Below are 53,871 nucleotides of genomic sequence, written 5' to 3' on the forward strand. Positions count from 1 at the left end.
CGCGGCGGCGAGCGCCGTCGTCACCGCCCCGGCCAGCCACCGCCGGCCCGGGGTGACCGATATCGGTCTGGTCATGGTCTTTGAGTCCTCGTCTGCGATGAATGTGCAGCCCAGGACGGCTCCAAGCCCCCCCGAGCGGGAAGCAGCCTCCCATGAAGTTCGATCACGTGCTAGCACGATCTCGCAGGACACCGGTTCGAGGAGTCCCTCCGGTCAGGGCCGGTAGGCGTCCGACGTGGTGAACTCCCAGCCTCCGCTCTGCACCGTGTAGACGGAGAACTGGCGGTTGGTGGTGTCACCGTAGGGGTCGAAGGTGACGGGTCCGGTCACGCCGTCGAAGGAAACGCGCTGCATCTCGGCCAGCACCGTCCTCGTCGAACGGCGGGTGGCCTTCGACGGCGTGGTAGAGGGTGGCCCCGAGGGCCCACAGGTCGTTGGCGGGGGTGGGGCGCTTGCCTTCGAACTGCTCGGGCGGCATGTAGAGCGGGGTGCCGATCACGGTGCCGCTGTGGCTCAGCCTGGTGGTGGCGTCGGCGAGGTGGGCGATGCCGAAGTCGGTGAGGACGGTGCGGTCGCGGGCCAGCAGGATGTTGTCGGGCTTGAGGTCGCGGTGCACGATCCCGGCGTCGTGGGCGGCGGTGAGGGCGCCCAGCAGGGCGGCGCCGATCTCGGCGGTCCGCCGGACCGACAGGGGGCCGTGTTCGCGGAGTTCGGCGGCGAGCGAGCGGCCGCGGACGAACTCCATCACGATGACGGGCGCGCCGCGGTGCTCGACCACGTCGTGGATGGTGACGATGCCGGGGTGGCTGAGGATCGCCGCCGCGCGCGCCTCGCTGGTGAACCGCTGCAGCAGCAGGGCCCGTTCGGCGTCCTCCAGCCCGCGCGGGAAGAGGATCTCCTTGACCGCCACCTCGCGGTCGAACAGCTGCCGGTCCAGGCCGAGCCAGACCCGGCCCATCCCGCCCTGCCCGATGCGCTCCACCAACTGGTAGCGGCCCGCGATGAGTTCCGGCTCCTCGGTCACAGTCAGCACTCTAGGCGGCGCCGGAGAGCCGAACGGCCTTAATCTGCAAGGGTGCTGACATGCCGTCCGCTCAGTCGGCCAGTGCCAGTCTGACGCCGAAGCCCAGGACGGCGACCCCGGTGACCCGGTCGAGCACGCGGCGGGCGGCGGGGCGGCGCAGCCACCCGCGCAGCGTGTGCGCGAAGGCGATGAGCACGGCCGACCAGAGCGTGCCCTCGGCCACGTGCACGCAGGTCAGCAGCACGCCGGTGGCCAGGTGCGGCGCACCGGCGGGGATGAACTGCGGCAGCACGGCGACGTAGAACACCCCGACCTTGGGGTTGAGCAGGTTGGTCAGCGTGCCGCGCCGCCACCCGTCCCACAGCCCGCCGTGGGCCGCCGCGGTCCCGGCGGCCTCGTCCACCGCGCCGCCCCGGGAGCGCAGCATCTGCACGCCCATCCACAGCAGGTAGCACACGCCGGCCCAGCGCAGCGTCTCGTACGCGGCCCGGGAGGCGGTCAGCAGCACGCTGATGCCGGCCGAGGAGGCGGCTCCCCACAGCAGTGTGCCGGTCTGGATGCCGAGCACGACGCCCCAGGCGCGGCGCCGCTCACCGAGGGCGGCGGTCCGCAGGATGAGCGCGGTGTCGAGTCCGGGGGTGAGCGTCAGCAGGCCCACCACGAGGGCGAAGGAGGCCAGGGCGGTCGTCAGGTCCATGGACCGCCATCCTACGAAACGGCCCGGCGCCCGTAGCGGGCGAGGAGGTGCCAGACCCGCTTCAGGTCCTGCGGGTCGTGCCGGCCGGCGCGGGCGGCGGCGCCGATCAGCCGGGCGTCGAGGACGCCGTCGCGGGCGAGTTCGGCGCCGAGGGCGGTGAACCCGGGTCCGCGGTAGTCGGGGTGGCGGGCGAGCTCCTCGACGGTGAGCAGGTAGCCGGGGTGCCATTCGAGGCGGCAGGGCAGCAGCCGGGCGGCGGCCTCCACCTCGGTGTCGCGGAAGCACGGGTCGAGGACGAGCGCGTCGACGTGGTCGGCGAGGCGGACCGGGCCGTGCAGGTGCGCCTCGACGTAGTCGTCGAGCGCGTCCCGGGTGTCGGCCTCGGCGAGCGCGATCAGCGCCATGGCGGCGGCGGTGCCGAAGTCCTCGGGGTCCAGCACGCTGTCGGGGTAGCAGAAGGTGGCCCGGTGCAGGGTGGCGGCGGTGAGCCGGAAGTACCCGGAGCCGAACCGGGGCGCGCCGCCGTACGGGCTGCGGCGGTGGTTGAGCGCGCCGTAGACGGGGCGGCGCTCGGCGGGGGCGTCGTCGTACGCGCCGCCGAACATCCGGCTCTCCCAGTGCCAGCGGTCGCCGCCGGGGTGGGCGGTGAGGCCGCCGTTGCTGGTCCCGGTGGAGAACTGGGAGCGGTAGACGCCGTCCTCGGCCATCGACGCGAGGATCGGGCGGCCGGCGATCAGCCGGTCGGGGTGGAAGTGCAGGGTGACGTCCAGCCCGGGGGGCAGGGGGCCGCCGGTGCTGCGGGCGGCCACGTGGCGCAGGGCGAGGTCCTCGACGGCGTTCATGCAGGCGAGTCTGCCGCCCGGGCGAACCGCGGTGCAGCCGGTTTTCTCCTGGGCGCCGAATGTTCGACACCGGGACTTGTCCAGACACCTACTGACGGGTAGTAAGGTCCTGGCCCGCCGCCGCGCCGGACCGCTCCGCACGACCTGGGGCGCGGGCGGGCCGATGCGCCGCCACCCTTCCCCTCACCCTCTCGGGATGGCCATGAAGAGCTTGCTCCAACGCGTCCTGGCGGCCGGTGCCGCCCTCTCGATCAGCCTCACGCTGACCACCACGACCGCCGCCGTCGCCGCCTCCACGGCGACCGGCGCCCCCGCCGTCCTCACCGGGCCGCAGCTGGCCGCGTCCTGGACCGGTCCGCTCAGCACCCGGGGCCGGTACATCGTCGACGCGAACGGCGGCCGATTCAAGCTGAAGGCCGGCAACTGGGCCGGCGCGCAGGGGACCTGGGAGGGCAGCGGGTCGACCACCGACCCGGCGAACAACCAGGCCGGGCAGGTCTCGTACAACATCCCGCTGGGGCTGGACCGGGCGCCGATGGCGGACATCCTGGCCGGGTTCCACCGGCTGGGGATCAACAGCGTCCGGCTGCCGTTCGCCAACGCGCTGATCCACGACACCGCGGCGGTCCCGGACGCGGCGGTGACCGCCAACCCGCAGCTGCGCGGCCGGACCCCGCTGCAGGTCTACGACGCGGTGGTGGCGGCGCTGACCGCCGACGGATTCGCGGTGATCCTCAACAACCACACCACCAGCTACCGGTTCTGCTGCGGCCTGGACGGCAACGAGCGCTGGAACAGCGGCCAGTCCACGCAGGCCTGGGAGGACGACTGGGTGTTCCTGGTCAACCGCTACAAGGCGAACAAGCGGGTGGTCGGCGCCGACCTGCGCAACGAGGTCCGCCGCGACACCTGGGACGACCCCAACTGGGGCCTGGGCGACGCCCACGACGAGTTCTCCGCCTTCGAGGAGGCGGGCAACCGGATCCTCCAGGCCGACCCGGACATGCTGGTCGTGATGGAGGGCATCAACTGGTACGGCATCCCGGCCGCCGGGTTCAGCCACGGCCGGCCGCAGCTCACCCCGGTCCGCACCCTGTCCCACACGCTGATCGACTCCGGCAAGCTGGTCTACTCGGCGCACTTCTACGGCTACACAGGCCCGGCCAACACCGGTGCGGGCAGCGGCCCCGGCTCCACCGGTGACCCGCGCTACCAGGACTTCACCCCCGACCAGCTGGCCCAGGTGGTCGACGACGAGGCGCTGTTCGTCACCCAGTCCGGCCAGCACTTCACCGCCCCCGTGTGGATCAGCGAGTTCGGCGCCGGCGGGCGCGGCGACACCGACGCCAAGGAGCACGCCTGGTTCGACGCCTTCACCGCGATCCTGGCCGCCCACGACACCGACTTCGCCATCTGGCCACTGGTCGGCTGGCAGAACGCCGGTGTCCCGAACGACAGTTGGGCGCTGCTGCACTTCGACACCGCGGGCCGCGCGCTCAGCCTGGAGGACCCGGGCGACTGGCGCGCCGAGTACTGGAACCGGCTGGTCAGCGCCCCGTCCGCCACCGGCCGGATCGCCCCCGTGACACACTGGAACCTGCTGGACCTCGACCACGCCGACTTCGACGTCTCCCGCCGCATGCTCTCCCTGCCGGACTGGAGCGGCGGCAACCGCAAGGCGAACTGCCCGGACGGCCAGCGCGTGGTCGGCCTGGGACGCGGCTCCTCCCGGGGCCTGTGCACGGACGCCACCGAGCCCGCCACCGCCGCGGGCGACTGGGTGACCGTCACCGACGAACGGTACGTCAGGTCCGACTGGGCGTCGGGCTACAACAAGCTCCAGTGCCCCGACAACACCTTCGCGGTCGGCTACAGCGTCCGCTCCAACGCGATGTCCGCCCTGCTCTGCGCCCCGGCCGCCGCGCCGCTGCCCACCGGCGGCCGCAACGTCTGGTTCGACCACGGCGACAACCGGCCCGCGACTGGCGGCTCGCAGGCGAGCGACTGGGCGCCGGGCTCCTACAAGGGCCAGTGCGCCGACAACGAGTACCTGGCCGGCGTCGCCTACACCTGGAAGTGGCTGCACTACGGCGTCCCGGACGCCGTACTCTGCCGCCCGCTCGGCTGAACTCCGGCAGCACGAACGGCGGTGCGACCCCCGGGCCGCACCGCCGTTCCCCCGCTCCTTGTTCTTGCGGCGAACCGACGCCGCGTCAGCCCGCGTTGATCTGGGCCGCCTTGCGCAGCAGCCCGGGGCTGAGCCGCCCCAGCAGTCGGGCCGCCTTGGCCTCGACGGTGACCGGGACGACGGGCTTGCCGGTGCGGACGGCGCGCACGATCTCCGCGGCGACCTTCTCCGGCGGGAAGCCCCGGCGGGCGTACATCTTGGACACCTTCGCCTGCTTGTCGGCGACTTCGGCGTCGCCGAGGCCGGAGAAGGTCGTGGTCCGGGTGATGTTGGTGTTGACGATGCCGGGGCAGATCGTGGAGACGCCGATCCGGTGCGGGGCGAGTTCGGCGCGCAGGCAGTCGGAGAGCATGTAGACGGCGGCCTTCGAGGTGGCGTACGCGGCGAGCACCTTGGACGGCAGGTAGGCCGCGGCGGAGGCCAGGTTGACGATGTGTCCGCCCTGGCCGCGCTCGACCATCAGCTCGCCGAAGGCCCGGCAGCCGTGGATGACGCCCCACAGGTTGACGTCCAGGACCCGCCGCCACTCCTCCTCGGTGGTCTCCAGGAAGGTGCCGGAGTGGCCGATGCCCGCGTTGTTGACCACCACGTCGGGCACCCCGAAGTCGACGGCGACCTGCCGGGCGAAGGCGTCCACCGCGGCTCCGTCGCTGACGTCCACCTGGTACGCGGCGGCCTTGACGCCGGACAGCGCGCAGAGTTCGGCGGTGCGCTGCGCCGCGGGCAGGTCGCGGTCGCAGACCACCACCCGGGCGCCCCGGTCGGCGAAGGCCAGCGCGGTGGCCCGGCCGATGCCGCTGCCGCCTCCGGTGACCACCACCAGCTCCCCGCCGCCGGACGGCTCCTGCACCGGGTCGGTGTGGTCGCGGGCGGCGAACTCGCGGACCAGGCCGGCGATCGCCGGGCCCTTCTCCAGCAGCGCCGACCAGTGGGTGGCGTTCACCGCGCGCCGGGTCAGCCGCGGCACCCACTGCTCCAGCCCCTCGGAGAGGAAGTCGGAGACGTAGTGGTCGCGCTGCAGGGTGATCAGCTGCACCGGCACCTCGGTGAACCGCTCCCGCGGGCGGGAGACCGCGGGCCGCATGTTGGCCCGGTACAGCTCGATGCCGTGCACGGCGTCCCTGGCCAGCGTCGGCTGCGGGTGCCCGACCCGCGGGGTGACCGCCTCCAGGTCGTGCAGCACCCGCGGCCACAGCCGGGCCAGGCCGAGCCGCCAGGCGGCGGGGGCGAGCACCGGCAGGTGGAACAGGCCGATGTACCAGGAGTGCAGGCCCTGCCGCAGCAGCTGGCCGAGGTGACGGGGCGTCGGGCGGCGCAGCCGGTGCCGGATCCAGTGGCCCATGTGGTCCAGGCACGGCCCGGACATCGTGGTGTAGCTGGCGATCCGCCGGTACGAGCCGGGCGTGGTGATCGCCTCCCACGACTGCACGCTGCCCCAGTCGTGCGCGACCACGTGCACCGGCCGGTCCGGGCTGACGGCGTCCGCCACCGCGAACAGGTCCTGCCCGAGCAGCTCCAGCCGGTAGTCCTCCCGCCGCGCCGGCACCCCGGAAGCCCCCGAACCGCGCGTGTCGTACCGCACCACATGGTGGTCGACCGCCAGATCGGCGGCCACGTCATGCCACACACTGTGGTCGTCCGGATACCCGTGCACCAGCACCACGGTGGGGTTCGCCGGGTCGCCCTGCTCGTACACGGCCAGCGTCAGACCACCGGAGTTGACGGTGCTTCGGCGGATCTCGGTCATGCGGCGTCCTCCAGGAGTGCCCAGCGCCGCACGTGCGGCAGGTCGTCGTCGAGCCAGAACGCGTCGTCGTCGGTGACGACGAGGAGTTCCTCGAACTTGATGCCCACCTCCCGGAAGCCGATGTGCGGTTCGACCGCCCACAGGCCGGGTGTCGGGGCGTGGCGGGAGGCCTTGCCGCCGGCCCAGAGCGGGGAGCGGCCTTCGAGGCGTTCCTTGACCAGCTCGCGTCCCAGGGTCTGCAGCGTACGCACTCCGAAGCCGAACAGGTTCACCCCGGCCGGGCCGCGGGCGGTCGTGCGGGTCACCTGGTGGCCGATCACCCGGCCCGGGTAGACCTGGTGGCGGTTGTCGTAGCCGTGCGCGGCGATCTGCGCGTCCACCGCCGCGTACACCTCGGAGAGGGTCCGGCGCGCCTTCACCTCACGCAGGATCAGCTCCCGGTAGACCTTCAGGTCCTGCGCCAGCCGGTCCCAGACGGCGTTCTCGCCGACCTTGCCGCCGTAGCCGATGTCCGCGGTGTACCCGTCGACCACCGGCGCGCAGTCCAGCACGTAGGGCATGCCCTCCTCGAGCACCCGGGAGCCCGCGAAGAACTGCAGCGGGGTGTGGAAGTGCCGGAACGCCGTCCGGTCGCCGAACCAGGCGAAGGGCACGTGGAAGAAGTCCTGCACGCCCTCCTGCACCAGGCAGCGCCGCAGCTTCGCGGTCGCCTGACGCTCCGTCACCCCGGGCTCGATCCAGGCCGCGACCTGCTCCGCGCAGTGGTACGCGAGCTGCTGGACCTCCCGGAACCTCGCCAGGTCCCGCTCCTCGAACGGGAACTGCGGCAGGTCGTGCTTCATCTCACACCTCCAGGACGAGGGTCTCGCCCTCGCCGGCCCGGGACACGCACGGCAGCACCAGGCCGGCCGCGCGCTGTTCGTCGGTCAGTCGGCGGTCGCGGTGCTCTGGCGTCCCCGACGCCACCTTCAGCACGCACGTCCCGCAGAACCCCTGCTTGCACGAGTACGCCAGCTCCGGCCGCACCTCGCGCACCACGTCCAGCGCCGAGCGGTCCGCCGGAACGGTCAACGTCTCGCCGTCGGCGCCGAGTCGGACGGTGAACGGCCGGCCGTCCAGGATCGGCGCCGCCCCGAACCGCTCGTAGTGCAGCGCCGTCGCCGGCGAGGCGTCCAGCGCCCGCTGCACCGCCACCAGCATCGGCGCGGGCCCGCAGACGTACACCGCCGCGCCGGGCGGCGCGCCCGCCAGCAGCTGTGCCGCGTCCGGGACGCCGTGCACGTCGTCGGTGCGGATCTCCACCCGCGACGGGTCCAGCGCCTTCAGCTCCGCGGTGAACGGCAGCGCCTGCGCGGTCCGGCCGGTGTGCACCAACCGCCAGTCGAGGCCCGCGAGTTGGGCGGCCCGGGCCATCGGCAGCAGCGGGGTGACGCCGATCCCGCCGGCCAGGAAGAGCACCTTCTCCTCCCCGCAGAAGGCGAACCCGTTCCGCGGCCGGCGCACCCGCAGCCGCACCCCCACGTGCAGCTCGTCGTGGATCTCCACCGATCCGCCGCCGCCGTCCGCGATCCGCCGCACCGCGATCCGGTAGCCGTGCCGGTCCGCGGGGTCGCCGCACAGCGAGTAGTGCCGCTCGCGCCCCGAGGGCAGCGTCACCAGCAGCCGGGCGCCCGGCTGCCACGACGGCAGCATCCCGCCGGACGGGTCCTTCAGCCGCAGCTCCACCACCCCGTCGGCGACCGTCTCGTGCGAGGTCACCACCAGGTGCAGCGGTGGCACCGCGCGCGCCTGGGGCCGCCGCGGGCTGCGCCGCAGTCCCGGCCGCCCCAGCGCCGGGCTGTACCAGTCGCCGAACGAGGTCAACCGCTGGAAGAACCGATCCGCCCTCGGTCGGCCGTACAGGTCGGGCGGCGGGGTCGAGAGATCCATAGAACACGGCTCCGGAGGAGAAGGGGGGACGGTCGGGGGCGCGAGGGCGGGCCGCTAGGGCCTGTCTTCCCGACGCGGGGCTGCGACGGCAGTGTGAAGACAGGCCCTAGTGCGTGGCCGCCGCGCGCGACGCGGGCGAGGTCGCCAGGTATGCGAGCGCCTGCGAGGAGCTCCCCTCCCGGGTCGGGTGGTAGCCGGGGCCGAAGTAGCGCAGCGCCGAGCGGAGGAACCGCACCGGCTCCGGCAGCAGGCCGCGCCTCGCGGCGCGCCCGGCCTCGCGCCAGGTCGGCACGATGCTCCCGTGCAGCGACGGGTCGGCGGCGAGCATGAAGCGGGTGCCGCGGATCCACAGGTGGATGAGGAGCGGTCCGGAGACGGCCATACCGCGGATCCGGCGCAGGTACCCGGGGTCGAGGTGGCGCATCAGGTCGAAGGCGACGCTGCGGTGCTCGACCTCCTCCGCGCCGTGCCAGCGCAGCAGGTCGAGCATGGTGGGGTCGGCCTTGGCGCGGTCCAGGCCGGGCGAGTTGAGGGCCCAGTTGCCGAGGAAGGCGGTGAAGTGCTCGATCGCGGCGACGAAGGCGACCCGTTCGATGACGTTCTCGCGGCGCTGACGGGCGGTCAGCCCGGGCTTGTCGCCGAGCACCCGGCGGAACAGCCAGCTGACCTGCCGGACGTACGGCCGCGGGTCGAGGCCCTGGCCGAGCAGGTGGTCGAGCACCTCCTGGTGGGCCTCGGCGTGGATCGCCTCCTGCCCGATGAAGCCCAGCACCTCCTCGCGCAGCTGCTCGTCTCGGATCAGCGGCAGCGCCTCCTTGAACACCTTGACGAACCACCGCTCGCCCTCGGGGAGCAGCAGGTGGAGCACGTTGATGGTGTGGGTGGCCATGGGCTCGTCGGGGATCCAGTGCAGCGGCAGCTGGGACCAGTCGAAGTGCACGTCGCGCGGTTCGAGGACCAGGTTGTCGTGCACGGCGACGTCGGCGGTGGAACGGGGCATGGGGGGTGACTCCTGACCGGCGGGTGGAGTGTCGGGCTCAGGGGCAAACTACTCGCGGGTAGTGGGGTCGACAAGGGTTTCGACACTTCTTATCAACATCGCGTCTAATAAGCCGCCCGCTAGGGTGACCCCAGCCGAACCGGGAGCCCCGCATGCCGCACCGCACCGAACCGACCCCGCTGGTCCGCGCGCTGATCGCCCACCCGGTGCTCCCCACCCGCGCATTGCCGCCGCTCGACCCGGCCGCCGCCCCCGCGGACCCGGCGACGCTGTTCACCGCCTGGCTGCTGGACGCCCTCGCGGCCGGCGTCCCGGACGCCCAGGTGGTGACCCTCTCCACGGTCGACGCCGAGGGCCGCCCCGACGCCCGGGTGCTGGTCCTGCGCGACGTCGACGAGTCCGCCGCCGCCTGGCACTTCTGGACCGAACCGGACTCCCCCAAGGCGGTCCAGTTCACCGCCCGCCCGGACGCCGCGCTCACCGTCTACTGGCCGCAGCACGGCCGCCAGGTCCGCCTGCGCGGCCCCGTCCGCCCCGAGCCCGACCGCGCCACCTCCTCCCCCGCCCTGCACTGCTACGCCCTCCACCCCGTCACCGCCGAGTTCTGGCAGGGCCACCCCGAGCGCCGCCACCTCCGCCTCCGCTACACCCGCACCGCCGCGAGCGGCTGGGCCACCACCGTCCTGCCGGGCTGACCAGCGCCCACCCCCCGTCCGGGCGAGCCGACCTGATGGCGCGTCACCGTCGCGGCCCGCCCGTCCCCGGTTCGCCACCGGCCGTTCACCGCAGGTGGTCTGGACCAGTGCGCGGCCCCGCTACCATCGCGCCATGGACGAGGTCGTGATCCCGCCGGAGCCCCGCTGGCCCGGACTCTCCGGCGCGCGCTGGACCGCCATCGGCGTCTTCGCCGCGCTGGTCGCGGCCGGCGGCTGGGCCGCGGGCCGGGCGCAGCGCGCGACGCCGGGCGGGGAGGGCGCCGTCTACGCCGGCCTGCTGCTGGTGCTCGCCTTCCTGGCGTTCCTGTCCGGCGCGGCGCTGGCCCGGGGCGGCGACCGGGTCTGGCCGGTCCTCGGGGCCGGGACCTCGACGCTCGCCGCCCTGGCCCTGGTGCTCGCCGCCGCGTCGGCCGGCGGCACGGGCGGGGCGTGGGGGCTCGGCCTGGCCCTGGTCGGTGCGCTCGGCGCCGTCGCCACCGCCCGGGCCGACCGCCGCAACGGCCTGGCCGACCTGACCCGCCGACGCGAGGACGCCCTGCGGGAGCAGCGGCTGCACACCGAGGGCCTGGTCGCCCGCGCGACGGTGGTCGCGGTCGCCAAGCCCTCGGAGACCTCGGACGAGGGCCGGTTCCGGACCACCCTGACGCTGCGTTACACCGAAGCGGACGGCGCGGAGCACACCGTGGAGCACCCGCACGGCTTCCCCGCGTACGCCCGTCCCCGCGCCGGCCTGGGCGCCACCGTCCGCTACCTGCCCGACCGGCCCGCCGACCTGCGCGTCGAGGTCGACGAGCCGGACGCCCCGCAGGACGTCCCGCCCGGCGCCCCGCAGGACGCGAGCGACCTCCTGTCCCAGCTCGAACGGCTGCACCGCCTGCACCGGGACGGCGGGCTGACCCCCGACGAGTTCGCCCTGGCCAAGCAGCGGCTGATCAGCCCGGGCTGACGGTCACCCCAGGGCCCGGCGCAGCCACGCCGTGCGCGCGGCCCGGGCCTGTCGGCTGACCGCCGCCTCCGGCGCCAGCGTGTCGAAGCCGTGGAACGCGCCCGGCCACACGTGCAGTTCGGCGCTCCCGCCGCACCGCCACAGCCCGTCCGCGTAGGCCGTCACCTCGTCCCGGAAGGTCTCCGCCGAGCCCACCTCCAGGTAGGCGGGCGGCAGAGCGCCGAGTTCGTCCCGGTCGCCCGCCCGGGCCGGGGCGGCGTACGGGGACACCTCGGCGGTGCCGTACCGCTCGCCCAGCAGCGCCTGCCAGGCGGTGGCGTTGGAGGTGCGGTCCCAGGTGTCGTGCCCGGCCGCCTGGCGGGCGGACCGGCTGGTCCCGCGGTCGTCGAGCATCGGGCTGAGCAGCAGCTGCCCGATCGGCGCCGGGCCGCCCGTGTCGCGCAGCAGCAGGGCCAGCCCGGCCGCCAGCCCGCCGCCCGCGCTCTTGCCGCCGAGCACGGTCCGCCCGGCGTCCAGGCCCAGCCGTCCGGCGTTCTCGACCACCCAGTGCATCCCGTCCCGGCAGTCCTGCACCGGTTCCAGGTGCCGGGCGGCGGGCGCCAGCCGGTACTCCGCCGAGACCACCGCGAGCCGCAGCGGCTGCGCCCACTCGCGCAGCAGCCGGGGCAGCACCGACCACGCGTTGCCGCTCACCATCCCGCCGCCGTGCAGGTAGTAGAGCACCGGCAGCAGGCCGTCCGCCCCGGTCGGCCGGGCGCAGACCAGCCGCACCCGGCCGGTGTCGTACTCGGCGACCTCGAACCGCCCGCCGTCGGCGAGTTGACCGACCGTCGGCCGCGGCCGGGCCGCGGCGTCCCGGCGCTGCCACCCGGCCAGCCGCTCCGGTGTGAGCGGCTCCGGCACGCCGCCGCGGGCGGCCAGGGCGGCCGCCAGTTCCGGGTCGACGTAGGGCTCGGCGGCGCGCCTCTCGGCGCCCGCCGTCGCCTCTCCTCGTTGCCTCATCGGTCCGTTCGGCTCCGCAGGATCACCAGTTCGCCGGTCGCCCGGGTCATCGCCACGTAGCGGTCCACCGCGCCCTCGATGCCGTCGCCGAAGGACTCCGGGTCGACCAGCACCACCAGGTCGAACTCCAGACCCTTCGTCAGCTCGGGGCTGAGCGAGCGCACCCGCGCCGTCCCCGGGTAACCGGGGTCGCCGATCACGCACGCCACGCCCTCGGTGTGCGCGGCCAGCCACTCGGCCAGCACGGCGTCCCGCTCGGCGGCGGCGCCGTAGCGCACCGGCAGGCCGCTGCGGCGGATCGAGGTCGGCACGTTGGCGTCCGGCAGGGCGGCCCGGATGACCGGCTCGGCCTCGGCCATCACCTCCTCGGGCGTCCGGTAGTTGACGCTCAGTGAGGTGAGTTCGATCCGGTCCAGGCCGATCCGTTCCAGCCGCTCGGTCCAGCTCTCGGTGAACCCGTGCCGGGCCTGCGCGCGGTCGCCGACGATGGTGAAGGAGCGGGACGGGCAGCGCAGCAGCAGCATCTGCCACTCCGCGTCGGTGAGTTCCTGCGCCTCGTCGACCACGATGTGGGCGAACGGCCCGGCCAGCAGGTCCGGGTCGACGGGCGGCGGGGCGCTCTCGTCGACCAGCGCCTCCTGCAGGTCGCCGACCCGGAACATCGCCACCGCGCCCTCGCCGTCCAGGTCGGCCTGGACCAGGTTCTCGATCACCCGCTCCATCTCCTCCCGGTCGGCCGCGACCCGGGCCCGGTGCCGGCGCATCCGCCGGTCGGCCCCGGGGTCGCCGAGCCGCTGCCGGGCGGCGTCCAGCAGCGGCAGGTCGGAGACCGTCCAGGCCTGCGGGTCCGCCCGCTGCAGCGTCCGGACCTCCTCCCGGGTGAGCCACGGCGCGCACAGCCGCAGGTACGCGGGGACCGTCCACAGGTCGCCCACCAGGTCGGTCGGTTCGAGGATCGGCCAGGCCCGGTGCAGCGCGCCGAGCAGTTCCCGGTCCTTGCGCAGCGCGCGGCGCAGCAGCTCGGGCGAGATCCCGCCGTCCTCCTCCTCGAAGGCGTCCTGGTTCTTCTCCAGCAGGATGGTGATCAGCTCTTCCAGGATCTGGTCCCGGGCCTCGTTGTGCGGCGTCCCCGGGCCGGGCGCGGCGAAGGCCTCCGACCAGTCCTCGGGGTCGACCCACAGCTCGTACCAGTCGGTGACGAGCTTGCGGCCCTCGGCCGGCGGCTCCTCGTAGACCCGGACGGCCGCCTCCACCGCCGCCTTCACCATCCCCGCGGACGCCTTGAGCCGCGCCACCTCGGGATCGGCCTCCGGCCCGGCGTCCGCCCCCTCGGCGACCAGGTCGCGCACGGTGCAGGTCTGCACGCCCTCCTCGCCGAGGCTGGGCAGCACGTCGGCCACGTACGCCAGGTACGGCTGGTGCGGGCCGACGAACAGCACCCCGCCGCGGCGGTGCCCGAGCCGCGGGTCCGAGTACAGCAGGTGCGCCGTGCGGTGCAGCGCCACCACGGTCTTGCCGGTGCCCGGCCCGCCGTCCACCACCAGCGCGCCGCGCGAACCGGCCCGGATGATCGCGTCCTGGTCGGCCTGGATGGTGGCCAGCACGTCCCGCATCCGCGCCGACCGGGAGCTCCCCAGGCTGGCGATGAACGCGGACTGGTCGTCCAGGGCCGCGTGCCCCTCCAGGCCCTCGGCCGTGAACACCTCGTCCCAGTAGTCGCCGATCCGCCCGCGCTGCCAGCGGTAGCGCCGCCGGCTGGCCAGGCCCATCGGCTTGGCGTGCGTCGCCGCGAAGAACGGCTCCGCCGCGGGCGAGCGCCAGTCCACCAGCAGCCGCCGCCCGTCCTCGTCGGCGAGCCCGAGCCGTCCGACGTACACCGGCTCGTCCGCGCCCTCGTGCACGATCCGCCCCAGGCACAGGTCCGCCCCGAACCGCCGCAGCGTCCGCAGCCGGCTGCCCAGCTGGTGCACCTCGTTGTCGCGGTCCATCGCCGCCCGGCCCGCCCCGCCCGGGCGGCGCAGCACCTCCTCCAGCCTCCCGCTCAACTCGGCGATGTTCCGCTCCAGCGTCTCCGCCACCGCGACGAAGTGCCGCTCGTCCGCGGCGATCAACACCGGGTCCGCCTTCGCCGCCAGCCGCTCCGGCAGTTCGAACACACCAGTCGTCAGGGGATTCACCTCATCAACTCCGATCCACGCCGTCCGCGCCCGCTCCGCACCATCCGGCACGGATTGCCCCGTTCTGTGCACATTGCGCGGGTTTCCCGGCTCAGGTGAGCGATTGTGCGCCACCGAGGGGGCCTTGCCGCAAGGCCCCCCATGCGCTATAAGTTGGATACGGCAAGAGAAGCGGAACGGCTTCCTTGCCCTTCGTGTTCTCCGGGCCCGTCCGCCCCCGGGCGTGTCGGCGGCTCCCGGTACGCTCCACCTCGTCGATCACCACGGATCCGAGGGAGCACCACCATGGGCGGCAACGGCTGGCACCAGACGGGCCCGTACCTGCCCGATCTCGCGGCCGCCTTCCGCCGGGCCCAGGACGAGGAGCTGGCCCGCGACGACCACGGCTTCACCGGCCTGACGATCGATCAGCTCTGGCGGGACGAGGACTGGCACGAGTACGTCTTCACCGGCGGAACCGGCACCGTACTCGACCAGGTCCGCCTCGTCGACCCCACCCACCCGGGCGACGGCCCCTCCATGCGGCCCCTCACCCCCGCCGAGATCACCCCCTGGTGCCCCACCGGCCGCCCCACCCTCGCCGAGTGGCTCGACGCGATGCACACCGACGCCCTGCCCTGGCCCGACCGCGCCGCCGGCCACTGCGTGATCCTCCACCGGGGTGGCGCCCCGGACGCCGTCGGCTACTGGGGCATCACGGCGGACTGACGCCCGCCCCGGGCGCACCGCCCGCTGTTCACCCGGCGTCCACCCGGACCCCGACGCGCTGCCGCCCCGCGCTCACGCCGCCCCGTCACGATCCGCAGATGAGCACGCCCGCCTCCGCCGCCCCGACCGGCCGCAGCACGCCGCCGCTCGGCCCCGCCCGCACCGTCGGACTGCTTCTCGGCGCGACCCTCTTCGTCCTGGCCGGCGACCTCTTCGCCACCGGCCTGGTCAACCGCGGGCCCGGCCAGCTCGTCGGGCTCTCCACCTGGCTCGGATTCGGCCTCGGGTACCTCACCATCTGGCCGATGCTGTACCTCGCCCTCGTTCCCGACTCCCCGCGCGAGGCGCTCCCCTTCGAGTCCGTCCTCGCCGCCGCCGCCGGCTGCGCCCTCCTGGGCTCCACGCTGTCCGACGCCCGCACCGGCCCCTGGCCGCTGCCCGCCGCGGTCCTCGCGCTCGCGGTCGCCGCCACCGCCGCCCGCCGCACCCGGCTGCGCCTGCGCCCGACCCGGGCGTGATGCCCCGGCGGTCCTCGCCGAATCACCGAACCCGGCCCGCGCCTTCGGTCTACGCTCCGTCATAGGGCGCGTGGAGAAGCCGAGTTCGGCCAGGAGAGGGCGGCGGGGATGAGCACGGAGATCGTGCAGCTGGTGGAGCAGGCCGGTCCGTACCTGGCCTCGGCCCTGAGCGCCTACGGCGGGGCGGTGCTCACCCGGGCGGAGGACGCCGCCGTGGACGCGAGCGCCGACCTCGGGCAGCGCATCCTCCAGGCCGTCTGGCGCCGCCGCCCCGCCGCCGCCCGGGCGGCGATCGAGGACGCCGTACAGGACGCCGCCGAGGACACCGACCCCGATGCCGCCGCCCTGCGCCGGCAGGTCAAGCGCGCCCTGCGCGAGGACCCCGAACTCCTGGGCGAGATCGCCGCGTTGCTGCCCCGGCCGGTCCCCGGGTCCGTGACGATCACCGCCTCGGGCAGCCACTCGATCGCCGCCCACACCATCGGCACCGTCATCACCGGCAACCACAACCGGGTCACCCCGCCCCCGCCCGCTCCCGGGACCGGTGCGTGAGCACCGAGGCATCCGGTGAGCGGTCGGTCGCCGCGCAGCACGTCACCAACGCCTTCACCGGCGACGTCTCCACCGTCGCCCTGCCGCCCGAGGTCCTGAACGCGGCCCGCGACATCCAGGCGCCACCCGGCCTGAGCAACCTCGCCCCGGTCCCGGTGTGCGTCGGCCGCGAGGTCGACCTCGGCTGGCTGGAGCGCACCCTGGCCACCGGCGGCGGCACCGCGATCACCCAGACCCCGGCCGTCCACGGGCTCGGCGGCATCGGCAAGACCACCCTCGCCCTGGCCTACGCCCACCGGCACCGCGGCGAGTACGGCGTCATCTGGTGGATCAACGCCGACTCGCCCGCCCGCATCGAGCAGTCCCTCGGCGCCCTCGCCCTGAAACTGTTCCCCGCCTGGGCCGGACGGGCCGCCCCGGACGAACGCTGCGCCTGGGCCACCACCTGGCTGCAGTGGCACCCCGGCTGGCTGCTGGTCTTCGACAACGCCGAGGCCCCCGCCGACCTCGACCCCTACCTCGGCGCCCTCAGCGGCGGCCACCACCTGATCACCACCCGCCGCGCCACCGGCTGGCCCCACAGCGTCCCGGCCTACGCGCTCGGCACCCTCGCCCCGGACGAGGCCACCGACCTGCTCTGCTCGTCCGCCTTCCCCGGCGGCCCGCCCACCCCGCACGAGCAACGGCAAGCCGCCGTGCTGGCAGCCGAGTTGGGGTACCTGCCGCTCGCCCTCGAACAGGCCGGCGGCTATCTCCGGCAGAACCCGGCGACCACCGTCGACGCCTACCGCGAGCGGCTTGCCCGCAAGCTCGACAAGGCGGCCGACGGCATCGACGCCGAACGCACCATCGCCCGCATCTGGACGCAGACCCTGCGGGCCCTCGCCGCCCGCAACCCGCTCGCCGTCGACACCCTCCGCACCCTCGCCTGGCTCGCGCCCGACTACATCCCGGTGGCGCTGCTCGAGGACCCCGGCGCGGACCCCGACGACCTCCACGAGGCCCTCGGCCTGCTCGGCGCCTACACCATGGCCACCGTCACCCGACACGCCGTCAGCGTCCACCGGCTCGTCCAGACCGTCCTGCGTGTCACCGCACCGACCGAACCCGACGGCTCACCCGCCGGACGCCGGGCCGCCGAGCAGGCCCTCCTCGACGTCCTGGTCCCGCTCGGTCCCCCGACCGGGAACGCGGCCGCCCTCTGGGACGTGCTGATGCCGCAGCTGTTCGCGCTGGCCGGCACCAGGCCGGCGGGGCACCGGAACGACGCCGTGGACGCTCTCTACGACACCGCGGCCCAGTACCTGCGCGTCCAGGGCCACGAAGCGCACACCGTCGTGCTGCGGCAGGCCAACCTCGCGCACGCGCAGGAGGTCCTCGGCGACGCCCACCCCGACACCCTCGCAGCGGTCGGCAACCTCGCCCACAGCTACCACATGGTCGGGGACCTCGACCGCGCCGTCCCGCTCTACCGGACCGTCCTCGCCCGGCGCGCGCAGGCCCTCGGGGACACCCACCCCGACCTCCTGACGACCCGGGCCAACCTCGCCGCCGCCTACGCCCAGGCCGGGGAACTCGACAGCGCCCTCCCCCTCTACGAAGCCCTGCTGCCCCAGGTCGAGGAGGTCTTCGGCGCCACCCATCCGGACAGCCTGGGCGTGCGCCGCAGCCTCTCCGTGGTGCGGGCGGCGATGGCCGGCCGGCCCCACGAGCCCTTCTGACGGTCGGTCAGAGACGGTCCAGGCAGGCCACCGCGTCGGCTTCGCCCGCCGTCTCGTCCAGTCCCGTGGCGTCGAAGGCCGCGTCGGCGGCTCGGGTGGCGGCCTGGTAGGCGTGGGCGTCGGTGACGGGGTGCAGGGGGCGGGAGGTGCCGCGGGTGAGGCGCAGCGCGGCGAGGGTGTGGCGGTCGTGGGGGCCGGGCCAGATGTAGTTGCGCACGACGGCGAAGCCGCCGCGGGGGTCGAGGTGGGGGGTGGCGGCGCGGATCAGGGCGAGGAACCACAGCGGGTTGCGGAAGGACTCGGCGGCGACGGTGAGGTTGACCAGGGTGAGCGTGGCGCGGGCCGGGTCGTAGGCGAGCCGGGCCAGTTCGGGTTCCTCGGCGGTGCGCAGGAAGGTCCGCAGCTGGGCCCGGTGGTCGTCGTCCGGGTCGGACAGCCAGTGGTCGACGGTCGACAGGTCGGGCTCCGGGTGGAGCGCGTACGGCAGGCCGCGGGCCTCGCCGTCCGCGTCGTACCAGCCGGTCAGGGAGTCCCAGTCGTCCCACCGGTTGCCGCGCACGGGCGTGGCGAGGTAGCGGCGCAGCGCCTCGGGTTCGAGGTGCAGCTGCGCCATCGCGGAGTACGGCTCGGACATCGCGGGACCCTTCGGAGCGAACCGGTCGGACAAGTCAACGACCGTATGGTGGCAGGAAGTTACGACAGCGCGCGGGTGTCGGTGGTCCGGCCGAGGTAGGTGAGCGGGCCCGGGTCGGGGACGGCGACGGGGTGGAAGCCGAGGCGGTCGTAGAAGGCGCGGGCGGGGGTGTTGGCGGTGACCATGCCGAGGTGGACGCGGGGGACGCCCTTCGCCGCGAGCGCGGCCAGCAGGGTGGCCATCAGGGCGCGGCCGTGGCCGGCGCGCTGGTGGCTGGGCAGGAGGTCGATGTGCAGGTGGGCGGGGTAGGCGGCGAGTTCGGGGAGCAGGAGCCGTTCGGGGGTGTGCAGCAGGCCGATCATCTCCTCGCTGGGGGTGCGCGGCGGGCCGGACGGCGGCGGGTAGCGGTCGGTGACGCGCGGGAGCCACTCCTCGCGGAAGCGCCGGACGAAGGCGGGGGTGTCGGCGGCGCCCAGGACGTAGCCGACGGCGCGGGTGCCGTCGTCGAGGACGAAGGCGAGGTCCGGTTCGAGTTCGGCGTAGGGCGCGGCGAAGACGGTCGGCAGCAGGTCCCGGTCGGGGTAGGTCCCGGTGGCGTCGCCGCCGGCGTCCCCGGTGCGGACGCAGATGTCGAACAGGTCGGCCCGGTCGGCGGGTCGGTAGGGCCGGATGACGGGACGGCGCAGCGGTTCGCTCATGCCTCATGCTCCCCGGGTTGGGAACGCTCCCACAAGTCCTCGGAACCACCGGAGGAACTCATGACGCGACGGCGGGTCAGACCGCCATGGCGAGCATCAGCGGGGTCGCGCGGAGGGTGAGGAGTTCGGCGGCCTCGCGCAGCCGGTGGGCCTGGGCGACCGGCAGGGAGGTGGCGAGGCAGCCGACGGTGTTGCCGGCGACGACGGGGACGGCCGCGCAGACGGCGTCCATCGAGTACTCCTGGAGGTCCAGGACGGGGACGGTGGCGGGCTGCCGGTCGAGGCGGTGGAGCAGGCGGTCGGTGTCGGTGATGGTGCGGGCGGTGAGCCGGGCGACGGGGTGCCGGGAGAGGTGGTCGAGCCGGGCGTCGTGGTCGAGTTGGGCGAGCAGACACTTGCCGATCGCGCTGGCGTGGGCGGTGGCGCGGAAGTCGACCCATTCGGTGACGGCGGGGGCGTGGTCGCCGGCGGCGACGGCTTCGACGGAGAGTTCGCCGTCGTGGTAGCGGCTGAAGTAGACGGCGGCGCCGAGTTCGTCGCGGAGTTCCTCGAGCTGGTGGTGCAGCCGGACCCGGACCATCGGTTCGCGCTGCTGGGCGCCGAGCAGGGTGAAGGCGCCGCCGAGCAGCCAGGCGCCGTCCAGGTGGACCAGGTAGCCCTCGGTCTCCAGTTCCTCGGCGAGTTGCCTCACCACCCCTTCGGGGAGGGTGAGTTCGCGGGCGAGTTCGCCGAGGGTGAGGCCGTCCGGCCGCCGGTCGACCGCCTCCAGCAGGCGCAGCGCCCGGCGGAGCACGCCGAACGGGCTGCTGCTGCCCTGCCCCAGCAGGTCGTCCTGGCCCCGGCCTCGGCTGACCGTCGACATGGCATCGCCCTCCCGTTCTCCCCCGGCGGCTCGCGCCTTCCGTTCAGGGTAGTCAGCGCGGTGACGACGCATCGGCGGTCGCCGGATATTCGCCCGGGTGTGCCGGGACGCCCTTGACAGGCATATGCCCGGACACGGCGATGGCCCCTCCCCCACTGCCCGAGGGGGAGGGGCCGCCGCGGCGGCCGGGGTGCAGGTCCCGGCCGCCCGAGGGTGGATTCGATGGCAAGCCTGACGAAACGTCAGTTCTCGTCGCCCGCACGGAGCTTGGCGACCGCGGCGGCCAGGCGGGCGCCGTACTCCGGGTCGGCGGCGTGGAAGTGCGCCAGGTTCTTCTCGATGACGTCCTCGCGGCTGACCTGGGCCAGGAAGCCGGCCAGGTTGGCGATCAGGCGGGCCCGCTCGCCCTCGGACATCAGCCGGTACAGCTCGCCGGCCTGGAAGAAGTCGTCGTCCTTGCTGTGGGCCACGGTGGTGTAGGTCCCGGTGTGGCCGGAGACGGCGACCGGGGCGGACAGCGGCTCGTCGGTCTGCGCGGGGCCGTCGTACGAGTTGGGCTCGTAGTTCTTGCCGCGGCCGTTGCGGTTGAGGGCGCTGTAGCCGTCCTGGCCGTAGTTGGCGGCCTCGGTGGCGCGCGGGGCGTTCACCGGCAGCTGGGTGTGGTTGACGCCGAGGCGGTAGCGCTGGGCGTCGGCGTAGGCGAACAGGCGGCCCTGGAGCATCTTGTCCGGGGACGGGCCGATGCCGGGGACGAAGTTGTTCGGCGAGAACGCGGACTGCTCGACCTCGGCGAAGACGTTGTCGGGGTTCCGGTTCAGCACCAGGCGGCCGACCTTGACCAGCGGGTAGTCGGCGTGCGGCCACACCTTGGTGAGGTCGAACGGGTTGAAGCGGTAGTCGGCGGCCTCGGCGACCGGCATCAGCTGGACGTACAGGGTCCAGGACGGGAACACGCCGCGCTCGATCGCCTGGTGCAGGTCGCGCTGGTGGCTGTCGGCGTCGCCGCCGGCCACCTCCGCGGCCTGACCGGCGTCCAGCGAGCGGATGCCCTGGTTGGTCTTGAAGTGGTACTTCACCCAGTACGCCTGGCCCTCGGCGTTGACCCACTGGTAGGTGTGCGAGCCGTAGCCGTTCATGTGGCGGTAGGAGGCCGGGATGCCGCGGTCGCCGAACAGCCAGGTGATCTGGTGGGTGGAGGCCGGCGAGTGCGCCCAGAAGTCCCAGACGTTGTCGGCCTCCTGGACGCCGGTGTACGGGTCGCGCTTCTGCGAGTGGATGAAGTCGGGGAACTTCACCGGGTCCTTGATGAAGAAGACCGGGGTGTTGTTGCCGACCAGGTCGTAGTTGCCCTGCTCGGTGTAGAACTTCAGCGCGAAGCCGCGCGGGTCGCGCACCGCGTCGGTGGAGCCGAGCGCGCCGGCCACGGTGGAGAAGCGCAGGAAGACCTCGGTGCGCTTGCCGACCTCGGCGAGGAAGCCTGCCCGGGTGTACTGCGAGACCTCGTCGGTGACCTCGAAGTAGCCGTAGGCACCGGAGCCGCGGGCGTGCACCACGCGCTCCGGGATGCGCTCGCGGTTGAACCGGGCGAGCTTCTCCAGCAGCTGCTGGTCCTGGATGAGCAGCGGGCCGTACTCGCCGGCCGAGGCGCTGTTCTGGTTGTCGGCGACCGGGGCGCCGGACTCGGTGGTGAGGAGCTTCTTGGTCATGTGGCGGTCCTTCAGGAGGTACGGGACATCGAGGGCTGACGGAGCGTCAAGGGACGCGCGGCGTCAGGAGGCGTACAGCGGCCGAAGGGCGGTCGCGTCGGCGAGCGGGCGGGCGTCCGCCAGGGCGGCGTCGAGGCCGGCCTCGACGAGGGCCCGGCGGGCCTCGTCCGCGGGGAGCGCGTGGAACCAGCGCAGCGCCAGGGCGTCCTGGCCGGCGGCGGTGAGGCGGCCGGTGAGGCGCAGGCGGGCGAGGCCGCCGTCGGGGAAGACGTCGATCCGGACGTGGGTGACCGGGGTCCCGGCGGGCAGCCGCCAGCGGTGGCGGGTGTCGGGCTGCAGGCGGGTGCGCGGCAGCAGGGTGGTCCAGCCGTCCGGGTCGGTGGCGGGGTCGCCGCCGTTGCTCGCGTCGTATCCGGTCAGCTCGGCCCAGCCGGGGGCGTTGGCGACGAAGCAGGAGGTGTCCACCTCCGCCGCCAGGACCTCGCCGCCCCCGGCCAGGGCGATCCGCACCCAGTCGTTGGCCTTGTCGCGCCGACGCCGGGTCTCCCAGCCGTCGCCCATGACGGTGGCGCGGCCGGGAGCGTTCAGGTTGTGCGGGGAGGAGAAGTAGCGGTCCGAGGCGGCCTCCGCGACGCCGCCGTACTCCTGCGCGGCGAGGTCGAAGGTGAGGCCGGCCAGCTCGCGCGGGTCGGGCAGCACCTCGCCGTGCACCCGCAGCCGGGCCACGCCGCCGTCCGGCCAGATGTTCAGCCGGACGTGGGTGTAGCGGCCCGGGTCGGTGACCGCGAACGCGTGGGCGGTGTCGCCCTGCAGCGCGGTGCGCGGCACCAGGTCGGTCCAGTCGGCGGCGGCGAGCTCCTCCGGGGAGGGGTGGCCGGGCACCGAGGCGGCCTGCACCGAGGCGGTCTCGGGGTAGTTGCCGGTGAAGTGGGCGGTGTCGACGATCACGCCGCGCACCACGCCGGGTACGCCGAGCCGGACGACCACCCAGTCGTGGTCCTCGTCGGTGGGGTGCGGCTGCTCGGCGCTGACGCCCCGTCGGCGGCGGGACTCCCAGCCGTCCATGATCTGGCCCTTGTGCCCGAAGGTGTGCGGGCGGAACTCGGCGGGCTTGGCGACCAGCAGGTTCTCCGCGTCGGCGAAGGTGTCCTCGTTGGTGGCGACCACGCCCGCGCCCAGCAGCCGGGAGGCCAGGTCGACCAGCTCGGTGAACGGTGCGCCCGGGGTCTGAGCGGTACTCAACTGACTCTCCTCTAGCGTCGGATGATCTGGCGGCCGAACGGGGCGGCGTCGGGGTCGACGACCCGGCCGCGCAGCCAGGTGGTGCGGACCTGCCCGGTGAGGGTGCGGCCCGCGTACGGGGTGACCGGGTTCTTGTGGTGCAGTCGTTCGGCGTGGACGGCGAAGTCCGCGTCCGGGTCGAAGGCGACCAGGTCGGCGTCGTAGCCGGGCGCGATGGCGCCCTTGGTGCCGGTCAGCCCGACCAGCGAGGCCGGCCCGGCGGACATCCAGCGGACCACCTCGGCCAGCGTGTGGCCGCGGCGCCGGGCCTCGCTCCACACCGCGGGCAGGCCGAGCTGCAGCGAGGCGATGCCGCCCCAGGCGGCGGCGAAGTCGCCGCTGCCGCCGTAGCGCTGAAGCAGCTTCAGGTCCGGGGTGGACGGCGAGTGGTCGGAGACCACGGCGATGAACTCGCCGTCCGCGAGGGCCCGCCAGAGCAGATCGCGGTTGGACTCGTCGCGGATCGGCGGGCAGCACTTGAAGGCGGTGTCGCCGTCCGGGACCTGCTCGGCGGCGAGCGTCAGGTAGTGCGGGCAGGTCTCGGCGGTGACCTGGACGCCGTCCTCGCGGGCCCGGCGCAGCAGCGGCAGGACCGCGGCGGAGGAGACGTGCAGGATGTGCACCCGGGCGCCGGTGCGACGGGCGCACTCCAGCAGTCCGGCGACCGCGACCGCCTCGGCGTCGTCGGGGCGGGAGGCCAGGAAGTCGCGGTAGTGCACGCCGGGGACGTGCGGGGCGGCGTCGAGGACCGCCGGATCCTCGGCGTGGATGATCGCCAGCGCGCCGAGCCTGGCCTGCTCGGCCAGCGCCGACTCCAGGTCCTCGGGCGTCGCCAGGTGCGGGAACTCGTCGACGCCGGACGGCGCCAGGAAGGACTTGAAGCCGAACACCCCGGCCCGGTGCAGGCCCGCCAGCTCGCCGGTGTTGCCGGGCACCGCGCCGCCCCAGAAGCCCAGGTCGACCCAGGCCTGCCCGTCGGCGGTCTTCCGCTTGGCGTCCAGCCCCTCGACCGTGGTGGTCGGCGGGACGGAGTTCAGCGGCATGTCGATGATCGTGGTGACCCCGCCCGCGGCGGCGGCCTTGGTGGCGGAGGCGAAGCCCTCCCAGTCGGTGCGGCCGGGCTCGTTGACGTGCACGTGGGTGTCGACCAGACCGGGCAGCAGCGCGACCTCGCCGAGGTCGGTGAGCTGCCGGTCGCCGACGATCAGCGCGCCGTACGCGGCGACCTGCTCGATCGCGCCGGCCCGCACCAGCACGTCGGCGGGGCGTTCGCCGTCCGGCAGGACCACCCGCCGGGAGCGGATCACCGTGGTGTCGCCGAGGGGCATGAGGGGACCTCCGAACGTCAGGGAAACCGGGGTGTGCCGAAGGAGTGCTGGGAGCGTAGGCCCGCCTTCAACAAAACGTCAATGTAGGAAAGTACGACGAACCGACGGTCCGTCATCCGAGCAGCCGTGCGGCCAGCCGCGCACCGGCCAGTTCGGCGAGTTCACCCGCGCGGGTCATCGACTCGGCCGGATCCTCCGCCAGGTCGGTCAGCGCCAGCGCCTCCGCGAAGCCCGCCGACCGCCACTCCCGCTCCGCCAGCTCCAGCCGGCCGGCCACGGCCGCCACCCGAACCCCCGCCCGGGCAGCGGCCGCGGCAACCCCGGCGGGGGCCTTGCCGTGCAGTGTCTGCGCGTCCAGGCATCCCTCACCGGTCACGACGAGGCGCGCCCCACGCACAGCCTCGTCGAAACCCAGCAGTTCGAGCAGCAGCTCGATGCCGGGTCGCATCGTGGCACCGAGCAGCGCCAGGGCGGCGAAGCCGACTCCGCCAGCCGCACCGGCGCCGGGCGCCCGCCGCACGTCCCGGCCGGTCACCGCGGCCACGGCGTCCGCCCAGCGGGTCAGCCCGTCCTCCAGCACCACCAGGTCCTCGGCGTCCGCGCCCTTCTGCGGGCCGTACACCGCGGCCGCACCGCGCGGACCCAGCAGCGGGTTGTCCACGTCGCAGGCGACGACGATCTCGACGCCGCGCAGCACGTCGGCGAGCGGCCCCAGTTCGATCCGCTCCAGCCGGCGCAGCGCCGCTCCCCCGGGCGGCAGCGCCGTCCCGTCGGCGTCGTACAGCTCCACCCCGAGCGCCTGCACCATGCCGGCCCCGCCGTCGGTGCAGGCGCTCCCCCCGAGCCCGAGCACGATCCGGGTCGCCCCCAGCGACACCGCCTTCGCGATCAGCTGCCCCACCCCGTACGAGCCCGCCGCCAGCGGCGCCGTCCGCCCCCCGGGCAGCCGCGCCAGCCCCGAGGACTGCGCCAGCTCGACCACCGCGGTCTCCCCCCGCACCGCGAGCCCCGCCTCCACCGGCAGCCCCGTCGGCCCCGCGACCTTCACGTTCACCCGCGAGAACCCCGCCGCGAGCGCCGCCGCCAACGTCCCCTCCCCACCGTCGGCCACCGGCAACTCCCGCACCTCCACCCCCGGCGAGACCTTCCGGATCCCCGCAGCAATCCGCGAAGCGACCTCCGCCCCCTCCAGCGACCCCTTGAACTTGTCCGGAGCGACCACCACATGACCAGCCATGGGACCTACGACCTCTCGTTGCAACATCTAGGGGCTCGGGGAACTGCGAGGCGAGTGGCGACAAGGTCTCAACTCGGCTGCCGCGCCTGGTACTTCTTCGATCAGACCCCAACCCTCCGGGAGGGAAGTGGTGCCTCCTGGCGACGCGGGCACGACCGGACAGGTACACGCCGCCAGGAGGAGCTCTGGGTTACTCGACCTCGCGCCCGGACAGCCGCTCGACCCCGCGCAGCAGCGCCGAGTGGTCCAGCGAGCCGTCGCCGTTGGCACGGGCGGAGGCCACCAGCTGGGCGGCGACCGCGCCGAGCGGCAGCGCCGCGCCGACCGCGCGGGCGGCGTCGGTGACGATGCCCATGTCCTTGTGGTGCAGGTCGATCCGGAAGCCGGGCGCGAACTCGCGGTTCAGCATGTTGCCCTTCTTGCGGTTCAGCACGGTCGAGCCGGCCAGCCCGCCGCCGAGCACGTCCAGCGCGGCGGCCAGGTCGACGCCCGCGTTCTCCAGGAAGACCACGGCCTCGGCCAGCACCTGGATGTTGACCGCGACGATCAGCTGGTTCGCGGCCTTCACGGTCTGGCCGGCACCGGCCGGGCCGACGTGGACGACCGTGGTGCCGAGCGCGTCGAACAGCGGCTTCGCCTCGGCGAAGTCCGCGGCCTCGCCGCCGACCATGATCGACAGCACCGCCTCGACCGCGCCGGCCTCACCGCCGGAGACCGGGGCGTCCAGGGTGCGGATGCCCTTCTCGCGGGCGGCCGCATCGACCTTGATCGAGGTCTGCGGGGTGATGCTGGACATGTCGACGACCAGGGTGCCGGGCGCGACGTTCTCCAGCACGCCACCCTCGCCGAGGATGACCTGCTCCACGTGCGGGTCGGCCGGAACCATCGTGATCACGATCTCGGCGTCCTTGACCGCCTCGGCGATCGATCCCGCGCCGTGGCCGCCGGCCGCGACCAGCGCGTCGATGGCGTCCTGCTGCAGGTTGAAGCCGGTCACGTGGTGGCCGGCCTTGACCAGGTTGACGGCCATGGGCTTGCCCATGATGCCGAGGCCGATGAAGGCGATCTTGCGGCTGCTCATCGCAGTGGTGTCCTTACGTGAGGGAATGGAAGAAGACCGGGTACTGCAGCGGCGGGCGAGACGATCGGCCGAAGGCCAATGACCGGCGACCCGACAATCGGCCTGCGGCCGGTTCGCGGCGGTGCCTGACGGCGGATCAGCCGCACGGTTGCCGCCGATCGGCCAAAGGCCGGCGCCCGGAGGCCCGACAGTCGGCCGCAGGCCGACGACCGGCCGCCCCGACAGTCAGCCGAAGGCCAGCGGCCCCGACACTCGACCGAAAGCCCGCAGCCCGGACAGTCGGCCGAAGGCCAGTGACCGGAGACCGTGACAATCGACCAGAGGCCCCGAAGGTCGGCCGGAGGCCGTTCGCGGTGCCCGACGGGTCGGCCGCGCGGTGGTCGCGGACCGGCCCGGAGGGCTAGCGCAGCGCTCGCGGCAGCCACTCGAAGCTGTCGGCGCTGACGCCGCCGGCCGGGCGGTACTCCAGGCCGATCCGGCCCTGGTAGCCGGCGGCGGTGAGCCGGGCGAAGAGGTCCTCGAAGTCGAGGTCGCCGGTGCCGGGCTCGTTGCGCCCGGGGGTGTCGGCGATCTGCACGTGGCCGATCCGGTCGGCGTACGTGGAGATCACCGCGGGCAGGTCCTCGCCGTTGCGGGCCAGGTGGTAGAGGTCGCAGAGGAAGCGGGCGTTGCCGAGGCCGGTGGCGGCGTTGACCTTGTCGACCACCTCGACGGCCGCGGCGGCGCTCACCAGCGGGTAGTCCGGGGACTCCGGCTGGTTGAGGGCTTCGATCAGCAGGACCGCTCCGATACCGTGGGCGGCCTGGGCGGCGAGCGCGAGGTTCTCCAGCGCCAGCGCGTCCTGCTCGGCGGGGTCGACCCCGGCCACCCGGTTGCCGTAGAGGGCGTTCAGCGCGCCGGTGCCCAGCCGCTCGGCGAGGGCGACGGTGACCGGGATGTTCTCCCGGAAGCGCTCGTTCTCGGCGGGCACGGAGACCGTGCCGCGGGCGCCGCGGGTCAGGTCGTCCAGGAAGTTGAGCCCGGTGAGCTGGACCCCGGCGGCGTCGAACGCGCCCGCCAGCTCGTCGAGTTCGGCCTGGCCGGGGGTGTGGTTCTCGCCGAACGGCCACCAGAGCTCGGCGGCGGTGAACCCGGCCGCGGCGGCCGCGGCGGGCCGATCGAGCAGCGGGAGCTCGCCGAACAGGATGGACAGGTTGACCGTGAAGCGGTGCTGGGCGGCAGCGGTCACGTCGTTCACCTCTCGCTCTCTCGCCCAACTTCCACGATCCGGAAGCTGGATTCTGCTTGATGGAAGCTTCTCCGCCGTCAACCCGCACTGTCAAGGCGACCGCAACAATTTGTTGAAGCAGCCGAAGCCCGCCGGTCACGCCCCTGGTCGACTGTCTGATCGACCAGGCCGCTCGCTAAGGTGAGCGGGTGCGATTGATGGTGGAGTTCACGACAGAGCCGTTCGAGCTGGACGGCTTCCCCGACCACGCCAAGGCCGCGCGCCGGGTGGTCGACGAGGCGGGCCTGGCCGTGTCGGTGGGCCCGTTCGGCACCAGCGCCGAGGGCGAGGCCGAGCAGGCGCTGGCCGCCGTCACCCGCCTGCTGCGGGAGACCCTGGCGGCCGGGGCCAGCCGGATCTCGGTCCAGGTCAGCGTGCTGGACGAGGACGAGGAGCAGGACTCCCCGGAAGGAGTGGGTACGCAGTGAGCGAAGCCCTGGACCACCCGCTCACCGCAGCGATAAAGCCGCTGCTGGAGGCGGTCGGCGCCACCGCGCTGGACCCCGGCGAGGCACGCGCCGACGACGTCGTCCTGGAGTGGGACGGCGCGCCGGCGGTGGCGGTGCGGCTGCCGCACCTGAGCAGTGCGCTGGACCGGATGCTGGCCGACATGGCCCGCCAGTTCGACGGCCGGCCGCTGGCCGAGCTGGACCGCGCGGAGAAGCAGCGGGTGGTGGCGCTGCTGGAGGAGCGCGGCGCGTTCACCGTCCGCCACGGAGTGGAGACCGTCGCGTCGGCGCTCGGCGTCAGCCGCTTCACGGTGTACAACTACCTGAACCGGCAGGAGAAGGCGTAGCCGTCGGCGCGCCCATTGGCGGATCGCACACGACACCGCCCGGCAACACCGGGTGTCGGGAAACGTAACCACCAACCGTTCAACAAAGTGTTGACGGTCCGTCGCGGCCGATCTAGCTTGTGCGGGTGGCACCACTCTTCAGGAGGTCCACCCGTGCCCCAGCCACCCTCTGCTCTCGCCGCCCTGGCCGCCGCTGACGCGGCCGGGTTGCGGGACACCCTGCTGGAGATCTGCTCCAGCCCCGCCTGGGCCGCCGCCGTCGCGGCGTCCCGCCCCTGGCCCGACCGGGCGTCGCTGCTGGCCGCCAACGCGGCGGCGATGGCCGCGCTCACCGCCGACGACCTGCACGACGCGATGGCCGGCCACGCCCGGATCGGCACGCCGAAGGCCGGCGACGCCGTCTCCGAGCGCGAGCAGGCCGGCATCCAGGGCGTCGAGCAGTCGCTGCTCGACGAGCTGCGCGAGGCCAACGCCGCCTACGAGGCGAAGTTCGGCCACGTCTTCCTGATCTGCGCGACCGGCCGCACCGCGGCCACCATGCTCGCGTCACTGCGCGAGCGCTTCCCGCACGAACCGGCCGTCGAGGCGGAGATCGTCCGGGGCGAGCTGCGCAAGATCAACGACATTCGGATCAACCGACTGCTTGACGAGTCCTGACGACTTGACGGACAGTCACCTCCTGCCATCAGTAAGGTCTTTCCACCCATGACTGGCATCTCCACGCATGTGCTCGACACCAGCCTCGGCCGCCCGGCCGAGCGGGTACCGGTCGAGCTGGCACTGCACACCGAGGGTGGCTGGCAGGTGCTCGGCGCCTCCGCCACGGACTCCGACGGCCGGGTCAAGGACCTGCCGGCCGTGGAGGCGGGCTCGGTCGTCCGACTGCTCTTCGACACCACCGCGTACTACGCGGACCGCGCGGAGCAGCCGTTCTTCCCCGAGGTCTCGATCGTCTTCACGGTCGCACCCGCGCAGCACCACTACCACGTGCCGCTGCTGCTCAACCCGTTCGGCTACTCGGTCTACCGCGGAAGCTAGTAGACCGGCCTGGAAGCTTAGGAGCCATGTCATGGCCCACGTGCTCGGTCAGAACCAGTACGGCAAGGCGGAGAACCGCATCGTCCGGGTCTACCGCGACTCCACCCGCCACGAGATCAAGGACCTGAACGTCTCGGTCTCCCTGCAGGGCGAGTTCGAGGACGTGCACCTCACCGGCTCGAACGCGAACTGCCTGCCCACCGACACCACCAAGAACACCGTGTACGCCTTCGCCAAGGAGTACGGCATCGAGTCGGCCGAGGCGTTCGGCATCGTCCTGGCCCGGCACTTCGTGAACGACACCGAGCGCGGCGTGGTGCACAGCGCCCGGATCCGGATCGAGGAGTACACCTGGGACCGGATCAGGACGCCCGACAACAACGCCCGCTTCATCGGCTCCGAGGAGGTCGGCCACTCCTTCGTCCGCAACGGGCAGGAGGTCCGCACCACCGAGGTGGTCTTCGACGGCGAGCGGGTCCAGGTCGTCTCCGGCCTGAAGGACCTGGTCGTGATGAACACCACCAACTCGGAGTTCTGGGGCTACATCAAGGACAAGTACACCACCCTCCAGGAGGCCTACGACCGGATCCTGGCCACCCAGGTGACGGCTCGTTGGAAGTACGGCTTCGACGGCCGCGACGGCCAGGCCGAGCCGAACTGGAACCGCTCCTACAACCACGTGAAGCGGCACATGCTCGAGGCCTTCGCCGAGACCTACTCCTACTCGCTGCAGCAGACCCTGCACGCGATGGGCACCCGGGTGCTGAACAACCGCGCCGAGGTGGACGAGGTACGCCTGGAGCTCCCCAACAAGCACCACTTCCTGGTGGACCTCGAGCCGTTCGGCCTGAAGAACGAGAACGAGGTCTACTACGCCGCCGACCGGATGTACGGCCTGATCGAGGGCACCGTGCACCGCGAGGGCGTCACCCCGGTCATCCCGGTCGCCTGACGCGCCGCCAGGCACCCCCGCACCACCGCACCTCTCTCCCTCCCCCACCCGTTCGGAGATCGTGCCCGCCCTCACGGCGGCCGTCCCGGGAGCTGGAGAGTCCGCCCGAGGGACCCTTGTTCCGTCGTCCCGCCCTCGGGCCTCACACCCTCTCCAGCGCCACGGGCGCGCCGAGAGCCAGGGGCAGCAAAGGGGCTACTTCCATGGCACTCCGCAGTACTCGACGCACCCTCAGCACCCGCACCACAGACGACGGTTCCACCCCCACCCACCCGGTCGACGAGGTGCTCTCCCCGCCGAAGCTGTTCGGCACCGGGCTGCAGCACGTCGCCGCGATGTACGCCGGCGTGGTCGCTCCACCCCTGATCGTGGGCGCGGGCGTCGGGCTCTCGCCCGCCGAACTCGCCCTGCTGATCTCGGCCAGCCTGTTCACCGCCGGGCTGGCCACCCTGCTGCAGACGCTCGGGATCTGGCGGATCGGCGCCCGGCTCCCGTTCGTCAACGGCGTCTCGTTCGCCGGCGTCGCGCCGATGCTGGCGATCGCCAAGGAGCACGGCCCGAAGGACGCCCTGCCGGTGATCTTCGGTGCGGTGATCGTCGCGGGAGTCCTGTGCTTTCTCGCGGCGCCGTACTTCTGCCGGCTGGTCAGGTTCTTCCCGCCGGTGGTGCAGGGCACCGTGATCACCCTCATCGGGGTGTCCCTGCTGCCGGTCGCGGTGAACTGGGCACGCGGCGGATCGCCGTCCGCGCCCGGCTACGGCTCGGTGAAGGCGATCGGCCTGGCCGCGTTCACGCTCGCCGCGGTGGTGCTGGCCAACCGGCTGCTGAAGGGCTTCTGGCAGCAGCTGTCGCTGCTGATCGGCCTGGCCCTCGGCACCGCGGCGGCCTTCCCGCTCGGCCTCGCGGACTTCTCGCCGGTCGGTGACGCGCAGGTGTTCGCGCTGCCCTCGCCGTTCCACTTCGGCGCGCCGATGTTCGACGCCACCGCGATCGTGTCGCTCTGCATCGTCATGGTGGTCTCCATGACCGAGTCCACCGCCGACATGCTCGCCCTCGGCCGGATCGTCGACCGCGAGGCCGACGAGCCGGTGCTGGCCGCCGGGCTGCGCGCCGACGGCCTGGCCACCGCGCTCAGCCCGGTGTTCAACGGCTTCGCGTGCAGCGCCTTCGCCCAGAACATCGGGCTGGTGGCGCTCACCAGGATCCGCAGCCGGTTCGTGGTCGCGGCGGGCGGCGGGATCCTGATCGTGCTGGGCCTGTTCCCGGTGCTCGGCTCGCTGGTCTCGCTGGTCCCGCAGCCGGTCCTCGGCGGCGCCGGGATCGTGCTGTTCGGCACCGTCGCGGCCAGCGGCATCCGCACCCTCGGCGAGGCGGGGATGGAGTCCACCGCGCACACCATCCTGGTCTCCGTGTCGCTGGGCGTCGGCCTGATCCCGATCGCCGCCCCCACCTTCTACGACAGCTTCCCGGAGGCCGTCCGCACCCTGATGCACTCCGGCATCTCGGCGGGCTGCCTGGCCGCCGTCCTGCTCAACCTGCTGTTCCACCACGTCGGCGCCGCCGGCCGTTCCCCCCTAGGAGTCACCCCATGGCAGTCCAGCCCCCGCCCGCCGACCAGCGGATCGTGATCGAGAACGTCGCCATCGCCACGGTCGACGCCGACGACACCGAGTACGCCCGCGGCCACGTCGTGATCCTCGGCAACACGATCGAGTCGGTCGGCGACGGCCCCGCGCCCATGTGGCTGGACAACGTGGTGCGCCGGATCAACGGCGAGGGCCACCTCGTCACCCCGGGCCTGGTCAACACCCACCACCACTTCTACCAGTGGATCACCCGCGGCCTGGCCCAGGACAACATCCTCTTCGACTGGCTGGTCGCGCTGTACCCGACCTGGGCCCGGGTCGACGACCGCCTGGTGCACGCCGCCACCCAGGGCTCGGCGGCCGCGCTGCTGAAGTCCGGCTGCACCACCGCCTCCGACCACCACTACGTCTTCCCGCAGGGCGGCGGCGACATCCTCGGCGCCTCCATCGAGGGCGTCCAGGAGCTCGGCATGCGCTTCACCGCGCTGCGCGGCTCGATGGACCGCTCCAAGAAGGACGGCGGCCTGCCGCCGGACCACGCCGTGGAGGAGACCGAGGACATCCTCGTCGCCTCCGAGAGCGCCGTCGACAAGTGGCACGACGCGTCCTTCGGCTCGATGCTGCACGTCGCCCTCGCCCCCTGCTCGCCGTTCTCGGTCTCCACCGAACTGCTCAAGCAGTCCGCCGAGTTGGCTCGCCGCAAGGGCGTGCGCCTGCACACCCACGGCTCGGAGACCGCCGAGGAGGAGGAGTTCTGCAAGCAGCTGTTCGGGATGGGCCCGACCGACTACTTCGAGTCCACCGGCTGGCTCGGCGAGGACGTGTGGATGGCGCACTGCGTCCACATGAACGACTCCGACATCGCCAAGTTCGCCAAGACCGGCACCGGCGTCGCGCACTGCCCGTCCTCCAACGCCCGGCTCGCGGCCGGCATCGCCCGGGTCCCCGACATGCTCGCCGCCGACGTCCCGGTCGGCCTCGGCGTGGACGGCACCGCGTCCAACGAGTCCGGCGAGCTCGGCACCGAGCTGCGCAACGCCCTGCTGATCAACCGCCTGCACGGCCGGCCGGACGCGCTGACCGTCCGTCAGTCCCTGCGCCTGGGCACCATGGGCGGCGCCCGGGTGCTCGGCCGGCAGGACGAGATCGGCTCCATCGAGGCCGGCAAGCTCGCCGACCTCGCGCTGTGGAAGATCGACGGCATCATGCACTCCTCGATCGCCGACCCGGTCGCCGCGCTCGTCCTCGGCGCGCTCCCGCCGCTCGCCACCCTGTTCGTCAACGGCAACGCCGTCGTCGAGAACGGCCGCCTCACCACCGTCGACGAGGACCGCATCGCCCTCGCCGCCGCCCGCGCCGCCCGCGAGCTCGCCGCCCGCGGCTGACGCCCCGCCAGCCCCGGGAGCCGCCGCCAGGGACGACGACGGCTCCCGGCCCCCGGCCCCGGACCCACGGCGAGGGTCCGGGGCCACCTCGCGTGATCCGGCCCCGCACCTCGGCACCCCGCGGCAGACCCTGCGGGCATTGCAGCAGAAGGTGTTCACGGCTCACGGCTGGGACGGGGAGTGCGACTCCGTCGAGGAGCTGTGGACGGACGACTACCACACCGTCCGCCCGCTCCCGCTCGACCGGCTCGTCCACCACTTCGGCACCGGCCGTCCGACCGTGGAGCAGTACACCCGGGCGATCGCCGGCCGGGCGCTGCAGGACGAGGCGGACATGCGGTGGACGGGCCGCTTCGTCGTCCTGCACACCGACGGCGAGCCGACCCACCTGGGCCTGTTCGGCTACTCCGGCGACTGACGGGACGTCAGGTGCGGGCGGCGGTGCGGGCGGCGACGGGCAGTGCCAGGCCGGCGGCGGCCACGACTGCGCCCAGTACCGCCCAGCCCGCGACGCCGAGGGTGAGTGCGGTGGCGGTGACCACCAGCGGGCCGATGACGTGCGAGGCGGCCTGGCCGCTCATGAACACGCCCTGGTACTCGCCGTGCGCGGCCGGGTCGGCGAGGTCGAGGCTGAGGGTCCAGCCGCCGGCGGAGGTGAGGAGTTCGGCGAGGCTGTGCACGACGATGCCGACCAGCACCAGCACCACGGCCGCGGTCGCCGAGCGCCCGCCCGCCGCGGCGTACACCAGACAGGCCGTCCCGAGCAGGACCCCGCCGTGGGCGCAGGCCCGGGCGGCCGAGCTGACGTCCACCACGCCGCGCCCGGCGCGGACCTGGAACAGCACCACGGCGAGGCAGTTGACGATGCCGACCACCGCGACCAGGGCGCGCGGCGCGGCGGTGTGCGCGGCGATCCACAGCGGGATGCCGATCTGCAGCATGGCGAACTGCAGCTCCAGCACGGCGTGCAGGGCGGACACCAGCAGGTAGCGCCGGTCGCGCAGGGCCGTCCCGCCCCGCACCCGCTCCCCCGCCGCCGCCGCGACCGCGGTCTCCGGCAGCCCGCGCAGCAGCAGCGAGGTGGCCGCGAAGCTGGCGGCGTCCAGCGCCAGCACGGTGGCGTAGCCGCGGTAGCTGTCGGCCTGCAGGGCGAAGACCGCGCCCGCGCCGCCGAGCACCAGCCCGGCGTTCATCACCGAGCGCAGCAGGGCCCGGGAGCGGACCTGATCGTCGGCGGGCAGCAGGTGGGCGATCAGGGCGCTGCGCACGGCCACGGCGCCGCGTTCCAGCACGGTGGCGGCAACGGCGAGCAGAACGAAGGCGGCCCAACTGTGCACGAAGGCGTAGCCGAGCACCGCGGCGCCCTGCAGCGGCCCGAGGACGTAGAGCAGGCGGCGGTGGCCGACCCGGTCGGCGAGGCGGCCCATCGGCACGCCGGCGAGCATCCCGCAGACCCCGGCGATGGTCATGCCGAGCGCCAGCCCGGCGGCGCTGAGGCCGACCTGGCGGGTGAAGTAGAGCGCGCTGACGGTGTAGTAGAGGCCGTTGCCGACGGTGTTGACGGCGGTCATCACGGCCAGGCGGCGCAGCAGCGGGTCGGCGGGCAGCGGGAGTCGGCGCCGGGGCGGCGCTGCGGTGGCGGTCATGACCGTCACGACACCAGGGTTCCCAACCGACCGGAATCCTTTTACCGTGGGGGTCAATGTTCGAGTTCGCCTTCGGTGTGGACGACCTCGCCACCACCTGGATCACCTACTCGCCCCTGCAGGAGGCGGTGTTCAGCCTGCGGGCGCGCCGCTCCCCCGCCACGTACCCGCACCAGCAGCGCTGGATCGCGTCCTGGGAGGCGGCGTACCGCACCCTGGACGTCCCGCTGCTGGATTCCCTGGTGACCCCGCGGGTCTGGGTGCCGGACTTCCTGACGCCCCGGCCGGTCGGCCAACGCCCGTCCTTCGAGAGCGAGTTGGCGATCGTCGCACAGACGCCGGCGGAGACCGTGGTACGGGACTTCCGCGCCGCGTACCGGGGTGACGGGGCACCGCTGCCCGAGTCGGTGGCGTCCGCGCTGGACGATCCGGAGGCGCTGCTGGCGCGCTGCGTGGCGCAGCTGCGGGCGTACTGGGAGCGCTGCCTGCTGCCGCGGTGGTGGCCGCGGGCCCGGACCGTCCTGGAGGCCGATCTGGCGTACCGGGGGCGGAGGTTCGCGGAACGCGGCGCGGAGGGGCTGTTCGCGGACCTGGACTCGCTGCTGTCCTGGCGGGCGGGGGTGCTGCGGCTGGACGACCCGGACCCGCGGGTGCGCGCGCTGGGCGGCCGGTACACGCCGGTGGCGGGGCGCGGCCTGGTGCTGGTCCCGACGCTGTGCGGTCTGAACGCCCACACCGTCATCGATCCCGCCGGGCCGCCGCTGATCAGTTATCCGGCCCGCGGTCAGGCCCTGCTGGGCGAGCGGCCGCCGCCCCGGGTCCCGGACGCGCTGGCCGAGTTGATCGGTGCGCCGCGGGCCGGGCTGCTGGTGCTGCTGGTGCAGCCGGCCTCGACCACCGCGCTGGCGCACCGGCTGGGGGTGACGCCGGGCGCGGTGAGCCGGCACCTCTCGGCGCTGGCCACCGCGGGCCTGCTGACCAGGACCCGCAGTGGCCGCTCGGTGCTCTACGCGCGCTCCGCGCTCGGCGACGCGCTCGCCTCCGGCGGGATCTGACGGCCAATCAGCTCTCCCACCGCACAGCGACGTTCCACCCCGACCTCCAGCCTCTCGGGTGACTCCGACGGTTGATCAGTTCTCCCACGGCCAGTGCGCGTTCCGCCCGGCCTCCAGCAGCGGGATCAGCCGGAACGCGGCGTCGGTCAGCCCGCCGAAGGTGTGCCGGCGGGCACCGCCGGAGGGTGCGTGGCCGGGGCGGTACCCGGCCAGGTTCCAGGTGTAGACCGGGACCTCGGCCGGGATCGCGACCAGTGGATCGCCGCCGTTCCAACTCCCGTACGCCTGCTCGTCGGTGACGATCACCACCCGGTCGTGGGCGCGGTAGTGCTGACGGACGGCCTTGGCGGTCTCGGTGCCGCCGAGGTCGCCGAAGCGGTCGACCGCCTTCAGCACCGACTCGCCGCGGCGCAGGGTGATCCGGCGGCTGGTGGTGCCGAACTCGACCAGGTCGGCGTCGGCCGCCCGCAGCGCGAGGGCGGTGCCGAAGACCGCGGCCGTGTCGGCCCGGTTGAGCTCGGTCTGCGCGCTCGGCCGGTCGAACATCGAACCTGAGCGGTCGACCAGGACGAGCGTGCGGCCGGGCAGCACCGGGACGTTGGCCAGCGAGTGGCGCAGCGCGGTCTCCAGCGCGTGGCCCCAGCGAAGCGAGGGCGCGTGCCGGTGGGCGGCCAGGTAGCGGAACGGGAACTGCCGGGAGCGGCGCACCTCTTCCGGGTCGGAGATCCGCCGGGCGACCCGCTCGGCCACCGCGTCCGAGACGCCCGCCTGGTCGAAGTTGCGCAGGTTGCGCACCAGCGCCATCACGCCCATCGACGGGATGACGGCCTCCCAGACGGCGGCGTCCAGCGGGCCGTGCAGCCAGCCGGCCAGCGACTCCCAGGTCATGCCCGCGGCGGCCAGCCGCTCGGCGCCGCCCACGCCGGTGACCAGGGCGCGGCGACGCTCGACCGGAAGGCCCGTCAGTTCGCGGTGGGCGGTCAGCAGCGCGTCACCGGCCGGCGGCACGGCCTCGTCGGGGCGGTGTCGGCGGTCCAGCGCGTACCGGAACAGCTCGCCCTGCCAGGGCTTGTCGGGGTGCGGCGCGGGGTGCGTCAGCTCCAGGACGTCGCCGAAGCGGTAGCCCTTGGCGGCGGTGTCGTACTTGAGCAGCGCGCGGCCGTGGTAGAGCCGGCGGGCGGCGTCGGCGACGCCGCGCTTGACCGGCTTGGGCAGCGCGCGGCCGTACCGGGAGGTCCAGTAGGCGAGCAGCTCGCCGGGCTCGTCGGGGCGGCGCAGCACCGCGTCGACGGCCTGCCGCGAGTAGCCCGCGGCCCCGGCGTCCAGCCGGGCGCGGGTGAACTCGGCGGCGCCGACCAGCGAGGCGGTGCGCATCGCGGCGCCGTCGCGCAGCCAGCGCAGCAGGCCGAGCGTCCACTCGGGGTCGCTGACGGCCAGGGAGCGGATCAGCGCGGTGTAGCGGTCGTCGCGGGCGCCGCCGCGCTCGTAGAAGGTGTCCTGGCCGACCAGGTTGGCGACCGCGAGCAGGAAGAGTTCGGACTTCTGGTCCCGCAGGAATCCGGCGCCGCCCGCGTGGTTGGCCGTGCGCTGCCCGGTCGTGGTGACGGGCGAGGTCGGGCCGGAGGTGGGACGGCGGACGTTGAAGCGGGACATGGCGGACTCCTCCTGCCTGGAGGCATGCCGAACCGGGGCGTCCGCGTGTGCCGATGGTGCGGGCACCGGACGCCCCGGCGCGGTTGCGGTGACGTTGGGGTCCAGAGGACTTCGGCGGCGGAGGTGACGTAGCTGCTCTGGCCACTGAGCTACACCGGCACGAGTACCGGCGGCGGGATTCGAACCCGCGACCTGCCCATTGAGGAGATGGAAGTAACCCCTGCCTGCGCACCTGGACGAGGAAGACGTTAGCCACCGGTGGGACGGCCGTGCACCTGAATATCGCGACGGTGCGTCAGGCCTCCCGGCCGAGGGTGGCGAGGTAGGCGCGCCAGCCGCCGTGCGCGGTGATCTCGCGGTGGACGCCGCGTTCCAGCTCGCCGCGGGCCAGCAGCATCGACAGGCAGGCGCTGCCGTCGGCCAACTCGATGACGCCGAGCTCGAGTTCGAGGGGTTCGCCGGGGAGTACGGCGTCCCGCAGGTGGGCCAGCGGCAGGTCGTAGAGCTCGCCCTGGATCGCGGTGTCGACGGCCGGGTCGGCGAGCAGGCCGGGGCATTCGTCGCGGATGGAGAAGAACCGGTAGCCGGGGGCGGTGCGGACCGGGCCGATCAGGTGGTCGGCGACCTTGGCGTGGAACGGTCCGCCGGTCATCGCCTGGCCGTTGAAGAAGATGCGTGCCATCGGGAGGGCTCCTGGCGTACGGAACGGAGTAGTCGGGGCGTCGACTTCGCCGCCCCGGCGAAGGGCCGGGGCGGCGGGTGGCGGATAGCTTGTCAGTCGAGCAGGGCGAGCGCGGGGAGGGTCAGGAAGTCGGTGAACTCCTCGGCCAGCGCGACCTGTTCGAAGAGAGCGGCGGCCTCGGTCCAGCGCCCACCGGCGTAGGCCTGCGCGCCGAGCTCGGCCCGCAGCGCGTCCAGTTCCTCGGCCACCAGCCGGCGGACCAGCTCGGCGGTGGCCTTCTCACCGGTGTCGGCGAGCACGACGCCGTTGTGGATCCACTGCCAGATCTGCGAGCGGGAGATCTCGGCGGTGGCGGCGTCCTCCATCATGTTGAAGATGCCGACCGCGCCGTGCCCGCGCAGCCACGCCTCGATGTAGCGCACGCCGACCTGGACGGCGTTGTGCAGCCCGGCCAGGGTGCAACTCCCGCCCGCCCCGGCCACGTCGAGCAGCTGGGCGGCCGTCACAGCCTCGTCTGAGCCGGGGTTGTCCTTCTGGTTCGGACGGCCGCCCAGCACGGCGTCGAAGCACTCGCGGGCCACCGGCACCAGGTCGGGGTGGGCGACCCACGAGCCGTCGAAGCCGCCGTTCGCCTCGCGCTCCTTGTCGGCGCGGACCTTGACCAGCGCCGCGGCGTTCACCTCCGGGTCCTTGCGGGAGGGGATGAACGCGGCCATGCCGCCGATGGCGTGCGCCCCGCGCCGGTGGCAGGTCTGCACGAGCAGCCGGGTGTAGGCCGCCATGAACGGGGAGGCCATGGTGACGGCGTTGCGGTCGGGCAGGATGTAGTGCTCGCCGGCGTCCCGGAAGTTCTTCACGATGGAGAACAGGTAGTCCCACCGGCCGGCGTTCAACCCGGCGGCGTGGTCGCGCAGTTCGTAGAGGATCTCGTCCATCTCGAAGGCCGCGGTGATGGTCTCGATCAGCACGGTGGCGCGGATCGTGCCGTACGGGATGCCGAGCTTCTCCTGGGCGTGGGTGAAGACCTCGTTCCAGAGCCGGGCCTCCAGGTGGCTCTCGGTCTTCGGCAGGTAGAAGTACGGGCCGGAGTTGGGGTCCTGCTCGCCCTTGGCGAGCAGGCGGGCGGCGTTGTGGAAGAAGTACAGGCCGAAGTCGAGGAAGGCGCCGGCCACCGGCTGCCCGTCGACCAGCAGGTGCCGCTCGTCCAGGTGCCAGCCGCGCGGGCGGACCACGACGGTGGCGAGTTCGGCGGCGGGCTTGAGGGTATAGGCCTTGCCCTGCGGGCTGGTGAAGTCGATCCGGCCCTCGAAGGCGTCGATCAGGTTGATCTGACCGGAGACCACGTTCTCCCAGGTCGGCGCGGTGGCGTCCTCGAAGTCGGCGAGCCAGACCCTGGCGCCGGAGTTGAGCGCGTTGATCACCATCTTGCGGTCGGTCGGCCCGGTGATCTCCACCCGGCGATCGTTCAGCGCGCGCGGCGCGGGGGCGACCTGCCAGTCGGCGGAGCGGATCGCGGCGGTCTCGGGGCGGAAGTCGAGCGTGCCGGTGCGGGCGATCTCGGCGCGGCGCTCCCTGCGCAGGGCCAGCAGTTCCCGGCGGCGACCCTCGAACGCCCGGTGCAGACCCACCACGAAGGCCACCGCCTCGGGAGTCAGCACCTCCTCCGAGCGGGCCACCCGGGGACCGGCGACGGTGACGACCGGCGCGAGGGGGGACGAACCCTGATCTGCGGCCATGGGCAGGATACTCCTTGGGCTGTTCCGTTCTGTACAGTGGAGACTAGTTTCCGCGATACAGAATTTCAACGGTTTGTTGATGAATCGCGTGGACTCTACTCCTTCCTCCACAGCAAAGGGAACGTCCGTGGCCAGCACCTCCACCGAACGCGCCGCCGGCTCGGTGCAGTCCGTCGAGCGCGCCTTCCTGCTCCTGGAGGCGCTCGCCGACTCCGGCGGCATCGCCACCCTCAGCGAACTCTCCACCACCTCCGGCCTTCCGATGCCGACCATCCACCGCCTGGTGCGCACCCTGGTCACCCAGGGCTACGTCCGCCAGGACACCGCCCGCCGCTACACCCTCGGTCCCCGGCTGATCCGCCTCGGCGAGACGGCCGGCCGCCTGCTCGGCAGCTGGGCGCGCCCCTACCTGGCGGAGCTGATGGAGGCCACCGGCGAGACCGCCAACCTGGCGGTGCTGGAGGGCGGCGAGGTGGTGTACGTCGGTCAGGTCCAATCCCGGCGCTCCATGCGGATGTTCACCGAAGTCGGCCGCCGCGTCCAGCCCCACTGCACCGGCGTCGGCAAGGCGCTGCTGGCGCAGCTGCCCGAGGACGAGGCCCGCGCCCTGCTCGGCCCCGGCCCGCTGCAGTCCCACACCTCGTACACCGTCACCGACCCTTCCGCGCTGCTCGAGCAGCTCGCCGTCTCCCGCGAGCGCGGGTACGTGGTCGACGACCAGGAGCAGGAGATCGGCGTGCGCTGCATCGCCGTCGCCGTGCCCGGCGCACCCACGCCCACCGCGCTCTCCGTCTCCGGCCCGGAGGGCCGCATCCAGGCGCTGGAGTCCCAGTCCGGGGCGGCCGGCCTGGTCCCGCTGATGCAGACGATCGCCGCCCGCCTCGGCGAGGTGCTCTGACGGACCGTCAGGGCCGCCTTACGCTGAGTGTACCTCCGCACACTCGTCACAGGAGCGCACGTGCACCGTCTGGTCCCCCTCCTCGCCGCGCCCCTGCTGGCGTTCGCCCCCGCCGTCGCGCCGTCCGCCTCCGACCTGCGGGTGGTCCGGCTGGACCCGGATCCCGTGGCGCCGGGCGGGACCACCGCGGTGCACGCCTTCGTTGCCAACGGCGGGCCGGACACCACCGCCTCGCCGTTCACGGTGCTGGTCGACCTGCCGGCGGGCTTCACCGCCGAGGGGCCGTTCTTCCCGTCCGGGTGCACGGCGGCACCGGCCGGCCGCCTGGTGAGCTGCACCTTCCCGGCCGGTCTGCCGCGCTACCGGACGGCGACCGCGCTGGTCCCGGTCCGCGCGGACGCGAACGTGCCCCCCGGCAGCAGCGCCGAGGGGCACGTTCAGGTGCTGAGCGCGGACCACCGCGATCCGGCGGACGACCGGACGGCGTTCACGCTCTCCGTGTCGTGACGGGGCGTCAGCGGTACACGCGCACGTAGTCCGAGCTGAAGCTGATCGGCGCGCTGCCGCTCGCGGCGGGGTGGTAGGCCCCGGCGCTCAGCGACAGGTTGAGGATCAGGTACGCCGACCAGTTCGACCCGACGCCCGTGCCGTCGGAGAAGACCTTCTGCCCGTTCACGTACCAGTCGACCGAGTTGGCGCCGTAGTACGTCCCGATGGTCACCCACTTGTCGGCGCCGACCGAGGCCGCGTCGGTGTAGTACTTCGAGCCGGACTTCACGTGGTTGGTGAGCTCCAGCAGGTTCGGGTTGTCCGGGTGGTACTCGAACGAGTCGATCTCGCCGTTGCCGTTCTTCCAGGTCCACAGCGCCGGCCAGGCACCCGACCCGGCCGGCAGCTTGACCCGGGTCTCGGCGTAGTCGCCGGTCTTCACCTGGAAGCCCTGCTGCGAGTACTCGGTGGTGAGCAGTCCGGTGTCCCAGGCCCGCTTGCCGTTCTCCAGGGTGTGGCTGGAGGGGGTGGCGGTGAAGGTGGCGACGCCGCCGGAGACGGTGACCGCGTTCGGGCTCAGCCAGTCCAGCTTGTTGTCGTCCGGGTTGTGGTTGCCGTACTTGTACGAGCTGCTGCGGTCGCCGGTCCACTTGGAGCCGTAGCCGATCGGGCCGTCGAACTCCTCGGACCAGGCCAGCGACTTCCCGGGCACCGGCGCACCGGTCGACGGCGCGGGCGTCGGGGTCGGCGTGGGGGTGGGAGTCGGCGTGGGCGTCGGCTTCGGGGTCGGGGTCGGGGTCGGGGTGGGCGTCGGCTTCGGGGTTGGGGTCGGCGTGGGGGTCGGGGTGGGCTTCGGCGCCGGGGTCGGCGTCGTGCCGGCGGCCGCGACCGTCAGGGTGCGCGCGGGCAGGTTGTGCCAGCTGCCCGCGGTGTCCTGCCAGAAGCCGAACTGGGTGTAGCTGCCGGCCGGCAGGGTGCGGGCCGCGCTGGTGAAGGTGACGCCGCTCGGGCAGATCCGGACGTTGCCCGCGTTGCCGGGGAAGTCCAGGTTGCGCCCGGCCGCGTCACGCACGCCGACGCCGACGGTCTTCGCGGTGAAGCAGGAGTCCGAGTGCAGGGTGAGCGAGGCGGTGGTGGCGGCGCCGGCGGTCATCGCGGTCGGGGTGAGCCGGTCCTGGACGACGGTGGTGGCGGCGTTGGCGCTGCCGGTGGCCAGGGGCACGCCGAGCAGCGCGACCGACCCGGCGAGGACGCCGAGGCGGGCGGGGGTGGCGACAGGTCGCATGGGGGTGGTCCTCCGCGACGCCTGCGAGGTGAGCTGTCGGGTTCGGGCGCTGAGGCAGCCCGGCCGCGCGTGGCGGCTTCACCCCGAGCCGGGCCCGCGCGCCCCTGGGCAGGGCGGAGGGCACGGCGTACTGCCGTGGTTCCCCCGCTCCTGCCCGTGCTGTGCTCTGGGTGTCGCCGACGGGCGGGCAGGACTCGGCGTCCCGGCGGCGGGTGAGCCCGGTGGGCGTCCCGAGCAGGCTAGGCAGATTGTCCTTATATCTCCAATACCGGTCCGCTGAGACATGGTTCACACCCGCCGCGCCGGGTGATCACCCGCGGACCGCCCCTCGGCCATGGGGCCGACAGCCACACCGGGCGGCCCGGGGTATGCGCCGCACCCATTCCGACGGCACTCCCGCCTCCGTAGCGTGCGCGTACGGGACTCAGCGTGAAGGAGTGAACGCGGTATGTGGAGAAACGGACGCGGGAGGCGCGGCGGCTTGGGCTTCCTGCTCGCGGGCGTGCTCGCGCTGGCGGGTGCGGTCGTCCCGACGGGGACGGCTTCGGCGGCGGTGCCGTCCAACCTGACCCTGGAGGCGAACTACGGCAGCGTCGCCAACGGCTGGGACCACGTCGAGCGGTACCTCGACACCACCTCCGGCTTCCACCAGGAGCAGTACCCGCCGGACGGCCGCGGCGACCAGGACGGGCAGCGCCTCACCTTCTTCGGCGGCGTCAAGCAGCCCTACTCCGGTCGCTTCCTGCTCTACTCGGCGCCGGGCTGGAACACCGGCGCGCACCAGGTCCCCGTGCTGCTGGTGCACGGCGCCAACGACAACCCGGACCGGGCCTGGGCCAACCCCGGCGAGTCCGGCGGCTACGGCTGCGGCGCCGCCTCCTGCCCGAGCACCGGCCTGATGCAGTACCTGGCCGGGCAGGGGTACCGGGTCTTCGCGATCGGCTTCGCGCACAAGCAGGGCGACAACCTGATGCAGGCTCAGGAGGTCGGGGACGCCGTCGCGCTGATCCGCGCCAAGCTCGGCGTCCCCCAGGTGGACCTGGTGGGCTGGAGCAAGGGCGAGATGTCCACCCGGGCCTACGTGTCCTCGGTCAAGCCGTCCTGGGGCCGCCCGTACGCGGGCGACGTGCGCAAGCTGATCACCCTCGGCGGGCCGAACGGCGGCTACGACTACCCCTTCGCGCACGGGTGGGCGCACGACTTCTCGATCTGGCCGCAGTGCGGCGGCGCGGTCAACGCCCCCTCCCCGCACCTGCACATGACCTGCTACGGCACCTACACCGCGCACCCGGAGTTCTCCTTCACCCCGAGCGGCGGCTACGACGACTACCCCGGGCAGCGGCAGATGCTGGCCCGCTGGGACTCGGTCTTCGGCGTCGACCAGACCCAGCAGGACTGGTACACGACCTACTACGGCGGGCAGGGCTTCTACACCGACGGCGGCGGCATCCAGGCCGCGATCAACGCGGGCTCGCTGGTCACGCCGCTGCGCCAGGCCGGGGTGCCCGCCACGGTGACGTCCTACCTGCTGGCCGGCGGCACGCCCAGCATCGTCGGCATCTTCAACGAGAACCGCGGCCCGAGCGACGGCGTGGTCTTCGTCTCCAGCGCGCTCGACACCACCGGCTTCGGCACCGTCGGGGGCACCGCGCTGATCACCCTCGCCAACCACCTGGAACTCGGCTGGGACAGCGCGGCGAGCGCACAGGTCCGCAGCTGGCTGAACTGAGGACCCGTCACATGATCACCGAACGACTGATCACGACCGACCGGCTGACCGTCAGCCACGCCGAGATCGAGGGCCGCACCGGGGAACCGGTGGTGCTGGTGCACGGCAACGTCTCCTCCAGCGCCTTCTGGCACCCCACCATGGCCGAACTCCCCGCCCGCTACCGCCCGCTGGCACCGGACCTGCGCGGCTTCGGCGGCACCGAACCGCTGCCGGTGGACGCCACCCAGGGCCTGCGCGACCACAGCGAGGACCTGCTGTCCTTCGTCCGGGCGCTGGAGCTCGGCCCGGTGCACCTGGTCGGCTGGAGCATGGGCGGCGGCGTGGTGCTGCAACTGCTGCGCGACCACCCGGCGCTGGTCCGCTCGGTCACCCTGGTCAACCCGGTCTCCCCGTACGGCTTCGGCGGCACGCACGGGGTGGACGGGCGGCTCAACTCGCCCGACGGCGCGGGCTCCGGCGCGGGCGGCGCGGCCACCGAGTTCGTCCGGCTGCTGCGCGCGGGCGAGTCGGGCGCCGAGTCGCCCTTCGCACCGCGCTCGGTGCTGGACTCCGCCTACGTCAGCGAGCCGTTGGCCGAGCCGGACCGCTACGTGGCCGCGATGCTGACCACCCGGGTCGGCGACGACCACTACCCGGGCGACATCCGTCCGAGCGACGCCTGGCCGGGCTTCGCGCCCGGCGGGCGAGGCGTGCTCAACTCGATGGCGCCGACCCACTTCCGGATCGACGACCTGGAGCTGGTCGAGCCGAAGCCGCCGGTCCTGTGGGTCCGCGGCTCGGCGGACGTCATCGTCTCCGACACCTCGCTCTTCGACCTGGCCCACCTGGGCGCCCTCGGCGTCGTCCCGGGCTGGCCCGGCGCGGACGTCTGCCCGGCCCAGCCGATGGTGGCGCAGACCCGCGCCGCACTGGACCGGTACGCCGCCGCGGGCGGGACCGTGCGCGAGGTGGTGGTCGAGGGCGCCGGGCACAGCGTGCACCTGGAGCGCCCGAAGGAGTTCCTGGCGGCGCTGGTGGAGACCCTGGGCGGGGCCTGACCGGGCGCGCGGTCCGACCGGCTCGGAGGGTGACGACGGGTCAGGTCGCGTAGGAGCGCGGCCGGCCCCGCCGTCCGCTAGGTTTGACGGGCGCGGCCACCCCGGCCGCGCCCGTCGACCGTCTGCCGCCAAAGGACCGCCCCGCCATGACCGCCCCCCTGCCCGGTTTCGCCGGCCGCACCTACCTCTTCGAGGTCGACAACGGCGCCTCCTTCCGCAACTCCTACTCCGCGGACGGCAGTCGGCTGCGCTGGGAGGGCCTGGGCGAGTCGGCCGGCCAGTACGAGGACGTCCCGCTGCACGTCGCCGCCGTCGCCCCGGGCATCTGGTTCGTCTCCTGGACCGAGCGCAGCGGCATCACGGTCAGCCACGTCATGGACCTGGGCGCCCTCACCGTGAAGGTCTTCTGGACCTGGGAGGGCGAGACCGGCCGGGTCGGCGAACTGCACACCGGCACCCTCACCCCGGCCTGACGCCGTGCCCGGCTCAGACCACCTCGCGGGCCCGGGGCGACTGCCGGTAGAGCACCCGGTGCTCCTGCCGCGTCCTGACCAGCAGGCCCGAGCGGAGCAGGACGCCCAGGTGGTACGAGACCGTGCTGGCCGCGAGCCGGTGACGCTCCGCCAGCTCGGCGGTGGTCCGCGGGGCGACCAGGTCGGCGAGCAGCCGGGCCCGGGTGTCGCCGATCAGCTCGCCCGCCGGGGACGCGGGCGGCCCGCCGACGCCGAGCAGCGGCAGCGCCGGGTAGTCCAGGATCGGCGCGCGCCGGTCGGTGCGGTCGGGAAACGGGTCGAGCAGCGCGTGCACCCAGGACCCGAACACCGCCGGCATCAGCACCAGTGACTCCACGACCCGGATCTCGGAGCAGAAGTCGACGGTGACCAGCAGGTGGTCGCCGTTCCAGGCGATCCGCGGGTCGAGCGACCCGAGCGCGCTCCCCAGGCCGTACCGGCTGATCGTGTGGGCGCGGTGCGCGATGTCGTTCTCCAGCCGCGAGCGCAGCGCCGGCCAGCGCGGGGCGACGGCGGTCTCCCACAGCTGGTGGAGTTCGGCCGCGACCCGCTCGGCGAAGGCCTGTTCGCCCCGTTCGATGGCGTTGAGCAGCGGCCGCTGGGGGGTGCCGCCGGCCAGTTTCAGGCGGGTGCTGCCGGTGAGCATCAGGCTCAGCTCGGCGGCGATCCGGCTCGGGTCGGCGGTCGCCACCTCGTGCAACTCCCGTTCCACCACCTCGTCGTGGCTGTGCGGCACGGGCTGTAGGAAGTCCGGGATGTAGCGCCAGGCCCCCGTGTACAGCGAGTGGAGCACGGTCAGCCCGCGTTCGCGGATCGACTGGCGCACCAGCGGCCCCCAGCCCCGCGGGGACGGCCGGGCGGTCCGGTGGATCAGCCAGAGGCTGTCGGCGGTGGTGTGCAGGGGTGAGATGGCGAATCTGGTGTTCGCCAGGGCTCTGAGGTCCAGGTCGATCCGGAGCACGCGATTGCCTCTTCCGGGTGGGGGGAACGGTTCGGCGCCTACGGCATTCGAACGTCATCGAATCACTGGCCGGTCCAGACCTCCGGGGACTTTGCTGTCTCTGTACCGAGCACCGCGGGCCCGGTCGGAAAGACGCTCAACCCGTTCCGTTTGCAAGGCAGTTCGTACGCTCCTTCGTTTCGTGGGCCGGCCGTACGAGCCGGTGCCACTCAACCTGGAAAGCGAGCACACACCATGCGCGTCATGAAGAAGGCGGCCGTCCTCGCCGCCACCGCCGGACTCCTCGGCTCCGCCTTCGCACTGGCCGCCCCGGCCAGCGCCACCTCGTGGGGCTCGGGCATCGCCGAGGCCTGCGACACCAGCCAGAGCGTCGCCGGCGACCTGTGCCTCTACTACAACTCCAACTACGGCGGCTCGAACATCGGCTTCTGGGGTGCCGACGTCCCGAACCTGGGCGCCTTCACCTTCATCACCGCCGGCAACGGCCAGTACCAGGGCGTCTGGCACAACGGCGGCTCCGACTACAACCACAACACCGTGCACGGTGCGTGGATCTACGGCGCGAGCGGCCACAACACCTGGGTGGGTGCGAACACCTCCAACAACCTGGGTGGCAACAGCAAGAACCTCCAGGAGTCCATCGTCTGGAGCTGACGGCTGCGCGGTACCGGCAGTCGAACGGTCCGGCCGGGTCGCCCCGCAGGCGGCCCGGCCGGACCGGCCCACCCCGTCTTGGAAGGGATGTGACGAACCGTGAGGAAGCCGACCGTCTTCCTGTCGCTGGCCGCCGCGTGCGTGCTGGCGGCGTGCGCACCCGCCCCCGGGCCGGTCCCGGCCGACCGGGCGCCGTCGGTCGGCCCCGCCACCGGGACCCTGGCCGCCGGGGAGACCCTGCCGATCACGGCGTACGAGTTCACCCCCGGCCAGCTGAAGATCGAGGGGGTGGCCTACGTGGTGCTCTACAACCGCTGCATGGCCGCGCACGGCTTCACCGGCCTGGCCGGGCCCTCGGACGACGTCCGCGACTTCGACCCGATGGTCGGCCGGTACGGCGCCGACGCGGACGGGTACGCCGCCAGCGGCTACCACTACAAGGGCTACTACATCAGCGGCCGGGCCACCACCGCCCCGCCCGCCTGGGCCGCCCAGGCCAAGGCCGGCGGCAAGCCGACCCGCTCCGCCGACGAGCAGCACGTCGCCGAGGGCTCGGTGCGCAGCTTCGGCGGCGCCGACGTCCCCGCGGGCGGCTGCGAGGGCGACGCCAAGCGGCAACTCACCGACGGCGGCGGCTACTACGGCCCGCCGGAGCTGCCCGACCGGATCGACGCCGAGAGCTTCGACCAGTCGCTCACCGACCCGCAGGTCCGGGCCGGCTTCACCGCCTGGTCGGCCTGCATGGCCGAGGGCGGCCGGAACTATCCCGACCCGATGGCCGCCGCGGGCGACAAGCGGTGGAACACGCCGGAGCCCACCGCCGACGAACTCGCCACCGCCCGCGCCGACCTGGCCTGCAAGCGCCGCACCGGCCTGGTGCCGACCTGGCTGCACGCCGAGCAGCGCCTCCAGCAGGCCGCGATCGACCAGCACACCACCGAACTCGCCACCGTCAGGGCCGGCGTCCAGGCCACCGTCCGCACCGTCACGTCGGTCGCCGGGGTCAGCCCCACCTCACCGTGATCCCGTCCAGACCCGCCGGCCGGGCCCGCGCCCGGAGCTGACCGGCCGTCAGGCCTTCAGGTGCGGCGACAGGAACTGGAAGGCCGCGGGGAGCAGGCGGATCCAGGTGGTGAAGTTGTGGCCGCCCTCGGGGACGGAGGCGGTGCCGGTGGTGAGCGGGGGCTTGGCGGCGGCGGTGAAGGCGTCGGCGTCCTTGCGGAAGTCGCCGTCGCCCTTCTCGGCGCCGCTGAGCATGATCGCGGTGGGCGGCATCGGCAGGTTCTGCAGGCGCCACAGCAGGTCGGCCTCGTTGCGGCGCTGCTGGCTGCCCTTGAACAGGTCGCCGGTGGTGACGTCCTCGGCGGCGCGCAGGTAGCCGGACATGGAGACGCCGCCGGCGAACACGTCGGGGTGGCGCATGGCGAGCTTGGCGGCGCAGTAGCCGCCGGTGGAGTTGCCTATCAGGCCCCACGCGCCGGGCCCGGTGCCGACCCGGTAGGTGGCGGCGACGGCGCGCGGGACGTCCCTGGTGAAGTAGGTGTCGGACTGCGGGCCGTCGGGGACGTCCTCGCACTCGGGGTCGGCGGGCATCGCGGGCGAGGGCCGCATCAGCACGATGACGGTGGGCTGCATCCGGCCGGCCTGGATCTCCTGCAGCGCGACGCCGGGGTAGTTGAGCCGGGTGATCAGGTTCTTGGCGTCGCCGGGGAAGCCGGTCATCGCGATCAGCGCGGGGAACCTGCGCTGCTCGTTGCCGGGCTGGAAGTACTGCGGCGGCAGGTAGACGTAGCCGTCGGTGCTGAGCCCGGTGCGGGCGCCGGGGATCCGGACGCTGCGGATCTCGCCGACGGTCCGCGGGTCGCGGCCGCCGCGGCCGCCGGTGTCGACGGGCTCCTTGCCGAGTTCCTGGGCCGGCAGCACCGGCACGTTGCTGGGCTCCGGGCTCGCGCTCGGCGAGGGGGCGGCGCTCGCGCCGACCGGGGGCAGCGGCGCGGCGGCGGGCGCGGCGCCCCGGACCGAGACCGCGGCGTCGCCGCCGGTGCCCAGCAGGTCGTTCCAACTGCTGTAGAAGGTGAAGTAGTTGTTGACGACCAGGCCGATCACGGCGAGCAGCGCGAGCTGGCTGCCGAGCAGCATGCCGATCCGGCCGAGCACCGCCCGCCAGTGCGCCTTGGCGACCGCGGGCCACCACCAGACGGTCGCGCCCAGCACGACCAGTGCGATCTCGATCGTGAACAGCAGCAGCGTCGTACTGGTCAGCCCCATGGCCCCGTGGTCCCCGTGTGTCTTCCCTCAGCGGCCCGCGGGTGGCGAGCCGGCCGACGGCTCGGCGCGGCCGAAAACGTGCGCTCAAGTATGCACGCCGCGGTCGGCTGCCCTGCGCCCGGAGAGGTGGTTGCCCACCTTCCACAGCAGCCAGGCCAGCCCGACGAAGACCGCGGCGACCACCGTGCACGCCCCGGCGATCCGCCCGTAACCTCCCGTCAGCCTGGGGTCCATGAACGGGTACGGGTACCAGTCGACGGCGGCGCCGCGGGCCAGGCCGTAGGCCAGGTAGACCAGCGGGAAGACCAGCCAGTACGCGGGGGCGCTACGCGGCAGGGGGGTGCGCGGCGGGTCGACCAGCCAGTCGGCGAGCATCGCCGACGGCATCACGTAGTGCAGGACCGCGTTGACCCACGCCGCCGACTGACCGTCAACCTGCTGTTCCTGGCGGGCTGCTGACCCACCGTCAGACCGGGACCACCGCGACCGGGCAGTGGGCGTGGTGCAGCACGGCGTGGACGGCGGTGCCCATGCGCAGGCCGAAGCGCGGGGCCGGGTCGTGCCGCGAGAGCACCACCAGGGAGGCGGTGCGGGACTCCTCGACCACGGTGGCGGCGGTGCCGCCGGTCAGCTGGTGGCTGTCGACGACGACCTCGGGGTAGTCCTCGCGGACCGGGTCGCAGGTACGGCGCAGCAGCTGCTCGTGGAGCCTGGCCTCCTCGCCGAGTTCGTCGACCATCGGCGCCATCCGGCCGACGTCGGCGACCACCGGGGACCAGGTGTGCAGGGCGCGCACCGGCAGGCCGCGGCGGGCGGCGAGCTCGCAGCCGAAGCGCAGCGCCGCGGCGTCGCGTTCGTCGCGGACCGCGACCAGCACCGGCCCCTCCGGGTGGCCGGTGCCACGGACCACCACCACCGGGCAGGCGGCGTGCGCGGCGACCCGCAGGCTGACCGAGCCGAGCAGCAGCGAGGTGAAGCCGCCGTGGCCGCGGGTGCCGACCACCGCGAGTTCGGCGTGCTCGGCGGCGGTGAGCACCGCTTCGGCGGCGTCCCTGGGCACCACGTCACCGGTGATCCGCAGCGTGGGGTGGGCGGCCTCGAGTGCGGTCTGCTCGGTGTCGAGCAGCTGCGCCGCCTCCCGCAGGATCAGGTCGGTGACGGTGGTTCCGGTGCGCGGCGAGAGGGTGACGGTGCCGGTGTTGACGGCGTGCACCAGGTGCAGGGCGCCGCTGCGCCGCTCGGCCTCGCGGGCGGCCCACTCGGCCGCCGCGGCGGCGGGCGCGGAGCCGTCGATGCCCGCGACCACGCCTTTGACTGCCCGGTGCTCCATGGCGTGCTCCTCGGAGACGGGTTGGTCCTTCCAGCATGCGTCGCCCCGTGCGGCCCGCACAATCGTGGCCGTCCGGTCGCCGCCGGGCGGAGCTCAGTCGTCGACCGGGACGGCGGAGTCGGTGATGCCGAGGTCGGTGCGCATGGTGTGGCGCAGCACGGCGAGGCCGTCCCAGGCGGCGTCGACGGCGGCGGGGTAGGCCGTCAGGTCGTCGCCGGGCCGGGCGGTGCCGTGCGCGATCCGTACCAGGGTGCCGTACAGCACGCCGAGCCGGTGGTTGGCGCGGGAGGCCTCGGCGAGGACGGCGTCCGGGACGGTCATCTGCGCCTCGGCGTAGCGCTGCCGGTACTCGGCGCGGGCGGCCTCCACCGCGGCGAGCTCGGCGGCGGTGCTCGGCTGCTGGCGGCGCAGCGCGTGGGCGTGGTCGTTGAGCGCGGTGAGGTACTGGCGGGCGGCGGTGTTGAGGGCGACGTAGCAGGCCCGCAGGTCGGTGCGGTCGGTGCTGCGCCGCAGCTCGTCGCGGTCCGCCCGGCGGATCCGCTCGGTGAGTTCGCGCTCCTCGCGGCGGGCGGCGTCGCCGCGGCGCTGGGTCAGCACGGCGGAGGCGAGGGTGCCGAGCACGCCGACCACGGCGGCGATCACGGCGGCGAGGCCGGTGGCGTCCATCTGACGTCCTTTCGGGACTTGTGGGAGAGCGGGGGCGGGTCAGCTGCCCTGGTAGCCGAACGCGGCCCAGGCTTCGAGGGCGTCCAGGCCGTCCGCGGCGTCGGCGAGTTCGTCGGGGGTGCCGTCGGGGAGGCGGCGGTCGGGGTCGAGGGCCCAGAGCTGGGTGGCGCGGAGGGCTTCGGCGGGCGGCTCGCCCCGGCGCAGGCGGCCGTGCAGGACGTACATCAGCAGGCCGACCTGGTCGTCCTGGACCTCCCAGCGGGAGCCGATGACGCCGGTGGCGCCGGCGGCGAGGAAGGCGGTGGAGAGGGTGAGCGCCTCGTCCAGGTCGTCGTCGCTGTGGTCGCTGACGCAGGCGTCGAGGACGACCAGGCCGCCCGGCGCGGAGGGCGGGCGGCCCTGCGCCTGGCGGAGGATGTCGGCGACCGGGAGGCGACCGCTGTCCGGCCCGCCGGCGGGGGCGAGTTCGAGGTGCGCCTCGAGCGGGGAACGGCCGAGCGGGCGGGCGTGGCAGGCGAGGTGCAGCACGGAGGCGCCGGGCCGGCCCCGGGCGGGCAGCGCGGCCAGCACCTCGGCGGGCGTGCCGGGACCCTCCGCGCCCAGCACGTAGCCGAGCAGGGTGCCGTGCGGGTAGTGGTCGGCGTACAGGTACTCGGCCTCGATCTCGGCGCCGGGCAGGTTGCGGGCCGGGTCGCCGACGATCACCGGGCGCAGGTCGAGCGGCAGGCGCTCCCGGGCGGCGGTCTGGCAGAACTGCCGGGCCGAGGCGGCGTACGAGAGCACCGCCCGCTCCGCGGCCCGCACCGGACGGCTGCCGTCGCGCAGTCCGCTGCTCAGCAGCCCGGCGTGCCAGGGCACCCGCCCGAACTCGCCGAACGGGACCAGCACCAGCCGGGGCGGCGGCCCGTCCGTGCGCAGCGCGGGGTGGCGAAGCAGCGGCCGCAGGACCGCGATGCCCGCCCAGTCGCAGAGTTCGGCGAGGGCCGCACGCCAGCGGTGGCGGGCGGCGCGGCGCTCCGGGTGCCGGCCGGGCAGCGTGAGGGTGGCCTGCCGGGCCCGGTGGGCGTCGCGGTACGCGCCGAGCGCGGTGAGCGCCCCCGCCCGGACCAGCGTCAGCGGCTGCAGCTCGACCCGGCCGTCGGCGGTCACCAGCACCGCCTCCCCGGTGCGACCGGCACCGGGCGGCAGCAGGTACACCAGCGCGTGCGCCCCGGCGGCCCGCAGCGCGACCGCGATCTCCTCGACCGGCGGCGGCGTCGCCGCCCCCGGCCCGGCGGGCGCCCCGGCCAGCGCGGTCAGCGCACGACGCCGCAGGTCGTCCGGCATCGGCACGACGGCGCCGTCCGGCAACGCGGCGAGCAGGTTCCCGGGCTCCAGCGAGGCCAGCCCCGTGGCCACCCCGACAGCCCCCGACGGCGGGCCGGCCTGCCACGCGGCAGCGAGATCCGGATGCCCGGCCGCAAGCAACTGGTCGGGCACATCAGTGGTCGCCGTAGACGCGTGCAACACCAGCCCCCGCCCAAGCTCCAACGCCTCCACCGCCCCACGCAACGCACCCCGACGCCCCGCCAGCCCGCCACCCGCCTCCGGCAGACCGCCCTCCCCCTCGGCCCGCCGACGACCCGTCAGATCACCCCCCGCCTCCGCCG

The 53,871-nt window shown here is 73.7% G+C and carries 52 protein-coding genes and 1 pseudogene; 23 read left to right on the plus strand and 30 right to left on the minus strand.

Going from position 1 to position 53,871, the window contains the following annotated elements; genetic code table 11:
* Nucleotides 1–213 precede the first annotated feature (213 nt).
* The 4 genes from ACWD4U_RS13470 to ACWD4U_RS13485 form a co-directional block, all read right to left on the minus strand.
* Nucleotides 214–330 (minus strand): hypothetical protein, encoded by a 117-nt coding sequence (locus ACWD4U_RS13470; RefSeq protein ID WP_363455645.1) that lies wholly within the window; start codon nt 328–330, stop codon nt 214–216.
* Nucleotides 296–1,024, minus strand: coding sequence for a serine/threonine-protein kinase (locus ACWD4U_RS13475; RefSeq protein WP_363455642.1), 729 nt, complete (start codon nt 1,022–1,024; stop codon nt 296–298). The genes ACWD4U_RS13470 and ACWD4U_RS13475 overlap by 35 nt, the downstream gene beginning before the upstream one ends.
* Nucleotides 1,025–1,094: 70 nt before the next feature.
* Nucleotides 1,095–1,721, minus strand: a complete 627-nt coding sequence (locus ACWD4U_RS13480) for a LysE family translocator (protein WP_363455639.1) — start codon at nt 1,719–1,721, stop codon at nt 1,095–1,097.
* Nucleotides 1,722–1,732: 11 nt separating this feature from the next.
* The gene (locus ACWD4U_RS13485; protein WP_363455637.1) at nt 1,733–2,563 is read right to left on the minus strand and encodes a DUF3626 domain-containing protein; all 831 of its coding nucleotides are present in this window, start codon (nt 2,561–2,563) and stop codon (nt 1,733–1,735) included.
* A 202-nt stretch (nt 2,564–2,765) separates the two neighbouring features.
* On the opposite strand from ACWD4U_RS13485, the gene ACWD4U_RS13490 reads away from it, so the two are divergent.
* Nucleotides 2,766–4,691: a glycoside hydrolase family 5 protein gene (locus tag ACWD4U_RS13490; protein ID WP_449787193.1), complete on the plus strand. Its 1,926-nt coding sequence runs from the start codon at nt 2,766–2,768 to the stop codon at nt 4,689–4,691.
* An 85-nt stretch (nt 4,692–4,776) separates the two neighbouring features.
* On the opposite strand, the gene ACWD4U_RS13495 is transcribed toward ACWD4U_RS13490, so the two are convergent.
* The 4 genes from ACWD4U_RS13495 to ACWD4U_RS13510 form a co-directional block, all read right to left on the minus strand.
* Entirely contained in the window at nt 4,777–6,498 is a 1,722-nt protein-coding gene (locus ACWD4U_RS13495; RefSeq protein WP_363455632.1) for an SDR family oxidoreductase, read from the minus strand.
* The gene (locus ACWD4U_RS13500; protein ID WP_363455629.1) at nt 6,495–7,340 is read right to left on the minus strand and encodes a M24 family metallopeptidase; all 846 of its coding nucleotides are present in this window, start codon (nt 7,338–7,340) and stop codon (nt 6,495–6,497) included. The genes ACWD4U_RS13495 and ACWD4U_RS13500 overlap by 4 nt, the downstream gene beginning before the upstream one ends.
* Before the next feature lies 1 nt (nt 7,341).
* A complete protein-coding gene (locus tag ACWD4U_RS13505; protein WP_363455626.1) occupies nt 7,342–8,427 on the minus strand; it encodes a PDR/VanB family oxidoreductase in 1,086 nt (361 codons plus the stop codon).
* 106 nt (nt 8,428–8,533) lie between these two features.
* On the minus strand, nt 8,534–9,427 hold the full coding sequence (locus ACWD4U_RS13510; protein ID WP_363455623.1) for a metal-dependent hydrolase: 894 nt from the start codon (nt 9,425–9,427) through the stop codon (nt 8,534–8,536).
* A 152-nt stretch (nt 9,428–9,579) separates the two neighbouring features.
* Between ACWD4U_RS13510 and ACWD4U_RS13515 the strand changes: the two genes are divergently transcribed.
* Together ACWD4U_RS13515 and ACWD4U_RS13520 are read left to right on the plus strand one after the other, a co-directional pair.
* A complete protein-coding gene (locus ACWD4U_RS13515) occupies nt 9,580–10,122 on the plus strand; it encodes a pyridoxamine 5'-phosphate oxidase family protein (protein WP_363455620.1) in 543 nt (180 codons plus the stop codon).
* Nucleotides 10,123–10,255: 133 nt separating this feature from the next.
* Nucleotides 10,256–11,089, plus strand: coding sequence for a DUF3592 domain-containing protein (locus ACWD4U_RS13520; RefSeq protein ID WP_363455617.1), 834 nt, complete (start codon nt 10,256–10,258; stop codon nt 11,087–11,089).
* Between the two features lie 3 nt (nt 11,090–11,092).
* Here ACWD4U_RS13520 and ACWD4U_RS13525 read toward each other — a convergent pair whose 3' ends face one another.
* Both ACWD4U_RS13525 and helR read right to left on the minus strand, forming a co-directional pair.
* On the minus strand, nt 11,093–12,091 hold the full coding sequence (locus ACWD4U_RS13525; RefSeq protein WP_363455614.1) for an alpha/beta hydrolase: 999 nt from the start codon (nt 12,089–12,091) through the stop codon (nt 11,093–11,095).
* Nucleotides 12,088–14,268 (minus strand): RNA polymerase recycling motor ATPase HelR, encoded by a 2,181-nt coding sequence (gene helR / locus ACWD4U_RS13530; RefSeq protein WP_363455612.1) that lies wholly within the window; start codon nt 14,266–14,268, stop codon nt 12,088–12,090. The genes ACWD4U_RS13525 and helR overlap by 4 nt, the downstream gene beginning before the upstream one ends.
* 285 nt (nt 14,269–14,553) lie before the next feature.
* On the opposite strand from helR, the gene ACWD4U_RS13535 reads away from it, so the two are divergent.
* From ACWD4U_RS13535 to ACWD4U_RS13550, 4 genes are all read left to right on the plus strand, one after another.
* On the plus strand, nt 14,554–14,976 hold the full coding sequence (locus tag ACWD4U_RS13535) for a hypothetical protein (RefSeq protein WP_363455609.1): 423 nt from the start codon (nt 14,554–14,556) through the stop codon (nt 14,974–14,976).
* Between the two features lie 98 nt (nt 14,977–15,074).
* Complete coding sequence (locus ACWD4U_RS13540; protein ID WP_363455608.1) at nt 15,075–15,494, plus strand: hypothetical protein; 420 nt, start codon at nt 15,075–15,077, stop codon at nt 15,492–15,494.
* 108 nt (nt 15,495–15,602) lie between these two features.
* Nucleotides 15,603–16,046, plus strand: a complete 444-nt coding sequence (locus ACWD4U_RS13545; protein WP_363455606.1) for a hypothetical protein — start codon at nt 15,603–15,605, stop codon at nt 16,044–16,046.
* Nucleotides 16,043–17,767, plus strand: coding sequence for a tetratricopeptide repeat protein (locus ACWD4U_RS13550; protein ID WP_363455603.1), 1,725 nt, complete (start codon nt 16,043–16,045; stop codon nt 17,765–17,767). The genes ACWD4U_RS13545 and ACWD4U_RS13550 overlap by 4 nt, the downstream gene beginning before the upstream one ends.
* Nucleotides 17,768–17,774: 7 nt before the next feature.
* Here the strand turns inward: ACWD4U_RS13550 and ACWD4U_RS13555 are convergent, their stop codons facing one another.
* From ACWD4U_RS13555 to ACWD4U_RS13595, 9 genes are all read right to left on the minus strand, one after another.
* Nucleotides 17,775–18,401 (minus strand): hypothetical protein, encoded by a 627-nt coding sequence (locus tag ACWD4U_RS13555; RefSeq protein ID WP_363455600.1) that lies wholly within the window; start codon nt 18,399–18,401, stop codon nt 17,775–17,777.
* 59 nt (nt 18,402–18,460) lie between these two features.
* Nucleotides 18,461–19,099, minus strand: a complete 639-nt coding sequence (locus ACWD4U_RS13560) for a GNAT family N-acetyltransferase (protein ID WP_363455597.1) — start codon at nt 19,097–19,099, stop codon at nt 18,461–18,463.
* A 76-nt stretch (nt 19,100–19,175) separates the two neighbouring features.
* Nucleotides 19,176–19,961: an IclR family transcriptional regulator gene (locus ACWD4U_RS13565; RefSeq protein WP_363455595.1), complete on the minus strand. Its 786-nt coding sequence runs from the start codon at nt 19,959–19,961 to the stop codon at nt 19,176–19,178.
* A 242-nt stretch (nt 19,962–20,203) separates the two neighbouring features.
* Complete coding sequence (locus ACWD4U_RS13570; protein ID WP_363455592.1) at nt 20,204–21,667, minus strand: catalase; 1,464 nt, start codon at nt 21,665–21,667, stop codon at nt 20,204–20,206.
* Nucleotides 21,668–21,730: 63 nt separating this feature from the next.
* The gene (gene alc, locus ACWD4U_RS13575; protein WP_363455589.1) at nt 21,731–22,909 is read right to left on the minus strand and encodes an allantoicase; all 1,179 of its coding nucleotides are present in this window, start codon (nt 22,907–22,909) and stop codon (nt 21,731–21,733) included.
* An 11-nt stretch (nt 22,910–22,920) separates the two neighbouring features.
* Nucleotides 22,921–24,276: an allantoinase AllB gene (gene allB, locus ACWD4U_RS13580; RefSeq protein WP_363455586.1), complete on the minus strand. Its 1,356-nt coding sequence runs from the start codon at nt 24,274–24,276 to the stop codon at nt 22,921–22,923.
* A gap of 112 nt (nt 24,277–24,388) precedes the next feature.
* The gene (locus tag ACWD4U_RS13585) at nt 24,389–25,513 is read right to left on the minus strand and encodes a glycerate kinase (RefSeq protein WP_363455584.1); all 1,125 of its coding nucleotides are present in this window, start codon (nt 25,511–25,513) and stop codon (nt 24,389–24,391) included.
* Nucleotides 25,514–25,703: 190 nt separating this feature from the next.
* Nucleotides 25,704–26,594: a 2-hydroxy-3-oxopropionate reductase gene (locus tag ACWD4U_RS13590; protein ID WP_363455581.1), complete on the minus strand. Its 891-nt coding sequence runs from the start codon at nt 26,592–26,594 to the stop codon at nt 25,704–25,706.
* A gap of 400 nt (nt 26,595–26,994) precedes the next feature.
* A complete protein-coding gene (locus tag ACWD4U_RS13595) occupies nt 26,995–27,831 on the minus strand; it encodes a TIM barrel protein (RefSeq protein WP_363455578.1) in 837 nt (278 codons plus the stop codon).
* Nucleotides 27,832–28,010: 179 nt separating this feature from the next.
* Between ACWD4U_RS13595 and ACWD4U_RS13600 the strand changes: the two genes are divergently transcribed.
* The 8 genes from ACWD4U_RS13600 to ACWD4U_RS13635 all read left to right on the plus strand — a co-directional run bounded on the left by ACWD4U_RS13600 (nt 28,011) and on the right by ACWD4U_RS13635 (nt 34,036).
* Entirely contained in the window at nt 28,011–28,289 is a 279-nt protein-coding gene (locus ACWD4U_RS13600; protein WP_363455575.1) for a thiamine-binding protein, read from the plus strand.
* The gene (locus ACWD4U_RS13605) at nt 28,286–28,657 is read left to right on the plus strand and encodes a helix-turn-helix domain-containing protein (protein ID WP_363455572.1); all 372 of its coding nucleotides are present in this window, start codon (nt 28,286–28,288) and stop codon (nt 28,655–28,657) included. The genes ACWD4U_RS13600 and ACWD4U_RS13605 overlap by 4 nt, the downstream gene beginning before the upstream one ends.
* A 153-nt stretch (nt 28,658–28,810) precedes the next feature.
* Nucleotides 28,811–29,314 carry a 2-oxo-4-hydroxy-4-carboxy-5-ureidoimidazoline decarboxylase gene (uraD, locus tag ACWD4U_RS13610; protein WP_363455570.1) on the plus strand — a complete coding sequence of 168 codons (504 nt, stop codon included), beginning with the start codon at nt 28,811–28,813 and terminating at the stop codon, nt 29,312–29,314.
* A gap of 48 nt (nt 29,315–29,362) precedes the next feature.
* Nucleotides 29,363–29,695 carry a hydroxyisourate hydrolase gene (gene uraH / locus ACWD4U_RS13615; protein ID WP_363455567.1) on the plus strand — a complete coding sequence of 111 codons (333 nt, stop codon included), beginning with the start codon at nt 29,363–29,365 and terminating at the stop codon, nt 29,693–29,695.
* Nucleotides 29,696–29,726: 31 nt separating this feature from the next.
* Nucleotides 29,727–30,647: a factor-independent urate hydroxylase gene (pucL, locus tag ACWD4U_RS13620; RefSeq protein ID WP_363455564.1), complete on the plus strand. Its 921-nt coding sequence runs from the start codon at nt 29,727–29,729 to the stop codon at nt 30,645–30,647.
* Between the two features lie 203 nt (nt 30,648–30,850).
* Nucleotides 30,851–32,275: a nucleobase:cation symporter-2 family protein gene (locus tag ACWD4U_RS13625; RefSeq protein ID WP_363455562.1), complete on the plus strand. Its 1,425-nt coding sequence runs from the start codon at nt 30,851–30,853 to the stop codon at nt 32,273–32,275.
* Complete coding sequence (locus ACWD4U_RS13630; RefSeq protein WP_363455559.1) at nt 32,236–33,618, plus strand: 8-oxoguanine deaminase; 1,383 nt, start codon at nt 32,236–32,238, stop codon at nt 33,616–33,618. The genes ACWD4U_RS13625 and ACWD4U_RS13630 overlap by 40 nt, the downstream gene beginning before the upstream one ends.
* 139 nt (nt 33,619–33,757) lie before the next feature.
* Nucleotides 33,758–34,036: a hypothetical protein gene (locus ACWD4U_RS13635; RefSeq protein ID WP_363455556.1), complete on the plus strand. Its 279-nt coding sequence runs from the start codon at nt 33,758–33,760 to the stop codon at nt 34,034–34,036.
* A 7-nt stretch (nt 34,037–34,043) separates the two neighbouring features.
* Here the strand turns inward: ACWD4U_RS13635 and ACWD4U_RS13640 are convergent, their stop codons facing one another.
* The gene (locus ACWD4U_RS13640; protein ID WP_363455554.1) at nt 34,044–35,264 is read right to left on the minus strand and encodes an MFS transporter; all 1,221 of its coding nucleotides are present in this window, start codon (nt 35,262–35,264) and stop codon (nt 34,044–34,046) included.
* Nucleotides 35,265–35,320: 56 nt separating this feature from the next.
* Here ACWD4U_RS13640 and ACWD4U_RS13645 point away from each other — a divergent pair, with 56 nt between their 5' ends.
* Nucleotides 35,321–36,319 (plus strand): ArsR/SmtB family transcription factor, encoded by a 999-nt coding sequence (locus ACWD4U_RS13645; protein WP_363455552.1) that lies wholly within the window; start codon nt 35,321–35,323, stop codon nt 36,317–36,319.
* A gap of 75 nt (nt 36,320–36,394) precedes the next feature.
* On the opposite strand, the gene ACWD4U_RS13650 is transcribed toward ACWD4U_RS13645, so the two are convergent.
* The 3 genes from ACWD4U_RS13650 to aceB all read right to left on the minus strand — a co-directional run bounded on the left by ACWD4U_RS13650 (nt 36,395) and on the right by aceB (nt 40,390).
* Nucleotides 36,395–37,972, minus strand: a complete 1,578-nt coding sequence (locus ACWD4U_RS13650; RefSeq protein WP_363455549.1) for a TROVE domain-containing protein — start codon at nt 37,970–37,972, stop codon at nt 36,395–36,397.
* Between the two features lie 295 nt (nt 37,973–38,267).
* Nucleotides 38,268–38,654 carry an allophanate hydrolase-related protein gene (locus ACWD4U_RS13655; RefSeq protein WP_363455547.1) on the minus strand — a complete coding sequence of 129 codons (387 nt, stop codon included), beginning with the start codon at nt 38,652–38,654 and terminating at the stop codon, nt 38,268–38,270.
* A 92-nt stretch (nt 38,655–38,746) separates the two neighbouring features.
* Nucleotides 38,747–40,390, minus strand: coding sequence for a malate synthase A (gene aceB, locus ACWD4U_RS13660; RefSeq protein ID WP_363455544.1), 1,644 nt, complete (start codon nt 40,388–40,390; stop codon nt 38,747–38,749).
* A gap of 79 nt (nt 40,391–40,469) precedes the next feature.
* Between aceB and ACWD4U_RS13665 the strand changes: the two genes are divergently transcribed.
* Both ACWD4U_RS13665 and ACWD4U_RS13670 read left to right on the plus strand, forming a co-directional pair.
* Entirely contained in the window at nt 40,470–41,288 is an 819-nt protein-coding gene (locus ACWD4U_RS13665; protein ID WP_449787187.1) for an IclR family transcriptional regulator, read from the plus strand.
* 60 nt (nt 41,289–41,348) lie between these two features.
* Nucleotides 41,349–41,795, plus strand: coding sequence for a hypothetical protein (locus ACWD4U_RS13670; RefSeq protein WP_363455539.1), 447 nt, complete (start codon nt 41,349–41,351; stop codon nt 41,793–41,795).
* A 7-nt stretch (nt 41,796–41,802) separates the two neighbouring features.
* Here ACWD4U_RS13670 and ACWD4U_RS13675 read toward each other — a convergent pair whose 3' ends face one another.
* On the minus strand, nt 41,803–43,062 hold the full coding sequence (locus tag ACWD4U_RS13675; protein ID WP_363455536.1) for a glycoside hydrolase family 16 protein: 1,260 nt from the start codon (nt 43,060–43,062) through the stop codon (nt 41,803–41,805).
* Nucleotides 43,063–43,510: 448 nt separating this feature from the next.
* Between ACWD4U_RS13675 and ACWD4U_RS13680 the strand changes: the two genes are divergently transcribed.
* The 3 genes from ACWD4U_RS13680 to ACWD4U_RS13690 all read left to right on the plus strand — a co-directional run bounded on the left by ACWD4U_RS13680 (nt 43,511) and on the right by ACWD4U_RS13690 (nt 46,304).
* Nucleotides 43,511–44,791 carry an esterase/lipase family protein gene (locus ACWD4U_RS13680; protein ID WP_363455534.1) on the plus strand — a complete coding sequence of 427 codons (1,281 nt, stop codon included), beginning with the start codon at nt 43,511–43,513 and terminating at the stop codon, nt 44,789–44,791.
* Between the two features lie 11 nt (nt 44,792–44,802).
* Complete coding sequence (locus tag ACWD4U_RS13685; RefSeq protein ID WP_363455531.1) at nt 44,803–45,831, plus strand: alpha/beta fold hydrolase; 1,029 nt, start codon at nt 44,803–44,805, stop codon at nt 45,829–45,831.
* 146 nt (nt 45,832–45,977) lie between these two features.
* A complete protein-coding gene (locus tag ACWD4U_RS13690) occupies nt 45,978–46,304 on the plus strand; it encodes a MoaF-related domain-containing protein (protein WP_363455528.1) in 327 nt (108 codons plus the stop codon).
* Nucleotides 46,305–46,317: 13 nt separating this feature from the next.
* Here the strand turns inward: ACWD4U_RS13690 and ACWD4U_RS13695 are convergent, their stop codons facing one another.
* Nucleotides 46,318–47,304, minus strand: coding sequence for an ArsR/SmtB family transcription factor (locus ACWD4U_RS13695; RefSeq protein WP_363455526.1), 987 nt, complete (start codon nt 47,302–47,304; stop codon nt 46,318–46,320).
* Nucleotides 47,305–47,547: 243 nt separating this feature from the next.
* Here ACWD4U_RS13695 and ACWD4U_RS13700 point away from each other — a divergent pair, with 243 nt between their 5' ends.
* Both ACWD4U_RS13700 and ACWD4U_RS13705 read left to right on the plus strand, forming a co-directional pair.
* Nucleotides 47,548–47,958, plus strand: a complete 411-nt coding sequence (locus tag ACWD4U_RS13700; protein ID WP_363455524.1) for a hypothetical protein — start codon at nt 47,548–47,550, stop codon at nt 47,956–47,958.
* Nucleotides 47,959–48,057: 99 nt separating this feature from the next.
* Nucleotides 48,058–48,981, plus strand: coding sequence for a hypothetical protein (locus ACWD4U_RS13705; protein ID WP_363455521.1), 924 nt, complete (start codon nt 48,058–48,060; stop codon nt 48,979–48,981).
* Nucleotides 48,982–49,029: 48 nt separating this feature from the next.
* On the opposite strand, the gene ACWD4U_RS13710 is transcribed toward ACWD4U_RS13705, so the two are convergent.
* The 5 genes and pseudogenes from ACWD4U_RS13710 to ACWD4U_RS13730 all read right to left on the minus strand — a co-directional run bounded on the left by ACWD4U_RS13710 (nt 49,030) and on the right by ACWD4U_RS13730 (nt 53,620).
* Nucleotides 49,030–50,226, minus strand: coding sequence for an alpha/beta hydrolase (locus ACWD4U_RS13710; protein ID WP_363455519.1), 1,197 nt, complete (start codon nt 50,224–50,226; stop codon nt 49,030–49,032).
* 84 nt (nt 50,227–50,310) lie between these two features.
* Nucleotides 50,311–50,631 (minus strand): annotated as a pseudogene (locus tag ACWD4U_RS13715) (Pr6Pr family membrane protein); the annotation flags it as partial.
* 61 nt (nt 50,632–50,692) lie between these two features.
* The gene (locus ACWD4U_RS13720; RefSeq protein WP_363455516.1) at nt 50,693–51,556 is read right to left on the minus strand and encodes a universal stress protein; all 864 of its coding nucleotides are present in this window, start codon (nt 51,554–51,556) and stop codon (nt 50,693–50,695) included.
* Between the two features lie 93 nt (nt 51,557–51,649).
* Nucleotides 51,650–52,222 carry a hypothetical protein gene (locus ACWD4U_RS13725; protein ID WP_363455513.1) on the minus strand — a complete coding sequence of 191 codons (573 nt, stop codon included), beginning with the start codon at nt 52,220–52,222 and terminating at the stop codon, nt 51,650–51,652.
* Between the two features lie 39 nt (nt 52,223–52,261).
* On the minus strand, nt 52,262–53,620 hold the full coding sequence (locus tag ACWD4U_RS13730; RefSeq protein WP_363455510.1) for a CHAT domain-containing protein: 1,359 nt from the start codon (nt 53,618–53,620) through the stop codon (nt 52,262–52,264).
* Nucleotides 53,621–53,871 lie beyond the last annotated feature (251 nt).

It is taken from the genome of Kitasatospora sp. NPDC002522 (genome assembly GCF_053595195.1).

Excerpts from the sequence above, each read along its gene's own strand:
- ACWD4U_RS13480 (WP_363455639.1), bottom strand. The coding sequence starts at position 1,721 with ATGGACCTGACGACCGCCCTGGCCTCCTTCGCCCTCGTGGTGGGCCTG.
- ACWD4U_RS13485 (WP_363455637.1), bottom strand. The coding sequence starts at position 2,563 with ATGAACGCCGTCGAGGACCTCGCCCTGCGCCACGTGGCCGCCCGCAGC.
- ACWD4U_RS13490 (WP_449787193.1), top strand. The coding sequence starts at position 2,766 with ATGAAGAGCTTGCTCCAACGCGTCCTGGCGGCCGGTGCCGCCCTCTCG.
- ACWD4U_RS13495 (WP_363455632.1), bottom strand. The coding sequence starts at position 6,498 with ATGACCGAGATCCGCCGAAGCACCGTCAACTCCGGTGGTCTGACGCTG.
- ACWD4U_RS13500 (WP_363455629.1), bottom strand. The coding sequence starts at position 7,340 with ATGAAGCACGACCTGCCGCAGTTCCCGTTCGAGGAGCGGGACCTGGCG.
- ACWD4U_RS13505 (WP_363455626.1), bottom strand. The coding sequence starts at position 8,427 with ATGGATCTCTCGACCCCGCCGCCCGACCTGTACGGCCGACCGAGGGCG.
- ACWD4U_RS13510 (WP_363455623.1), bottom strand. The coding sequence starts at position 9,427 with ATGCCCCGTTCCACCGCCGACGTCGCCGTGCACGACAACCTGGTCCTC.
- ACWD4U_RS13515 (WP_363455620.1), top strand. The coding sequence starts at position 9,580 with ATGCCGCACCGCACCGAACCGACCCCGCTGGTCCGCGCGCTGATCGCC.
- ACWD4U_RS13520 (WP_363455617.1), top strand. The coding sequence starts at position 10,256 with ATGGACGAGGTCGTGATCCCGCCGGAGCCCCGCTGGCCCGGACTCTCC.
- ACWD4U_RS13525 (WP_363455614.1), bottom strand. The coding sequence starts at position 12,091 with ATGAGGCAACGAGGAGAGGCGACGGCGGGCGCCGAGAGGCGCGCCGCC.
- ACWD4U_RS13535 (WP_363455609.1), top strand. The coding sequence starts at position 14,554 with ATGGGCGGCAACGGCTGGCACCAGACGGGCCCGTACCTGCCCGATCTC.
- ACWD4U_RS13540 (WP_363455608.1), top strand. The coding sequence starts at position 15,075 with ATGAGCACGCCCGCCTCCGCCGCCCCGACCGGCCGCAGCACGCCGCCG.
- ACWD4U_RS13545 (WP_363455606.1), top strand. The coding sequence starts at position 15,603 with ATGAGCACGGAGATCGTGCAGCTGGTGGAGCAGGCCGGTCCGTACCTG.
- ACWD4U_RS13555 (WP_363455600.1), bottom strand. The coding sequence starts at position 18,401 with ATGTCCGAGCCGTACTCCGCGATGGCGCAGCTGCACCTCGAACCCGAG.
- ACWD4U_RS13560 (WP_363455597.1), bottom strand. The coding sequence starts at position 19,099 with ATGAGCGAACCGCTGCGCCGTCCCGTCATCCGGCCCTACCGACCCGCC.
- ACWD4U_RS13565 (WP_363455595.1), bottom strand. The coding sequence starts at position 19,961 with ATGTCGACGGTCAGCCGAGGCCGGGGCCAGGACGACCTGCTGGGGCAG.
- ACWD4U_RS13570 (WP_363455592.1), bottom strand. The coding sequence starts at position 21,667 with ATGACCAAGAAGCTCCTCACCACCGAGTCCGGCGCCCCGGTCGCCGAC.
- allB (WP_363455586.1), bottom strand. The coding sequence starts at position 24,276 with ATGCCCCTCGGCGACACCACGGTGATCCGCTCCCGGCGGGTGGTCCTG.
- ACWD4U_RS13585 (WP_363455584.1), bottom strand. The coding sequence starts at position 25,513 with ATGGCTGGTCATGTGGTGGTCGCTCCGGACAAGTTCAAGGGGTCGCTG.
- ACWD4U_RS13590 (WP_363455581.1), bottom strand. The coding sequence starts at position 26,594 with ATGAGCAGCCGCAAGATCGCCTTCATCGGCCTCGGCATCATGGGCAAG.
- uraH (WP_363455567.1), top strand. The coding sequence starts at position 29,363 with ATGACTGGCATCTCCACGCATGTGCTCGACACCAGCCTCGGCCGCCCG.
- pucL (WP_363455564.1), top strand. The coding sequence starts at position 29,727 with ATGGCCCACGTGCTCGGTCAGAACCAGTACGGCAAGGCGGAGAACCGC.
- ACWD4U_RS13625 (WP_363455562.1), top strand. The coding sequence starts at position 30,851 with ATGGCACTCCGCAGTACTCGACGCACCCTCAGCACCCGCACCACAGAC.
- ACWD4U_RS13630 (WP_363455559.1), top strand. The coding sequence starts at position 32,236 with ATGGCAGTCCAGCCCCCGCCCGCCGACCAGCGGATCGTGATCGAGAAC.
- ACWD4U_RS13640 (WP_363455554.1), bottom strand. The coding sequence starts at position 35,264 with ATGACCGCCACCGCAGCGCCGCCCCGGCGCCGACTCCCGCTGCCCGCC.
- ACWD4U_RS13645 (WP_363455552.1), top strand. The coding sequence starts at position 35,321 with ATGTTCGAGTTCGCCTTCGGTGTGGACGACCTCGCCACCACCTGGATC.
- ACWD4U_RS13650 (WP_363455549.1), bottom strand. The coding sequence starts at position 37,972 with ATGTCCCGCTTCAACGTCCGCCGTCCCACCTCCGGCCCGACCTCGCCC.
- ACWD4U_RS13655 (WP_363455547.1), bottom strand. The coding sequence starts at position 38,654 with ATGGCACGCATCTTCTTCAACGGCCAGGCGATGACCGGCGGACCGTTC.
- aceB (WP_363455544.1), bottom strand. The coding sequence starts at position 40,390 with ATGGCCGCAGATCAGGGTTCGTCCCCCCTCGCGCCGGTCGTCACCGTC.
- ACWD4U_RS13665 (WP_449787187.1), top strand. The coding sequence starts at position 40,470 with ATGAATCGCGTGGACTCTACTCCTTCCTCCACAGCAAAGGGAACGTCC.
- ACWD4U_RS13675 (WP_363455536.1), bottom strand. The coding sequence starts at position 43,062 with ATGCGACCTGTCGCCACCCCCGCCCGCCTCGGCGTCCTCGCCGGGTCG.
- ACWD4U_RS13680 (WP_363455534.1), top strand. The coding sequence starts at position 43,511 with ATGTGGAGAAACGGACGCGGGAGGCGCGGCGGCTTGGGCTTCCTGCTC.
- ACWD4U_RS13685 (WP_363455531.1), top strand. The coding sequence starts at position 44,803 with ATGATCACCGAACGACTGATCACGACCGACCGGCTGACCGTCAGCCAC.
- ACWD4U_RS13690 (WP_363455528.1), top strand. The coding sequence starts at position 45,978 with ATGACCGCCCCCCTGCCCGGTTTCGCCGGCCGCACCTACCTCTTCGAG.
- ACWD4U_RS13700 (WP_363455524.1), top strand. The coding sequence starts at position 47,548 with ATGAAGAAGGCGGCCGTCCTCGCCGCCACCGCCGGACTCCTCGGCTCC.
- ACWD4U_RS13710 (WP_363455519.1), bottom strand. The coding sequence starts at position 50,226 with ATGGGGCTGACCAGTACGACGCTGCTGCTGTTCACGATCGAGATCGCA.
- ACWD4U_RS13720 (WP_363455516.1), bottom strand. The coding sequence starts at position 51,556 with ATGGAGCACCGGGCAGTCAAAGGCGTGGTCGCGGGCATCGACGGCTCC.
- ACWD4U_RS13725 (WP_363455513.1), bottom strand. The coding sequence starts at position 52,222 with ATGGACGCCACCGGCCTCGCCGCCGTGATCGCCGCCGTGGTCGGCGTG.